This window comes from Achromobacter dolens (assembly GCF_902859745.1).
Taxonomy (GTDB): domain Bacteria; phylum Pseudomonadota; class Gammaproteobacteria; order Burkholderiales; family Burkholderiaceae_B; genus Achromobacter; species Achromobacter dolens.
Map to the genome: position 1 here is coordinate 1 of NZ_CADIJW010000032.1, position 55,957 is coordinate 55,957.

General features: G+C 68.2%; 52 protein-coding genes (1 of these 52 cut by a window edge). 23 read left to right on the forward strand and 29 right to left on the reverse strand.

Features of this window, described 5'->3' with window-relative positions; translation table 11 throughout:
* Positions 1-98 precede the first annotated feature (98 nt).
* From HV783_RS19755 to HV783_RS19790, 8 genes are all read right to left on the reverse strand, one after another.
* Positions 99-686: a type II secretion system protein M gene (locus HV783_RS19755; RefSeq protein WP_144655757.1), complete on the reverse strand. Its 588-nt coding sequence runs from the start codon at positions 684-686 to the stop codon at positions 99-101.
* Entirely contained in the window at positions 683-1,675 is a 993-nt protein-coding gene (gene gspL, locus HV783_RS19760; RefSeq protein ID WP_175189733.1) for a type II secretion system protein GspL, read from the reverse strand. Before gspL ends, HV783_RS19755 begins: the two co-directional genes overlap by 4 nt.
* On the reverse strand, positions 1,672-2,616 hold the full coding sequence (gene gspK / locus HV783_RS19765; protein ID WP_175189734.1) for a type II secretion system minor pseudopilin GspK: 945 nt from the start codon (positions 2,614-2,616) through the stop codon (positions 1,672-1,674). The genes gspL and gspK overlap by 4 nt, the downstream gene beginning before the upstream one ends.
* On the reverse strand, positions 2,613-3,227 hold the full coding sequence (locus HV783_RS19770) for a type II secretion system protein GspJ (protein ID WP_054504123.1): 615 nt from the start codon (positions 3,225-3,227) through the stop codon (positions 2,613-2,615). The genes gspK and HV783_RS19770 overlap by 4 nt, the downstream gene beginning before the upstream one ends.
* Entirely contained in the window at positions 3,224-3,628 is a 405-nt protein-coding gene (gene gspI, locus HV783_RS19775; RefSeq protein ID WP_064523810.1) for a type II secretion system minor pseudopilin GspI, read from the reverse strand. The genes HV783_RS19770 and gspI overlap by 4 nt, the downstream gene beginning before the upstream one ends.
* A complete protein-coding gene (gene gspH / locus HV783_RS19780; protein WP_054504125.1) occupies positions 3,615-4,103 on the reverse strand; it encodes a type II secretion system minor pseudopilin GspH in 489 nt (162 codons plus the stop codon). Before gspH ends, gspI begins: the two co-directional genes overlap by 14 nt.
* On the reverse strand, positions 4,075-4,503 hold the full coding sequence (gene gspG, locus HV783_RS19785; protein WP_054504126.1) for a type II secretion system major pseudopilin GspG: 429 nt from the start codon (positions 4,501-4,503) through the stop codon (positions 4,075-4,077). Before gspG ends, gspH begins: the two co-directional genes overlap by 29 nt.
* 75 nt (positions 4,504-4,578) lie before the next feature.
* Positions 4,579-5,025 (reverse strand): type II secretion system protein N, encoded by a 447-nt coding sequence (locus HV783_RS19790; protein ID WP_175189735.1) that lies wholly within the window; start codon positions 5,023-5,025, stop codon positions 4,579-4,581.
* Between the two features lie 263 nt (positions 5,026-5,288).
* Here HV783_RS19790 and HV783_RS19795 point away from each other — a divergent pair, with 263 nt between their 5' ends.
* From HV783_RS19795 to HV783_RS19805, 3 genes are read left to right on the forward strand one after another with little or no spacing between them, the layout of a single operon-like run.
* Positions 5,289-7,277, forward strand: coding sequence for an alkaline phosphatase family protein (locus tag HV783_RS19795; RefSeq protein WP_175189736.1), 1,989 nt, complete (start codon positions 5,289-5,291; stop codon positions 7,275-7,277).
* Positions 7,278-7,298: 21 nt separating this feature from the next.
* Entirely contained in the window at positions 7,299-7,466 is a 168-nt protein-coding gene (locus HV783_RS19800) for a hypothetical protein (protein ID WP_167517661.1), read from the forward strand.
* A 37-nt stretch (positions 7,467-7,503) separates the two neighbouring features.
* Entirely contained in the window at positions 7,504-9,678 is a 2,175-nt protein-coding gene (locus tag HV783_RS19805) for a phosphocholine-specific phospholipase C (protein WP_175189737.1), read from the forward strand.
* Positions 9,679-9,782: 104 nt separating this feature from the next.
* Here the strand turns inward: HV783_RS19805 and HV783_RS19810 are convergent, their stop codons facing one another.
* Positions 9,783-10,685, reverse strand: coding sequence for a LysR family transcriptional regulator (locus HV783_RS19810; RefSeq protein WP_054504129.1), 903 nt, complete (start codon positions 10,683-10,685; stop codon positions 9,783-9,785).
* Positions 10,686-10,790: 105 nt separating this feature from the next.
* On the opposite strand from HV783_RS19810, the gene ggt reads away from it, so the two are divergent.
* The 10 genes from ggt to HV783_RS19860 all read left to right on the forward strand — a co-directional run bounded on the left by ggt (position 10,791) and on the right by HV783_RS19860 (position 22,057).
* The gene (gene ggt, locus HV783_RS19815; RefSeq protein WP_175189738.1) at positions 10,791-12,419 is read left to right on the forward strand and encodes a gamma-glutamyltransferase; all 1,629 of its coding nucleotides are present in this window, start codon (positions 10,791-10,793) and stop codon (positions 12,417-12,419) included.
* Positions 12,420-12,479: 60 nt separating this feature from the next.
* Positions 12,480-13,994 (forward strand): ABC transporter substrate-binding protein, encoded by a 1,515-nt coding sequence (locus tag HV783_RS19820; RefSeq protein ID WP_054504131.1) that lies wholly within the window; start codon positions 12,480-12,482, stop codon positions 13,992-13,994.
* A 75-nt stretch (positions 13,995-14,069) separates the two neighbouring features.
* Entirely contained in the window at positions 14,070-15,014 is a 945-nt protein-coding gene (locus HV783_RS19825; RefSeq protein WP_116793295.1) for an ABC transporter permease, read from the forward strand.
* Positions 15,011-15,889 carry an ABC transporter permease gene (locus HV783_RS19830; RefSeq protein WP_054504133.1) on the forward strand — a complete coding sequence of 293 codons (879 nt, stop codon included), beginning with the start codon at positions 15,011-15,013 and terminating at the stop codon, positions 15,887-15,889. The genes HV783_RS19825 and HV783_RS19830 overlap by 4 nt, the downstream gene beginning before the upstream one ends.
* Before the next feature lie 14 nt (positions 15,890-15,903).
* A complete protein-coding gene (locus tag HV783_RS19835; protein WP_116793293.1) occupies positions 15,904-17,763 on the forward strand; it encodes a dipeptide ABC transporter ATP-binding protein in 1,860 nt (619 codons plus the stop codon).
* Between the two features lie 125 nt (positions 17,764-17,888).
* Positions 17,889-18,425, forward strand: coding sequence for a YaeQ family protein (locus HV783_RS19840; RefSeq protein WP_049074453.1), 537 nt, complete (start codon positions 17,889-17,891; stop codon positions 18,423-18,425).
* A 31-nt stretch (positions 18,426-18,456) separates the two neighbouring features.
* Positions 18,457-19,038 carry a hypothetical protein gene (locus HV783_RS19845; protein ID WP_162876731.1) on the forward strand — a complete coding sequence of 194 codons (582 nt, stop codon included), beginning with the start codon at positions 18,457-18,459 and terminating at the stop codon, positions 19,036-19,038.
* Positions 19,039-19,158: 120 nt separating this feature from the next.
* Complete coding sequence (locus HV783_RS19850; RefSeq protein ID WP_054504136.1) at positions 19,159-19,758, forward strand: TetR/AcrR family transcriptional regulator; 600 nt, start codon at positions 19,159-19,161, stop codon at positions 19,756-19,758.
* A 125-nt stretch (positions 19,759-19,883) separates the two neighbouring features.
* Positions 19,884-20,582, forward strand: a complete 699-nt coding sequence (locus HV783_RS19855; RefSeq protein WP_175189739.1) for an SDR family oxidoreductase — start codon at positions 19,884-19,886, stop codon at positions 20,580-20,582.
* 56 nt (positions 20,583-20,638) lie between these two features.
* Positions 20,639-22,057, forward strand: a complete 1,419-nt coding sequence (locus HV783_RS19860; protein WP_054504138.1) for a DHA2 family efflux MFS transporter permease subunit — start codon at positions 20,639-20,641, stop codon at positions 22,055-22,057.
* 76 nt (positions 22,058-22,133) lie between these two features.
* Here the strand turns inward: HV783_RS19860 and HV783_RS19865 are convergent, their stop codons facing one another.
* Positions 22,134-22,754 (reverse strand): chorismate--pyruvate lyase family protein, encoded by a 621-nt coding sequence (locus tag HV783_RS19865; RefSeq protein WP_064525540.1) that lies wholly within the window; start codon positions 22,752-22,754, stop codon positions 22,134-22,136.
* 126 nt (positions 22,755-22,880) lie between these two features.
* On the opposite strand from HV783_RS19865, the gene HV783_RS19870 reads away from it, so the two are divergent.
* On the forward strand, positions 22,881-23,612 hold the full coding sequence (locus tag HV783_RS19870; RefSeq protein WP_175189740.1) for a pseudouridine synthase: 732 nt from the start codon (positions 22,881-22,883) through the stop codon (positions 23,610-23,612).
* 89 nt (positions 23,613-23,701) lie between these two features.
* Here the strand turns inward: HV783_RS19870 and HV783_RS19875 are convergent, their stop codons facing one another.
* A complete protein-coding gene (locus HV783_RS19875; protein ID WP_006394388.1) occupies positions 23,702-24,607 on the reverse strand; it encodes a LysR family transcriptional regulator in 906 nt (301 codons plus the stop codon).
* A gap of 335 nt (positions 24,608-24,942) precedes the next feature.
* On the opposite strand from HV783_RS19875, the gene HV783_RS19880 reads away from it, so the two are divergent.
* Genes HV783_RS19880 through adeC form a run of 3 tightly spaced genes read left to right on the forward strand, consistent with a single transcriptional unit; the run spans position 24,943 to position 30,820 of the window.
* The gene (locus HV783_RS19880; protein WP_049074437.1) at positions 24,943-26,136 is read left to right on the forward strand and encodes an efflux RND transporter periplasmic adaptor subunit; all 1,194 of its coding nucleotides are present in this window, start codon (positions 24,943-24,945) and stop codon (positions 26,134-26,136) included.
* Between the two features lie 14 nt (positions 26,137-26,150).
* Complete coding sequence (locus HV783_RS19885) at positions 26,151-29,333, forward strand: efflux RND transporter permease subunit (RefSeq protein ID WP_054504140.1); 3,183 nt, start codon at positions 26,151-26,153, stop codon at positions 29,331-29,333.
* Positions 29,330-30,820 carry an AdeC/AdeK/OprM family multidrug efflux complex outer membrane factor gene (gene adeC, locus HV783_RS19890; RefSeq protein WP_064525522.1) on the forward strand — a complete coding sequence of 497 codons (1,491 nt, stop codon included), beginning with the start codon at positions 29,330-29,332 and terminating at the stop codon, positions 30,818-30,820. The genes HV783_RS19885 and adeC overlap by 4 nt, the downstream gene beginning before the upstream one ends.
* A 78-nt stretch (positions 30,821-30,898) precedes the next feature.
* On the opposite strand, the gene HV783_RS19895 is transcribed toward adeC, so the two are convergent.
* Positions 30,899-31,150 (reverse strand): GlsB/YeaQ/YmgE family stress response membrane protein, encoded by a 252-nt coding sequence (locus HV783_RS19895; protein ID WP_049074432.1) that lies wholly within the window; start codon positions 31,148-31,150, stop codon positions 30,899-30,901.
* A 142-nt stretch (positions 31,151-31,292) separates the two neighbouring features.
* Positions 31,293-31,907, reverse strand: a complete 615-nt coding sequence (locus HV783_RS19900) for an SCO family protein (RefSeq protein ID WP_054504173.1) — start codon at positions 31,905-31,907, stop codon at positions 31,293-31,295.
* Positions 31,908-32,129: 222 nt separating this feature from the next.
* Here HV783_RS19900 and HV783_RS19905 point away from each other — a divergent pair, with 222 nt between their 5' ends.
* Positions 32,130-32,861 (forward strand): class I SAM-dependent methyltransferase, encoded by a 732-nt coding sequence (locus tag HV783_RS19905; RefSeq protein WP_081273498.1) that lies wholly within the window; start codon positions 32,130-32,132, stop codon positions 32,859-32,861.
* Between the two features lie 59 nt (positions 32,862-32,920).
* Here the strand turns inward: HV783_RS19905 and HV783_RS19910 are convergent, their stop codons facing one another.
* The 4 genes from HV783_RS19910 to HV783_RS19925 all read right to left on the reverse strand — a co-directional run bounded on the left by HV783_RS19910 (position 32,921) and on the right by HV783_RS19925 (position 38,430).
* A complete protein-coding gene (locus tag HV783_RS19910) occupies positions 32,921-34,987 on the reverse strand; it encodes a M3 family metallopeptidase (protein ID WP_175189741.1) in 2,067 nt (688 codons plus the stop codon).
* 217 nt (positions 34,988-35,204) lie between these two features.
* The gene (gene folD / locus HV783_RS19915; RefSeq protein WP_024068618.1) at positions 35,205-36,056 is read right to left on the reverse strand and encodes a bifunctional methylenetetrahydrofolate dehydrogenase/methenyltetrahydrofolate cyclohydrolase FolD; all 852 of its coding nucleotides are present in this window, start codon (positions 36,054-36,056) and stop codon (positions 35,205-35,207) included.
* Positions 36,053-36,679 (reverse strand): response regulator transcription factor, encoded by a 627-nt coding sequence (locus HV783_RS19920; protein ID WP_020927318.1) that lies wholly within the window; start codon positions 36,677-36,679, stop codon positions 36,053-36,055. Before HV783_RS19920 ends, folD begins: the two co-directional genes overlap by 4 nt.
* The gene (locus HV783_RS19925; protein ID WP_020927319.1) at positions 36,676-38,430 is read right to left on the reverse strand and encodes a PAS domain-containing sensor histidine kinase; all 1,755 of its coding nucleotides are present in this window, start codon (positions 38,428-38,430) and stop codon (positions 36,676-36,678) included. The genes HV783_RS19920 and HV783_RS19925 overlap by 4 nt, the downstream gene beginning before the upstream one ends.
* 431 nt (positions 38,431-38,861) lie before the next feature.
* Between HV783_RS19925 and aceE the strand changes: the two genes are divergently transcribed.
* From aceE to HV783_RS19950, 5 genes are all read left to right on the forward strand, one after another.
* Positions 38,862-41,570, forward strand: a complete 2,709-nt coding sequence (gene aceE, locus HV783_RS19930) for a pyruvate dehydrogenase (acetyl-transferring), homodimeric type (protein ID WP_064525520.1) — start codon at positions 38,862-38,864, stop codon at positions 41,568-41,570.
* 12 nt (positions 41,571-41,582) lie between these two features.
* A complete protein-coding gene (gene aceF, locus HV783_RS19935; RefSeq protein ID WP_175189742.1) occupies positions 41,583-43,241 on the forward strand; it encodes a dihydrolipoyllysine-residue acetyltransferase in 1,659 nt (552 codons plus the stop codon).
* 12 nt (positions 43,242-43,253) lie between these two features.
* Positions 43,254-45,026 (forward strand): dihydrolipoyl dehydrogenase, encoded by a 1,773-nt coding sequence (gene lpdA / locus HV783_RS19940; RefSeq protein ID WP_175189743.1) that lies wholly within the window; start codon positions 43,254-43,256, stop codon positions 45,024-45,026.
* 182 nt (positions 45,027-45,208) lie between these two features.
* Positions 45,209-45,982, forward strand: a complete 774-nt coding sequence (locus tag HV783_RS19945; RefSeq protein ID WP_054504146.1) for an SDR family oxidoreductase — start codon at positions 45,209-45,211, stop codon at positions 45,980-45,982.
* A gap of 168 nt (positions 45,983-46,150) precedes the next feature.
* Entirely contained in the window at positions 46,151-47,059 is a 909-nt protein-coding gene (locus tag HV783_RS19950) for a LysR family transcriptional regulator (RefSeq protein WP_054418566.1), read from the forward strand.
* A gap of 114 nt (positions 47,060-47,173) precedes the next feature.
* On the opposite strand, the gene HV783_RS19955 is transcribed toward HV783_RS19950, so the two are convergent.
* The 12 genes from HV783_RS19955 to HV783_RS20010 form a co-directional block, all read right to left on the reverse strand.
* Positions 47,174-47,368: a putative motility protein gene (locus HV783_RS19955; protein WP_054431993.1), complete on the reverse strand. Its 195-nt coding sequence runs from the start codon at positions 47,366-47,368 to the stop codon at positions 47,174-47,176.
* Positions 47,369-47,483: 115 nt separating this feature from the next.
* Positions 47,484-48,353: a hypothetical protein gene (locus HV783_RS19960; RefSeq protein WP_064525507.1), complete on the reverse strand. Its 870-nt coding sequence runs from the start codon at positions 48,351-48,353 to the stop codon at positions 47,484-47,486.
* A 128-nt stretch (positions 48,354-48,481) separates the two neighbouring features.
* Positions 48,482-49,258, reverse strand: a complete 777-nt coding sequence (locus tag HV783_RS19965) for a TylF/MycF/NovP-related O-methyltransferase (protein ID WP_081273497.1) — start codon at positions 49,256-49,258, stop codon at positions 48,482-48,484.
* Positions 49,255-50,055 (reverse strand): phytanoyl-CoA dioxygenase family protein, encoded by an 801-nt coding sequence (locus tag HV783_RS19970; protein ID WP_175189744.1) that lies wholly within the window; start codon positions 50,053-50,055, stop codon positions 49,255-49,257. Before HV783_RS19970 ends, HV783_RS19965 begins: the two co-directional genes overlap by 4 nt.
* Positions 50,056-50,116: 61 nt before the next feature.
* Complete coding sequence (locus tag HV783_RS19975) at positions 50,117-50,617, reverse strand: acyltransferase (RefSeq protein ID WP_064525501.1); 501 nt, start codon at positions 50,615-50,617, stop codon at positions 50,117-50,119.
* Positions 50,618-50,636: 19 nt separating this feature from the next.
* On the reverse strand, positions 50,637-51,392 hold the full coding sequence (locus tag HV783_RS19980; protein WP_054431990.1) for a cephalosporin hydroxylase family protein: 756 nt from the start codon (positions 51,390-51,392) through the stop codon (positions 50,637-50,639).
* Positions 51,393-52,217, reverse strand: coding sequence for an NAD-dependent epimerase/dehydratase family protein (locus HV783_RS19985; protein ID WP_064525497.1), 825 nt, complete (start codon positions 52,215-52,217; stop codon positions 51,393-51,395).
* Positions 52,214-53,458, reverse strand: coding sequence for a class I SAM-dependent methyltransferase (locus HV783_RS19990; RefSeq protein ID WP_175189745.1), 1,245 nt, complete (start codon positions 53,456-53,458; stop codon positions 52,214-52,216). The genes HV783_RS19985 and HV783_RS19990 overlap by 4 nt, the downstream gene beginning before the upstream one ends.
* Complete coding sequence (locus HV783_RS19995; protein ID WP_175189746.1) at positions 53,455-54,012, reverse strand: dTDP-4-dehydrorhamnose 3,5-epimerase family protein; 558 nt, start codon at positions 54,010-54,012, stop codon at positions 53,455-53,457. Before HV783_RS19995 ends, HV783_RS19990 begins: the two co-directional genes overlap by 4 nt.
* Positions 54,009-55,079, reverse strand: a complete 1,071-nt coding sequence (gene rfbG / locus HV783_RS20000; protein ID WP_064525489.1) for a CDP-glucose 4,6-dehydratase — start codon at positions 55,077-55,079, stop codon at positions 54,009-54,011. The genes HV783_RS19995 and rfbG overlap by 4 nt, the downstream gene beginning before the upstream one ends.
* Complete coding sequence (gene rfbF / locus HV783_RS20005) at positions 55,064-55,834, reverse strand: glucose-1-phosphate cytidylyltransferase (protein ID WP_175189747.1); 771 nt, start codon at positions 55,832-55,834, stop codon at positions 55,064-55,066. The genes rfbG and rfbF overlap by 16 nt, the downstream gene beginning before the upstream one ends.
* Positions 55,831-55,957, reverse strand: the end of a protein-coding gene (locus HV783_RS20010; protein ID WP_175189748.1) for a bifunctional class I SAM-dependent methyltransferase/glycosyltransferase. 3,275 nt of this gene lie beyond the right edge of the window; the window shows 127 of its 3,402 coding nt (coding positions 3,276-3,402); the start codon falls outside the window, past its right edge; it ends in the stop codon at positions 55,831-55,833. Before HV783_RS20010 ends, rfbF begins: the two co-directional genes overlap by 4 nt.

Sequence of the window (55,957 nt, forward strand, 5' to 3'; positions counted from 1 at the left end):
CGGCAGCACGGCGGCCGCGGCCGCGAGGGCGCAGGCGGCGCAGGCCAGCGCCAGGCCGCTGCGCCTGGGCAGGAGGCGGGGGCGTCGCGGCAGACGCATCAGGAGCGGGCCTGCGGGGCCGGCAAGGCCAGCTTGATGCTGCCGTTGACCAGGCCGGGCAATGGCCGGCCATTGACGTTGGCGGCGCGGGTCAGCTCCACCTGCCTGACCGCCAGGCCCCAATCGCCGGCCGCATGCTCGAGCCATCGCAGCAGCGCCGAAGAGGGCACTTCGGTCACGACCAGCGTGACGCTGTCGCCCTGGCCGGGATGATCCAGCTTCCAGTGGTCGGCCGGCAGGCCCGCGCGTTCGAGGCTGGCGCCGATGTCGGCGACGGCCGGCAGGGCGGCGGCCGGCGCGGCGGCCCTGCCGCGCAGGGACATCGCCTGCGTGGTGATGGCCGCCACGGCGGCGGCCTGGCTGCGCAGGCGCGGCAGTTCCTCGCGCAGCTTGCGCACCGAGTCCAGCGCGGGTTCGACCAGCAGGGTGAAGACCAGCACCGCGCCCAGCAGGGCGCCGGCGCCGTTGACCAGCCGCCGTTCGCGCGGCGCCAGGGCCTGGTAGCGCTGGCGCGCGCGGTCGGCGGCCGGCGCCAGCGGGGTGAGGACGGCGCGGCAGGCGGCGTTCAGGCGTTCAGTGGGCGTCATGGTTGGCTGCGCGTGATGCGCCAGGTGTTGTCGGTGTCGCCGCGTTCCAGCTTCAGGCCCTGGGAGGCTGCCTGCTGGATCAGCGCGGGCGTTTCGGCCACGCGCTGGGCCTGGGCGCCGGCATCGGCCAGTTGCAGGGTCAGCGCCTGGTCGGCATAGGACAGGCGGGCGACGTTGTCGGCGGCGAACGGCAGCGCCTGCGCGGCGGCGCGCGCCAGCGGCAGGAAGTCGCCGGCGTGGGCGCCGCCGCGGCGGGTCTGCAGCGCGTCCAGGCCTTGCTGCGCCTGGCGCGCGGGGTCCAGCACCACCGGCAGTTCGGGAAACGCCGTCAGCACCTGGCGGCGCATGCCGTCGCGCAGCGACTGCGCCTCGCCGCGCAGTTGCGCCGCATGCAGGTTCAGGCCGCCGATCCAGACCGCGGCCGCGACGGCGCTCCAGCGCCAAGCCGGCCGCCAGCGCGACACGCGCGCCGGCGCCAGTTGGGGCATCGCCAGCGACCATGAAGGCGACGGCGCCTGCCAGCGCGGGTCGGCCGGATCGCGCAGAGGCGTCGTCTCGTCCGGCGCCAGCGTCTGCGGCGCGATCAGGGCGTGGGCGCGCAAGCCCTGCGCGTTCAGCAGGCCCCACGCGCGACGCACCGGTTCGCGCGGCGCCCAGGCCAGCGCCACGTTGCCGTGGGCGTCGCGCGGGCCATGGCCGATCGCCAGGTCGTCCAGGTCGCTCAGCACCAGCGGCTCCAGCGCGCCGCGCACCGCGGCGGCGAAGCGGGCCTTGGCCACCGCCGGCACCTGGACGGTGGCGGCGATGACGTCGGCCGGGTGCAGCACGGCCTCGCAGGCGGCCTGCGGGTAGGCCTGGCCCAGCGCGTGCAGCGTCAGCTCGCCCTGGCGCGCGCAGCGGCCGCGGCGATCGAACCAGGCGAAGGGCAGCAGCGAGCCCGGGCCGAGTTCGGCGAGCGGGGCAAGCGCGATACGCAAGGAATTCTTCAAGGGGCTTCTCTTGTCCAGATGGTGTCGGGCGCGGCGGGCGGCGCGCTGCGTATCAGCGCCTGCATCGAGACCCGCGCCCGTTCGTAGACGACGGCGCCGCTGGCCAGGAACCAGCCGCTGGTCGTGCTGACGGCGGGCGCGGGCGTCTTGACGCCGGTGGCGGCCAGCCGGTTGGCGAAGTCGCCGGCGTTGTTGAACCAGTTGCCGCGGTCGCGTTCGCCGGTGATGGCGCGGGCCTGGCTGAGCGACAGGCCCGTCACCAGCGCGGCGATGACTTCGGGCGGCGCGGTATTGACGTTGACGTTGGTGGCGCTGGGCAGCACCGTCATCGTGCGCCGCAGTTCGCCGCGAGCGGCGGGCTCCAGCCCCAGCAGCGCGGCCACGTCGTCGATGCCGCGCGGCAGCGGCGCGCGCGCATCCGGCGCCTGGCCGCCCTGGGCCGGCGTGGGCGCGCCCGCGGCCGGCGCCGGCGGCTGGCTGGCGGCGATGACCTCGATGATGCGTCCCGCCAGCGTGTCCGGCAGGCGCAGAGCGCCCAGCAAGCGCCGCAACACCCGCTCCTGTTCCGGTTGCGGCACGCCGTTGCTGGCCAGGTTGGTCAGGTTGTACTTGCCCTGTTCGTCCTGCACCTTGCCCGAGAACACCGCCACGCGGTCGTCGCCGGGGCGCTCGATGCGGGTGTCCAGCACCGGCGTGGCCCAGATCTGGTCGCCGCGGGTGGTCGACTCGCGCTTGCCGTGATCGCGCACCACCAGGCGGGCCCAGTCGATGCCCCCGGCCAGCAGCATGCGTGCCTGCACCCGCGCCATTTCGTTCTCGATGCGGCGCGTGCTGGCGGTCTGGCGCTGGAACAGACTGGTGGTCAGCGCCGCGACAATGGCGACGATGATCAGCGCGCTGACGACGGCGGCGCCGCGTTCGCGCGGCGGGGGCGTTTTCATGGCAGCTCCAGGATGCGGCTGTAGCGCCGCGCGTCGCCAGCCGGGCCCCGGTCGAGCGTGATCTCGATGCCGCTGGGCGTGGCGGAAAATGGCGCGCGGGTGTCCATCCAGCCCGCGCCCGGCACCCAGCCGCGCAGCGTCAGCGCGCGCACGCCGGGCAGCAGCAGCGCGCCATTGCCGACGGGCGGCAGCGGTCCCTGTTCGGCCGGCGGGCCGCTGGCGCGCCACAGACCGTCCTTGCGCACCGACCATTGCACCCGTTGCCAGCGGCCGTCGCCATCCGCGGCGGGACGCAGGATCTCCAGGCGCTGCGCGCCGGCGGCGTCGCGCAACAGGCGCACGCCCGTCGTGAAGACGTGCGCGTCGATGCCCGGCGCGGCGAACGACGGGCCGTTGTAGGCCAGTTCGACATCGCGTCCCATCTGGCCGAGCGTGCGCACGATGGCGTCGGTGTCGTCGGCCTGCTGCGCGATCCAGTCGCGCGCGCTGGAGACGCTGTCCAGGCCGCGCCAGGCCATCAGGCTGACGAGCGCCATCAGCGCCAGTGCCACCAGCACTTCGATCAGGGTGAAGCCCGCCTGGGCGCGGGCGCGGCAGCGGCGGGCGGTCATCGCAGGCTCGACAGCAGGCCGTCCAGTTGCAGCAGGGCCGCGCCATTGCCCGCGTCGCGGACCTTGACCGACACCTGGCGGAAGCTGCGGTTCAGGGAATTGGTGAACACCAGTTCGCATTGCAGCGCCAGGCCGCCTTGCGGACAGGGAACGGTCTGCGAACCGGCGCGCGGCAGGGTCTGCTCCAGCCGCAGTTGGGTCAGCGCGTTCTGCGCGGCCAGCAGCGCCAGCGTCTTGTCCTGCAGCGCGCGGTTGTTGGCGGCCATGACGCCGGTGGCGCGCAAGGCCGCGCCCATCGCCACGGCGATGATGGCCAGCGCCACCAGCACCTCGATCAGGGTGAAGCCACGCTGGCGTTGGCGCCGCGGGGGGCGGATGGGAATAAATTCAGCGGATCTCATAGCGTCCGGCGGCGTCGCGCGTCACCGTCACGAGCGAATCGCCCGCGCGCAGTTGCACGCTGAACGGGTCGGCCACCCATTCGGTGTTGAAGACCAGCGGACGGTCGGGCGACAGCCGCAACCGCACCTGGCGCGCCAGCCAGGCCTGCGGGCGCAGGGCCTCGTCGCGCTCAAGCGTGTCGACGGGCAAGGGCGTGTCGTCCTGGGCGGAGGGGGCATTGGAGCGGCCCTGGCGCTCGAACGACCAGCCGCCGCTGGCGGGCTGCCAGCGTATCGATCGGCCATCGCTGCGGGCTTCGCCTTCGGCCACCGTGAAGGCGTCGACCAGGCGCTGCGCGTCGTCGCGCAACGGGTCGGCGCGCTTGCCGATGGACAGGCTCACCATGCTGGCGGCGATGGCGACGATCACCAGCACCACCAGGACTTCGACTAGCGTGAAACCGCGCTCAGAGTTCCCACGAACCGATGTCGGCATCGCCGCCTTCCCCGCCGGGCTTGTTGTCGGCGCCGAACGAGAACACATCGATGTCGCCTTTGACGCCGGGATTCAGGTATTGGTACGGATGGCCCCAGGGGTCATTGGGCAGCTTGTCCAGGTAACCGCGCCAGTTGGAGGCGCCTTCCGGCTTTTCCGCCAGCGCGCGCAGGCCCTGGGCGGTGGTGGGATAGCGGCCGTTGTCCAGTCGGTACAGCTTGAGCGCCTGCATGATGCCGGCGATGTCCTGGCGCGCCGCGACCTGGCGGGCCTGGTCGGGACGGTCCAGCACGCGCGGCACGATCAGGGCGGCAAGAATCCCCATGATCACGATGACCACCATGATCTCGATCAGGGTGAAACCTTGCTGGCGGGCGAGCCCGCGCGATGACTGTCGCACTTCACGACTCCGGTATTTCAGTGAGAAGCGTGCGATTGTGGACATGAAATATGACAGCAATATGAGGCGCGGGGATCACTTGGCGGCGCGGGTGATGCCGCCTTCCGGCGCCGGCGAGGCGGGCGCGGCCAGCCGGCTGGGCCGGCCGCCTTGCTCGACCGTGACGGCGTCGGCGCCGACCTCCTTGAGCACGATGCCCGGCGCGACTTCGTCGCCGACGCGCCAGGCCGCGGGCGGGCCGCCGTCGACGCTGAACACCGCGGCGCCGTCGGCGCCGGCGGCGATCACGCCGAGCACGCTGATCTGCGTGCGCAGCACTTCATCGCGGCCGAACCATAGCGCCACCGGCATGTTGTCGGCGCCGCGCGGGGGCGGCGCGGATACGGCGGCGGGCAGGGCGGGGGGCTTGGGCGCGAGCAGCACCGCGCCCCAGGCACCCAGCCCGGCGGCCAACGCCAGCATGGCAACGACACGGCAGACGGCGGGGGCCGCGGGCGGGGACAGGCGCAGGGACAAAGGCATCAATGAAACGGCGGAAAGAGGATTGGCGCGCAAGCGCCACGATGCGCGCGACTCTAACAGCCGATCGTGACAAGTCCGCGAAAGCGCGTGGGCCGCCTGCAGGGGACCGGCTGGCTGGTCCCCTGGCTTTGTTGCCGTCTGTATCGCACTGGGAAAAAAAGCTGATCCGTCGATCAACGATTCCTTTCTTTGCTTCATCGGTCGTTCACCTTGCGACGCCACTATGTGGGCCACTCACAAAGCGGGTTTGGAAAGGGAAAGACATGCAGGTATCGAATTGGAAGCGCTGGGGCGTCGCGTTGGCGACCCTGGGCGCGTTGGCCGGTTGCGGCGGCGACAAGAGCGACGACGACACGCCGGCGCCGGCCGCGCAGGCGGGCGGCGGCTCGGCCGCCAAGGTGTTGTTCATCGGCGTGGACGGCCTGACCTATGACGCCTATCGCCAGGGCGCGGCGGACAAATCCCTGCCCAACCTGGCGCAATTGACGGCGACCCGGTCGTGGACCGGCGGCGTCACCGGCGCGGTCACGCAACAGCCGACGCTGTCGGCGCCCGGCTGGGCCACGCTGCTGACCGGCCAGTGGGCGGACCAGCATGGCGTGCGCAGCAACGCGCTGGGCCAGGCGCCCAAGACCCCGACGCTGTTCCAGCGCGTGCGGACGGCCAAGCCCGCCGCGCGCACCGCGGCGGCATTCAACTCGTCGCTGCTGGCCAGCCTGACGGGCAATGACCGCGACGCGGGTTTCCTGCAGAGCCTGACGGACTGCGGCGGCGTCGACGATTGCGTCGCCAGCCAGGCGCGCGACCGCATCACCGAAGGGTATGACGTGGTGCTGGCGCAGTTCGGCGCGGCCGAGCGCGCCGCCGCGAGCGGCGGTTTCGGCGTCGGCTACCAGGCGATCCTGCGCCAGACCGACGCCGCCATCGGCGCGCTGCTGGCGCAGGTGGCCGATCGCCGCAATACCCATCCGGACGAGAACTGGCTCGTGGTGGTGGCCTCCAGCCATGGCCTGGATCGCACCGGCGGCAGCGACGGCCTGCCGCTGTCGCTTAACAAGACCACGCTGCTGGCCATGAACCGCCCGCAGATGCTGGGCGGCAGCGCCGACGACGCCTCGTTCGACGGCGCCTGGAATATCGCCTGGTACGGTCTGCCCAGCGGCGCCGACGCCGCGCCGACCATCCTGGCGCACCTGGGCGCTTCGCCCGCGGCCGGCCAGTACGACCTGGCGGGCGCCTCGCTGTTCGAGCCGGTGGCGCTGCGCCGCGCGACCAGCCGCACGTCAATGGACAACAAGAGCGTGGCGCTGAGCTGGACGCGCGTCGGCACGCCCACCGGCGAGATCGTGATCACCCGCGACGGCACGGAAATCGCGCGCCTGCCGGGCACCGCCACCGACTACGCCGATACGGGCTTCACCTTCACCACCGAAGGGCTGCATGAACTGAACTACGCCATCTCGGTTGGCAACGCCGTGACGGCGGTGCGCGCCACCGTGGTCTACACGGCGCCGGTGCCGTTGCTGCCGTCGCTGCGCACCGGCCTGGCGATGCTGTTCCCGTTCGAGGGCAACCTGACCGACAAGGCCGCCGGCGGCGGCGCCATCACGCCGTACGACGGCGTCCAGGCGCCGGCGTTCAGCGACCGCGGGGTGTTCGGCAAGATGTTCCAGAACCAGCGCTCGGGCGATCCGACCGGCGCCTTCAAGCTGGACTATCCGGCGGGCCTGCTCGACAGCGTCCAGGCGTTCACCATCGGCTTCTGGTACCAGTCCGATGGCACCGCCAACGACCGCTCCATCCTGGGCAACAAAGACTACAACTCCGGCGGCAACCCCGGCATCACCATCGCCCAGTGGGCTGGCCCCGAGCTGCGCTTCAACCTGGCCGGCGGCAGCCGCGTCGACATCAACGGCGTGAAGTTCACGGCCAACAAACCGGTCTACGTGGCGATGGTCATCGACAAGACCGCCAAGACCATGGCCGCCTATGTCTACGACACGGAAATGGGCTGGTTCAGCCGCTCGATTTCCACCGGCGCCGTCAACTTCGCCCAGATCGCCGGGGTGTTCGGCCCGCACCTGGGCCTGAACGAGGACGGCAAGGGGACCTACGGCGTGTGCTGCGCCGGCACCAAGGGCCCCTACACCATGTACTTCGACGACCTGGCCTTCTGGTCGCGCGCCCTGACCGAAACCGAGGTCAAGTCGCTGGCCATGTCCGGCAAATCGGTTTCCGAATTGTTCCCCTGATGTCCCAAGGATAGACACGACATGAATACCGCTTCCCCGATCCTGCGCGCCTTCCTGCGCCTGGGCGCCATGCTGATGCTGGCCGCCACCTTGACCGCCTGCGGCGGCGACAAGGACGACGACGACACCGGCAGCCAGCCCGACACGCCGACCCAGCCCGCCAAGCCCCTCCTGCGTTGCGCGCCCTGACGCCGCGCCATTTTTCAGCATTCAAGGAAACGCATCCGTGACGTCCCATAAAGAACCGATCCACGCCGGCAAGCGCCGCTTCCTGCGCAACGCCGCCGCCTCCGGCGCCGGCCTGACCGCCTTGTCGATGTTCCCGCCGGCCATCCGCCGGGCGCTCGCCATTCCCGCCAACAACCGCACCGGCACGATCAATGACGTCGAGCACGTGGTCATCCTGATGCAGGAGAACCGCTCGTTCGACATGTACTTCGGCTCGTTCAAGGGCGTGCGCGGCTTCGGCGACCGCATCACGGTGCCGCTGCCCCAGAACCGCTCGGTCTGGGAACAGACCAACGGCACCCGCGTAGTGCTGCCGTATCACCTGGACAGCACCAAAGGCAACGCCCAACGCGTGTCAGGCACCCCGCACGACTATCTCGACGCCCAGAACGCCTGGGACGGCGGCCGCCTGTACCAATGGCCGCGCTACAAGCAGAACCAGTCGATGGGCTACTACACGCGGCAGGAACTGGCGTTCCAGTATGCGTTGGCCGAGGCCTTCACGCTGTGCGACGCGTACCACTGTTCCTCGCACGGCGGCACCAACACCAATCGCCTGTTCCATTGGACCGGAACCAACGATCCGCTGGCGCAGGGCAACGGCCCCTCGACCCGCAACCAATGGGACGACCTGGGCCCGTCGACGATCGGCTGGACCTGGAAGACGTATCCCGAGCGCCTGCAGGAAGCCGGCGTGAGCTGGAAGGTCTACCAGAACCTGCCGGACAATTTCACCGACAATCCGTTGGCCGGCTTCCGCCAGTTCCGCAAGGCCTATGAGCTGGCCGGCAATGATCCCAATGTCGACCCCAACCCGCCGGCCTGGACGCCGGCATCCGAGGCCGCCAACCCGTTGTACAAAGGCACGGCCAACACCATGCCCGATGGCGGCTTCCTGCAGGCGTTGCGCGACGACGTGGCCAACGGCGCGCTGCCGCAGGTGTCGTGGATCGTGGCGCCCGCGGCCTATTCTGAGCACCCCGGCCCGTCGAGCCCGGTGCAGGGCGCCTGGTACATCCAGGAGACGCTCAACGCCCTGACGGCCAATCCGGACGTCTGGAGCAAGACCGTGCTGCTGGTCAACTTCGACGAGAACGACGGCTTCTTCGACCATGTGCCGTCGCCGGCCGCGCCGTCGCTCAATCCGGACGGTTCGATGGCGGGCGCCTCGACCATCAACACCGACCTGGAGCGCCACGTCAAACCGTCGCTGCAGGACGCGGCCGACAACCGAGTGTACGGTCCCGGTCCGCGCGTGCCGATGTACGTCGTCTCGCCCTGGAGCCGCGGCGGCTGGGTCAACTCGCAGGCCTTCGACCATACCTCGGTGCTGCGTTTCCTGGAGGCGCGTTTCGGCGTGGCCGAAAAGAACATCAGCGCCTACCGCCGCGCGGTGCTGGGCGACCTGACCTCGGCCTTCAACTTCGCCACGCCCAACAATGAGCAACTGCCCGACCTGACGCTGCTGACCAAGGCCCAGGCCGACCAGACCCGCGCCGATCAGCAGGCCCTGGCGCAGGTGCCGCTGCCGGACGCCAGCACCCAGGTCAAGCCTAAGCAGGAAACCGGCGTGCGCTATTCGCGCGCGCTGCCCTACGAACTGCACACCAGCGGCCGCGCCCAGCCCGGCACCAGCGCCATGTGGCTGGTGTTCGCCAACACCGGCAGCGCGGCCGCGGTGTTCCACGTCTATGACCGCCTGCACCTGGATCGGCTGCCGCGCCGCTACGCGGTCGAGCCGGGCAAGCAATTGGAAGGTAGCTGGGACGCCGCCGCGGACGGCGGCAAGTACGACCTGTGGGTGATGGGCCCGAACGGCTACCTGCGCCATTTCGCCGGCGACCTGGCGCTGGCCCGCACCGAGCAGTTGGGCGCGGAAATCCGTGTCTGCTACGACATCGCCAACGGCGACGTCTATACCAACTTCATCAACAACGGCAAGAAGGCCTGCACCTTCGTCATCACGCCCAATGCCTACTACACCAACAATGAGAAGTGGACGTTGACGGTGCCGGCGGGCAGCCAGGTCGAGCAGTCGTGGTCGCTCAAGGCGAGCGGCGCCTGGTTCGACTTCACCGCGTGCCTGAACGAGGATCCGGCCTATCTCCGCCGCTTCGCCGGCCGGGTGGAGACGGGCAAGCCGTCGGTCACCGATCCGGCGATGGGCCTGTAAGCGCGCCCCCCGCGGCGGGCCGGCAGCGGCCGCGCCGGGCGCAATGCCGCGCCTCGCTCCCGCCCGGGGCGCGAGGCGGGGCGTGCTTGCGTGCGGCGCGCCGGTTACGGGATGGCCTGCGGCTCGCGCGCCCGGAATGCGGCGGCGCATGCCTCGCAGATGGCCGTGGTGATGCCCTGGCGGGCATGCTCGCGCCGCTCCAGCATGCCGATGGCGCGGGCCGACGGCCCCAGGTCGTCGGGCAACGGCAGGATGCGCAACTGCGGGCTGTCGCGCCAATTCGAGCCGTTGATGAGCGGCAGCAGCGTCACCCCGACCTCCTGGCGCACCAGTTCGATCAGAGTCTCGATCGCGTTCAGTTCCAGGAATTCGTCCAGCGGCACCGCCAGGCGCCGCAGCAGGCGGTCGATCTGCAGGCCGGTGCGCTGGGTGCGGTCAAAGCGCAGGAAGGGGTTGCCCGCCAGCACCTGGCGCGCGTCGTGGCCGGCGGCCGAGGGCGGGGCGATCACCACCAGCGGTTCTTCATACAGCGGGGTCCAGCGGGTGCTGGCCATCTTGCGGCCGGCCTCCACCAGGAAGGCCGCGTCCAGTTCGCCGTCCTCGACCTTGCCGGCCAGTTCGCTGGCCTTGCCCGACAGGATGCGCACGTCCAGCCTCGGGTGCGACTTCTTCATGCCCGACACCACCTTGGACAGCGTGCCCATGCAGGAGACGATACTGCCCACCGAGACCGACCCCGCCAGTTCGCCCGGCACGGTGCGCGGCAGCCGCATGCGGTCGTATAAATCCAGCAAGTGCTTGATTTCCGGCAGCAATTCCCGGCCCGCCGCATTCAGGATGGCCAGCCGGCCGCTGCGGTCGAACAGCTCGCGCCCCAGTTCGGCCTCCAGCGAGCGCATCTGGAAGCTGACGGCGGCCTGCGTCAGGGCCACCTGCTCGGCCGCTTCGGAGAAGGATCCATGGTGGGCGACGGCCAGAAAGGTGCGCAGGAAACGGATGGTGCTCATGGGGTCAATTCACAAAAATTTCTTTTATTACTGAACAAAAAATCAAATTGATTTAATTAGATCACGGGAGTACCTTCGCCTGCTTACCTCTATGAGACAGGCGCCATGAAATCCTTCGACTGGGTCAACCCGTATCCCTCCATCCGTATCCCGCTGTTCGCGCGTAACGTGGTGTCCACGTCGCACCCCCTGGCGGCCCAGGCTGGCCTGCGCATGCTGCTCAAGGGCGGTAACGCGGTCGACGCCGCCATCGCCGCCGCCGCCGCCATCGTGCTGGTCGAGCCGGTCTCCTGCGGCCTGGGGGGCGACTGCTTTGCCATCGTCTGGGACGGCAAGGAACTGCATGGCCTGAATTCCTCGGGCGTGGCCCCCGCCGCGTGGAATGTCGAATACTTCAAGCGCAAGTACGGCGTCGGCGCCGACGGCCTGGCGATCCAGCCCAAGCGCGGCTGGGACGCGGTCACGGTGCCGGGCGTGGTGGCCGGCTGGTCCGCGCTGCACGAAAAGCTCGGCAAGCTGCCGTTCGAGCAACTGTTCGAACCGGCCATCGAGATCGCCGAGCGCGGCTATGCCGTGCCGCCGGTGGTGGCGCACAAGTGGGCCGCCGCCGCCAATGAACTGAGCAACCAGCCGGGCTACGCCCAGGCCTTCATGCCCGAGGGCCGCGCGCCCAAGGTCGGCGAGCACTTCCGCTTTCCGGACGCGGCCAATACGCTGCGCCGCATCGCCGCCTCCAAGGGCCGCGATTTCTACGAAGGCGAGCTGGCCGAGCGCATCGCCGCCTTCAGCCAGGAATGCGGCGCCGCCATGACGCTGGAAGACCTGCGCGCCTACCGCCCGGAATGGGTCAAGCCGATCTCCCGTTCCTACCGCGGCTACGAGCTGCATGAGATCCCGCCGAACGGACAGGGCATCGCCGCCCTGATCGCCCTGGGCATCGTCGAACGCTTCAACATTGCCGACATGCCGGTCGACTCGGTGCAGTCGCAGCACCTGCAGATCGAGGCCATGAAGCTGGCCTTCGCCGACCTCTACAAGTACGTGGCCGACCCGCGCTCGATGGAAGTCACGCCCGAGCAGATGCTGTCGGACGACTACCTGGACAGCCGCGCCAAGCTGATCCGCCTGGACGGCGCCACCCATTTCGGCGTGGGCCGCCCGGCCGCCGGCGGCACCGTCTACCTGACCGCCGCCGACGAGAACGGCATGATGATCTCGTTCATCCAGTCCAACTACATGGGTTTCGGCTCGGGCGTGGTGGTGCCGGGCACGGGCATCAGCCTGCAGAACCGCGGCGTCGGCTTCTCGATGGATCCCAAGTCGGCCAACGTGGTCGAGGGCGGCAAGCGGCCGTTCCACACCATCATCCCGGGTTTCCTGACGCGCGGCGGCAAGCCGGTCATGAGCTTCGGCGTGATGGGCGGCGACATGCAGCCGCAGGGCCACCTGCAGACCGTGATTCGCATGGTCGACTACCACCAGAACCCGCAGGCCGCCTGCTGCGCGCCGCGCTGGAAGGTCAACCGCGATTTCACGCTGGATATCGAGACCAATATGAAGGCTTCCACTATTGCGGGCCTGAAAGACCTCGGGCATGCTTTGAAATCCGTGGACGATCCGTACATGGATTTCGGCGCCGGCCAATTCATCTGGCGCATGTCCGAAAGCGACAACGAGCTTGGCTACGTCGCCGCCAGCGACAGCCGCCGCGACGGCCAGGCCGTGGGCTTCTGATAAGCGCCTTGCCGCCTGGCATCGCAGCCAGGCATTGCAGCCACAAGGGGAATAAACACAATGAAACGCTTGACCATGACCTTCGGCGCCAGCGTGCTGGCGCTGGCCGCCGGCGCCGCCTGCGCGCAGAACATCCGCATCGGCCTGCAGGAAGATCCGGACGTGCTGGACCCGCACCGCGCCCGCACCTACGTCGGCCGCATCGTCTTCACCTCGCTGTGCGACAAGCTGGTGGACATCGATCCCAAGCTGCACTTCGTGCCGCAACTGGCCACCTCGTGGTCGTTCAGCCCGGACAACAAGGTGCTTACCTTCAAGCTGCGCGAAGACGCGCTGTTCCATGACGGCAGCAAGTTCGACGCCGCCGCCGCCAAGGCCAACCTGGAACGCGCCATGACGCTGCCCGACAGCCTGCGCAAGGGCGAGCTGGCCTCGGTCGAGAAAGTCGAGGCGCCCGACGCCAGCACCCTGGTGCTGACCCTCAAGCAGCCCGACGCCACGCTGCTGGCGCAACTGTCCGACCGCGCCGGCATGATGCTATCGCCCAAGTCGTTCGCCGACGCCGACGTGGCCGCGGTCGGCCGCAAGCCGATCTGCTCGGGTCCGTACAAGTTCGTCGAGCGCATCCAGAACGACCGCGTCGTGCTGGAGAAATTCGACCAGTACTACGACGCCAAGGACTACGCCTTCAAGCGCATCACCTTCCTGCCGATCCCCGATACCACCGTGCGCCTGTCGAACCTGCGCGCCGGCGACCTGGACCTGCTCGAGCGCCTGAATCCGTCCGACGCGCCGCAGGTCAAGAACGATGCCAGCCTGACCTTCGCGCCGGTGGCCGGCCTGGGCTTCCAGCAGTTCATGTTCAACGTCGCCAACGGCAAGCGCGCCGAGGACAATCCGTTCAAGAACAAGCTGGTGCGCCAGGCGTTCCAGCTCGCCATCGACCGCAACGCCATCAACGAAGTGGCCGGCGGCGGCATCTTCGAACCGGCGCAGCAGCCGTTCCCGCCCGCCAGCCCCTACCACAGCGACAAGTTCCCCGTGACCAAGCGCGACGTGGCCAAGGCCCGCGCGCTGCTCAAGCAGGCCGGCTTCGACCGCGTCAAGGCCGAGGTCATGTTCGGCAACAACACCACCACCTCGTCGGTGGCCGAGATGGTGCAGGCCATGGCCTCCGAGGCCGGCTTCGACCTGTCGCTGCGGCCCACCGAGTACGCCGCCCTGCAGAAGGAATCGGCCGGCGGCAACTTCCAGGTGGTGATGCTGGGCTGGTCGGGACGGGTCGATCCGGACGGCAACATCCACAGCTTCGTGACCTGCAAGGGCGCGCTCAACGACGGCCACTATTGCAACCCGGAAGTCGACAAGCTGCTCAACGAGGCCCGCACGGTGCCGGATGAAACCAAGCGCCGCGCCATCTACGACCAGGCGCAGACGATCATCCAGGACGAACTGCCCGGCGTGTACAACTACTACCAGCCGTGGCCGTTCGCGCTGGCCAAGAAGGTCAAGGGCTTCGTGCCGTATCCGGACGGCATGATCCGCCTGAAGGGCGTGACGTTCGCCCAGAAGTAAACCGGTGCGCGGCGGTTCGCCGCCGCGCCCGCCGGCCACGCGCGCGTGGCCTTTTGTTTTCTACGGTTTTTCCCCATGCTTAAACTCATCTTGCGCCGCATGATCGTCGCGATACCGACCCTGATACTGGTGTCGATGATCGTCTTCATGCTGCAGAAAATCCTGCCCGGCGATCCGGTGCTGACCCTGGCCGGCGAAGAGCGCGATCCCGCCGTGCTGGATTATCTGCGCGACAAATACCGTCTCAACGATCCGCTGCCGATGCAGTACGCCGCCTGGGCCGGGCAGGTGCTGCAAGGCGACCTGGGCAAGTCGCTGCGCACCGACGTGCCGGTGACCACGCTGATCGCCCAGAAGCTGCCGGTGACCCTGCAACTGGCGGCGATGGCCATGTTCTTCGCGCTGCTGGTGGGCATCCCCATGGGCATCGTGGCCGCCGTGCGCAAGGGCAGGCCGGTCGAGATGGGGGCCAACATCGCCGCGCTGTCAGGCATGTCGATTCCCAATTTCTGGCTCGGCATCATCCTCATCATGGTGGTGTCGGTGCAATGGAAGCTGCTGCCGGCCTCGGGCTACGTGTCGCCGGCCGAGGACTTCTGGCTGTCGATCAAGACCATGCTGATGCCGTCGCTGGTGCTGTCCACCGCGATTGCCGCCTATCTCATGCGCCACACCCGGTCGGCCATGCTCGAGGCGCTGTCGGCCGATTACGTGCGCACCGCCCGCGCCAAGGGCGTATCGCCGCGCCGCGTGGTGCTGCGGCACGCGCTGCGCAATGCGCTGATGCCGATCGTCACGCTGGTGACGCTGTTGTTCGGCGAATTGCTGGCGGGCGCGGTGCTGACCGAACAGGTCTTCACCATTCCGGGCTTCGGCAAGCTGGTGGTCGACGCGGTCTTCACGCGCGACTACGCGGTGGTGCAGGGCGTGGTGCTCTGCGTCGCGGTGGGTTTCATCCTGATGAACCTGCTGGCCGACATCCTCTACATCCTGGTCAATCCCCGCCTGAGGCACGCATGAGCGCCATTCCCGCAACGGCCGCTGCCGTCACGCCGCCCCGCAGCCGCAACCGCGCCTGGGGCAAGTTCAAACGCAATCACGTCGCCATGCTGGGCCTGGGGATCGTGCTGTTCTTCGTGCTGCTGGCGCTGCTGGCGCCGCTGATCGCCAACCACGACCCGTTCCAGACCAGCTTCACCACCATCCGCAAGGCGCCGTCGGCGTCCTACTGGCTGGGCACCGACGAGCTCGGCCGCGATATCTTCAGCCGCATGGTCTATGGCGCGCGCGCCTCGCTCATGGCCGGCCTGGTGTCGGTGCTGATCGCGCTGGTGGTGGGCGTGCCGTTCGGCCTGGCCGCCGGCTATTTCGGCGGCTGGACCGATAGCTGCATCTCGCGCGCCACCGAGGCGCTGCTGGCGATCCCGTTCCTGATCCTGGCCATCGCGCTGGCCGCCTTCCTCGGCCCGAGCCTGACCAACGCCATGATCGCCATCGGCGTGTCGGCCGCGCCCAAGTTCATCCGGCTCACGCGCGGGCAGGTGCTGGCCGTCAAGAGCGAGGACTACGTGCAGAGCGCCCGCGCGCTGGGCGCCTCGGACCTGCGCATCATCTGCCGCCACGTGTTCCCGAACGTCATGCCGCCGCTGATCGTGCAGGCCACCATCACCATCGCCACGGCCATCATCGCCGAGGCCAGCCTGTCGTTCCTGGGCCTGGGCCTGCAGCCGCCGAATCCGTCGTGGGGCTCGATGCTGAACACCGCCAAGAACTTCATGACCCAGGCGCCCTGGATGTCGATCTTCCCCGGATCGGCCATTTTCCTGGTGGTGCTGGGCTTCAATCTGCTGGGCGACGGGCTGCGCGACGCGCTGGATCCCCGTCAGGACAAGTAATCATCATGGCAACCATGGATCCCAAACGCGTCGTCCAGGTCAACGACCTGACCGTGCGCTTCAAAACCCCCGAGCGCGTCGTCGAAGCGGTGCGCAACGTGTCATTCCACGTCGACCGCGGCGAGACCCTGGCGATCGTGGGCGAGTCCGGCTCGGGCAAATCGGTCACCTCGCTGGCGCTGATGCGCCTGGTGGAGTACGGCGGCGGCCGCATCGTCAACGGCGGCATGCTGCTGCGCCGGCGCAACGGCGACGTGCTGGACCTGGTCAATGCGCCCGACAGCACGCTGCAGCGCGTGCGCGGCGCCGACGTGGCGATGATCTTCCAGGAGCCGATGACCTCGCTCAACCCCAGCTTCACGGCCGGCAACCAGATCGCCGAGGCCCTGCAACTGCACCAGGGGCTGGACGCGGCCGCGGCGCGCGCCGAAACGCTGCGCATGCTGGAGCGGGTGCGCATCCCGGAAGCCCGCGCCATTCTCGACCGCTATCCGCACCAGTTGTCCGGCGGCATGCGCCAGCGCGTCATGATCGCCATGGCGCTGTCCTGCAAGCCGCAACTGCTGATCGCCGACGAACCGACCACGGCGCTGGATGTCACCATCCAGGCCCAGATCCTGCAACTGATCCGCCAGTTGCAGGAAGAAATGGACATGGGCGTCATCTTCATCACCCATGACATGGGCGTGGTGGCCGAAGTGGCCGACCGGGTGCTGGTGATGTATCGCGGCGACAAGGTCGAGGAGGGCGGTTCCGACGACGTCTTCGCGCGGCCGCAACATGCCTACACCCGCGCCTTGCTGTCGGCCGTGCCGCGCCTGGGCGCCATGCATGGCACCGACGAACCGGCGCCGTTCCCGCTGCTCAAGGTCGAGGACGCCGCGCGCCAGGCCGCGCCCGCCGAGCCGGCCATGGCGGCGCCGTCCACCGTGCGCCGCGAGAACGGCCCGGTGCTGAAGGTGCGCGACCTGACCACCACCTTCGACATCACCGGCGGCATTCTCGGCCGCGTGCAAAAGCGCGTCCACGCCGTGGAGAAGGTCAGCTTCGACCTGTATCCCGGCGAGACGCTGTCCCTGGTGGGCGAGTCCGGCTGCGGCAAGACCACCACCGGCCGCTCGCTGCTGCAACTGGTCAAGAGCCGCGGCGGCTCGATCGAATTCGACGGCCAGAACATCGGCGCGCTGCGCGGCAGCGCCATGCAGACGCTGCGCCGGCACATCCAGTTCATCTTCCAGGATCCGTTCGCCTCGCTCGATCCGCGCATGACGGTCGGCTACTCCATCATGGAGCCGCTGCTGATCCACCGCGTCGCCAGCGGCGCGAAGGCCGAGGAACGGGTGCGCTGGCTGATGGACAAGTGCGGCCTCGTGCCCGAGATGATCGACCGTTATCCGCACGAGTTCTCGGGCGGGCAGCGCCAGCGCATCTGCATCGCGCGCGCCCTGGCGCTGAACCCCAAGGTGGTGATCGCCGACGAATCGGTGTCGGCCCTGGACGTGTCGATCCAGGCGCAGATCGTCAACCTGCTGCTCGACCTGCAGCGCGAGCTGGGCGTGTCGTTCCTGTTCATCTCGCACGACATGGCGGTGGTCGAGCGGGTCAGCCACCGCGTCGCGGTGATGTACCTGGGCCAGATCGTCGAGATCGGCCCGCGCCGCGCCATCTTCGAGAACCCGCAGCATCCCTACACGAAGAAGCTGATGGCGGCGGTGCCGATCGCCGATCCGCAGCGCCGCCACCGCGAGCGCTCGCTGCTGGTCGACGAAATCCCCAGCCCGATGCGCAAGCTGGGCGACGATCCCCTGGTGGAGCCGCTGGTGCGGGTCGGGGAAGGGCACTACGTCGCGCGTCATTCCGTCGGCGTGTACTGAGCCGTGGCGGGGGCGCCTGCCGGCAAAGCGGCGGGCCCTCGCCGCGGGCCGCGCGGGCCGGTCGCGCCGCAGGCGGTATCATGGCGGCCTTCAGTCATTCGCCCCATTCAACGGATTTTCTCGCCATGGCCCTGCGCGCCACTATCTACAAGGCCGACCTCAACGTGGCCGACACCGATCGGCACTACTACGGCAGCCACGCGCTGACGGTCGCCCGCCATCCCTCCGAAACCGACGAGCGCATGATGGTGCGCCTGGTGGCCTACGCGCTGCAGGCCCAGGAAGAGCTGTCCTTCACCAAGGGGCTGAGCGACACCGACGAGCCGGACCTGTGGGTCAAGGACCTGACCGGCGCCATCACCCTGTGGATCGAGGTCGGGCAGCCCGAAGAGCGCCGCATCCTGCGCGCCTGCGGCCGCGCCGAGCAGGTCATCGTCTACTGCTACGGCGGCTCGGCCAGCAGGATCTGGTGGGACGGCGTGCGCAACAAGCTGGAACGCACCCGCAACCTGAAGGTCATCAACCTGCCGTCCGAGCAGACGCGCGCGCTGGCCAATCTGGCCGAACGCACCATGCAGTTGAATGCCAATATCTCGGACGGCGTGGTGTATTTCTCGGCCGACAAGGGCGAAGTCAGCATCGAACCCGAAGTCTGGCGCTGATACCGCCAGGCCCTTTCCTGGAGGCGTAGGGATGAGGAAGACCCGAGCATTGGCATGGGCGGCATTGCCGCTGGTGGTATTTTCGCTGCGGGCGGTCGCGGCGCCGGCCGGGGAGCCGGCCACGGCCGCCACGGACCGCATGCACGTGTTCGCCGGCGGCCAGAAGGTGCTGGTCCCGGCGGGGTGGGAACTGGCGCAGGGGCCGGCGCAGGCTGGCCAGGAAATGATCATGATCGCCAGGCCTGGCGCCACCGCGGCCGACAACCAGACGTGTTCGGTCTCGCTGCGCACCATCGATCCCCCGGAGCCGCTGGGCAAGCAGGATGCCGTCCTGCCCGAAGTCGCCTGGAGCATGATGTATTCCGACCAGCAGGTGAATGTGCTCGAGAACGGGGTGTCGACCCTGGCCGGGCTGCCGGCGCACCAGGCCCTGCTGACCCTCACCCAGGGTGACGACCGCCAGGTGGCGCTGGTGCGGCTGCGGTTGGCGGACGGCTACACCTGGTCCCTCATGTGCTCGTCTGGAGCCTATCACCCGGGCGTCGCCCGGGAGGGGTTCGACCGCACGGCCGGGACGTTCCGCAAGGTGCTGGACAGCTTCAGCGCGCCCTGAGGGGCTTCTCCGCCGCGCCCAGGGAACGTTCCGCGCCCAATCTTGCATCGCAACAAAAAAAGCGTGCAAAGTGTGCGGGGCAGGTTTATATTATGGCCATCATATTTCGGAGTCCCGACCATGGCCGGCCCCGCTTCCCGCAAAGAGATATCCCATGACCGCATCGTGGAAGCGGCCGCGCGCGCCATTCGTCGGGAAGGCTACGCCGGCGTCGGCGTGGCCGACGTGATGAAAGAGGCCGGGCTCACGCACGGCGGCTTCTACGCGCATTTCCCGTCGCGCGATGCCATGCTGGTGGCGGCGATGGAACGCGCCGGCCGGGATGGCGCGGCGCGCATGGCGCAGGGCATGGCGCGGCGCCGCGCCGAAGGCGCCAGCCCGCTGCGGGCCCTGGTCGAAAGCTATCTGTCCGAGAAGCATCTGCTGGGGTGCGAGAGCGGTTGCCCGATTTCGGCGCTCGCCTCGGAGATGCCGCGCCAGTCGCCGGAGGTCCGCGACATCTCGGCCAGCCGGGTGTCCGGCCTGGTCGGCGTGGTGCGGCAGGCGCTGCCGGCCGACGCCGGCCCGCATGCGGCGATGGCGATCACCAGCAACCTGGTCGGCGCCATGCAACTGGCCCGCGCGCTCGGCGACAACGAGCAGGGCCGGGCCATGCTGGCGGCCGCGCGCCAGTCGATCCTGGACCAGTACGACAGCGAGGGCCGTCAAGCCGCCCACTGAACCCCTTTTTCCGGGCCGCCGCGCGCGGCCTTTCTTCACTCCATGAATATGATGATCGTCATATTCATATAACCGGCCGGTGTTTCCGGCCCCCCGCCAGAACGCAGCACCCAAGGAAAGACATCATGCAACTGAAGAACGCCACCGTCCTCATCACCGGCGCCAACCGCGGCATCGGCCTGGCCTTCGCCCGCGAGGCGCTGGCTCGCGGCGCCCGCAAGGTCTACGCCGGCGCGCGCGATCCGGCCTGCGTCACGCTGCCGGGCGTGCAGGCCATCCAGCTCGACGTCACCAGCGACCAGGACGTGGCCGCCGCGGCCGCGCTGGCCAAGGACGTCACGCTGGTCATCAACAATGCCGGCATCGCCGCCATGGGCGGCTTCCTGGCCGAAGGCAGCATCGAATCGGCGCGCCGCCACCTGGAAACCAATCTGCTGGGCTCGCTGCGCGTGGCGCAGGGCTTTGCGCCGGTGCTCGCGGCCAACGGCGGCGGCGCGCTGCTGAACGTGCTGTCGATCGCCAGTTGGATCAACCGGCCGATGCTGGGCGTGTACGGCATGAGCAAGTCGGCCGCCTGGGCCCTGACCAACGGCCTGCGCCACGAACTGCGCGAGCAGGGCACGCAGGTGCTTGGCCTGCACATGGGGTTTGTCGATACCGACCTGACGCGGGGACTGGACGCGCCCAAGAGCACTCCTGACTCGGTGGTGCGCCAGGCCTTCGACGCGCTCGAAGCCGGGGCCGAGGAAGTGCTGGCCGACGACGCCACGCGCCGGGTCAAGCAGGGCCTCGCGGCCGAGCCGCCCGTCTACCTGCAGGCATGAGCCGCGGACGCTACGCCCTCGCGACCTTTCCGACGCCATTTCCGAGTCCGATCGACATGCATTCCAATGCCACCTCCGCGGCTCCCCATGCCGCCGCCGCGCCGCTCGCGGCCCAATCTCCCTGGCCGATCTTCTGGATCGCCAGCGTGGCCGTGTTCCTGGTTTCCCTGGACGCGACCATGCTCTACGCCGCGTTCGGCGCCATGCGCGCCGGCTTTCCGCAGGCCTCGGCCGCCGACATGTCCTGGGTGCTGAACGCCTACACGGTGGTCTACGCCGCCATGCTGATCCCGTCCGGCGGGCTGGCCGACACGCATGGACGCAAGCGCATGTTCATGGTCGGGGTGCTGCTGTTCCTGGCGGCCTCGGCTGCCTGCGGCCTGGCGGGCAGCGTCGGTTGGCTGATCGCGGCGCGCGTGGCGCAGGCGGTCGGCGCGGCGCTGCTGACGCCGGCCTCGCTGTCCATCGTGCTTGCCGCCTTCCCGGCCTCGCAGCGCTCGGTGGCGGTGAGCCTGTGGGGCGCGGTGGCCGCGCTGGCGGCGGCGGTCGGTCCCAGCCTGGGCGCGTTCGTGGTCGATGCCGCCGGCTGGCCGTGGGCCTTCTACATCAACCTGCCGTTGGGCGCGTTGTCGCTCTGGTTCGGCGCCAGCCGCCTCAAGGAATCGGTGCGGCCCGAAGCGCGGCGGCGCGTCGACGGCGTCGGCATGGCGCTGCTGATGGTGGGCGTGGGCGCGGTGGCGCTGGCCATCGTGCAGTCGGAATCCCCGCACTGGAGCCGTGGCGAGCTGTGGATGGTGGCGGCGATGGGGCTGGTGTCGCTGGCGGCCTTCGTGGGCTGGGCCCGCAGCACGCCGCATCCGCTGGTCGATCTGGCGCTGTTCAAGCATCGCACCTATCGCTACGTGAACCTGGCCACGCTCAGCTTCGGCATCGCCTTCGCGATGATGTTCTTCGCCTTCTTCTTCTACATGACCGGCGTCTGGCACTACAGTCTGCCGCGCGCGGGCCTGGCCGTGACGCCGGGCCCGCTGCTGGTGATGCCCACCGCGATCATCACCGGGAAGCTGGCGGCGCGCCTGGGCCATCGCCCGTTCCTGGTGGGCGGCTCGCTGGTGTACGCCGCCAGCGGACTGTGGTTCCTGCTGGTGCCGGGCGCCGAGCCCGCCTACCTGGCGCATTGGCTGCCCGGCTTGATCCTGAGCGGGCTGGGCGTGGGCCTGGTGCTGCCGTCGCTGGCCGGCGCCGCCGTCAACCGCCTGCCGCCGCAGCACTACGCGGTCGGCAGCGCGGTCAACCAGGCCACGCGCCAGATCGGCGCGGTGCTGGGGGTGGCGTTGACGGTGCTGTTGCTGGGCAAGGGGGCGCTGAGCCACGCGGACTTCGATCCGCTGTATATCGGCCATGTGGGGCTGGCGCTGCTGACGGGCCTGCTCTGCCTGGCGGTGGACACCCGGCCGCGCCCCGCGCATGCGTAAGCGCCTGCGCGGCGGGAACGAGGCGGGGATGTGCTGGGCGGAGGCGTGCGGCGCGGCGCCCGGCGGCGCCTCGCGGCTAGCGCGGCGTGCGCTGGTGCGGCACCAGCGGCGGCGCCGCGCGGCCGGCCACCAGGCGCCAGAAATCCGGCAGGAAGCATTCCGCCACCAGCAGCGGCTGGCCTTGGCGCCAGAACACCGAGCGTCGCGCCCAGACCCGCTCGGCGTCGCGCGGGCGGCCATTGGCGGCCAGCGCGCCAGCGGCGGTGGCGTGAAACGGCACCGGCCAGGCCAGCCGGCGGCACGCGAACGGCGAACGGATCACGGTGCTGTCGTGATACAGCATGTCCGCCAACGGCCGCGTCAGCAGCCGCCGCATGCCCTGCCAGGCGCCGTGCGAGGCGCGCAGCGGCGTCAGGCTGCGCGCCGGCACGCTGTCGATGCCGTCCACCGACATCAGCACCTCGCGCACCCAGACGGGCGCGCCGGGCGCGATGCGCATGGCGTGCGCTTCGTCGGCGGGCGCGCCGTCCGCGTACTCGGCCAGCACCCGCAGGCGCACCTGGCCGACCTGGCGCAGGCCGGCGGTCAGGGCGCCGGGACGGAACAGCCAATGGCGCTGGGCAAGGGTCAGGACGGGCGGGGCGCTGGCCAGCCAGCCGGCGGCCAGGGGAGGGCGATGTGCTGCTGCTGAGGTCATCATGGCTGCGTATTATGCCAAGGCCGGCGCGCGGCCTGGCCGTCGCGGCCTGTGGCCGATTGCCGCAGGGGCGCCGGCGGCCGCAGGGCGGCGGCGCGGGCGGGGCCTGCGCATACAATACCGGCCATGGAAAAAGTACGAATCTCCAAGCTCATGTCCGAGCGTGGACTCTGTTCGCGCCGCGAGGCCGACAGCTATATCGAGCGCGGCTGGGTGCGGGTCGACGGCGAGGTGGTGTCCGAGCTGGGCGCGCGCGCCTTCCCGCACCAGGTCATTACGCTGGAACGCGCCGCGCAGGCGCGCCAGACATCGCGCGTCACCATCCTCATCAACAAGCCGGTGGGCTACGTCTCGGGGCAGGCCGAAAAGGGCTACACGCCCGCGGTGGCGCTGATCGGCGCGCGTTCGCGCTTTGCCGGCGACCGCAGCCCGCAGCGCTTCGAGCGCGGCCACCTGGACGGCCTGGCCGTGGCCGGGCGGCTGGACATCGATTCGCAGGGGCTCCTGGTGCTCACGCAGGACGGCCGCGTGGCCAAGCTGCTGATCGGCGAAGATTCCAGCATCGACAAGGAATACCTGGTGCGGGTGCAGGGCGAACTGTCCGAGAACGGTCTCGCGCTGCTGAACCACGGCCTGTCGCTGGACGGCAAGGCGCTCAAGCCGGCCCAGGTGCGCTGGCAGAACCACGACCAGTTGCGCTTCGTGCTGCGCGAGGGCAAGAAACGCCAGATCCGCCGCATGTGCGAACTGGTCGGGCTGAAGGTGGTGGGCCTGAAACGCGTGCGCATCGGCCGCGTGGCCCTGGGCGACCTGCCGCTGGGCCAGTGGCGCTACCTGCGCGACGACGAACGCTTCTGAACGCGGCGCCGGCCCGGCGCCGGCGCGCGCTTGCCGGGCCGCCGCCGCCCGGCCGCGAGCAAGTTTTTCAGTCTGTTTCCGAGCCGCCGTCATTTCATGAACGGCGCGGTATCCTTCGCCTGCCCGTCTCCGCCCAGGCGCTCCATCAGGAATTCGATGAAGATCCGGGTCTTGGCGGGCAGCAGCCGGGTTTCCGTGACGGCATACACCGGGAACGGGCCCAGTTGCCAGTCCGGCAGCACGCGCCGCAACTGGCCCGATTTCTGTTCGGCGGTCTGGCCGCCGACCAGCACGGTGATGCCGGCGCCCAGCATCGCCAGGCGCCGGGCCATGGCCACGCCGTTCACGGAAAAGCGGTTGCCGGGCGTGAACTGGATGTGCTGGTCGCCGCTGTTCAGCGGCCAGCGGGTGACGCGGCCGGCGCCTTCGGCGCGGAACTCGATGCACTCGTGGCGGGTCAGGTCGCTGGGGTGCTTCGGTTCCCCGTGCTTCTCCAGGTATTCGCGCGAGGCGTACAGATGGGCGGGCAGCATGCCCAGCAGTCTCGCGATCTGCGTCGAATCGGGCAGTTCGCCGATCTCGATGGAAATATCGCAGGTCTGGAACACGCGCTGCGCGTGATCGGGATTGGCAAGATCCAGGAAAAACGTGACGTCGGGATAACGGCGCGAGAATTCCATGAACGATTCAGCCAGGAAATCGGTGCCGAAATCGGCCGGCATGTTCACCCGCAGGGGGCCGGACGGCGTGTCGACCAGCTTCTGCAGTTCCTCGTGGGCGATCTGGGCCTCGGCGACGATGCGCTGGCAGCGCTCGAAATACAGCCGGCCGGCGTCGGTCAGCTCCACCTTGCGGGTGGTGCGGCTGAGCAGGCGCAGGCCCACCGACCGTTCCAGTTCGGCCACCTGGCGAGACAATGTCGATTTGGGCACCCCCAGGGCGGCCGCCGCACGGCTAAAACTGTGCGTCTTGGCGACTTCCACGAAGAGTTCCATGCCTTGTAGACGTTTCATGGAAGGGATTCTGTCACACGATGGGGCGATTTATTGTCCCATATCTGGAATGATGTTTTCTCAATATGCCTCTTTGTTTCTCGGGCGGGATAACGCAAAATGCCGATTCTGCAATGCAGCAAAGCGTCGAAGCCCTGCCTGAATGTCTGAGGCGAAACCACACCCCAGTCAATCCTCACGAGCCGCAACGATGCGCGGTCCGGGTGGCGCCGTTGCTGTCGCCGGTTGCCGGCGGACACCGCGGTCGCCCCGCGGGCGCAGGCCACGGCGGGCGGGTATGACGCTACCTTTTTAGTTGGAAATCGGGAATGCAATCTATGAACAAGAAAAGCGCGATGTGGCGCGGTGCGGCGGTGCTTACGCTGACGGCATCGGCCCTGACGTTGGCCGCTTGCGGCAAGAAACAGGAAGCACCCCAGGCGGGCAAGCCGCAGGTGACGGTCGTCACGCTCACCACCAAGCCGGTTTCCCTGACCACTGAATTGCCGGGCCGCACCTCGCCGTTCCGCGTCGCCGAAGTGCGGCCGCAGGTCAACGGCATCGTGCAGAAGCGCCTGTTCACCGAGGGCGGCGAGGTCAAGGCCGGCGACCAGCTCTACCAGATCGACCCCGCGCTCTACCAGGCCAGCTTCGACAGCCAGAAGGCCGCCCTGGCGCGTGCCCAGGCGCAGCAGAAGACCGCCGCGCTGCTGGCCGAACGCTACAAGCCGCTGGTGGCCACCCGCGCCGTCAGCCAGCAGACCTACGACAACGCCGTGGCGGCGCGCGACCAGGCCGTCGCCGACGTGCTGTCGGCCAAGGCCGCGCTCGACACCGCGCGCATCAACCTGGTCTACACCAAGGTGCTGTCGCCGATCAGCGGCATCATCGGCCGTTCCTCCGTCACCGAGGGCGCGCTGGTCACGGCCAACCAGGCCACGGCCCTGGCCGCCGTGCAGCAGATCGACCCCATCTACGTCGACGTGACCCAGTCCAGCGTGCAATTGCTGCGCCTGCAGAACGCGCTCTCCAGCGGTCAACTGAAGAAGGCCGAGGGCGAGCAGGCCGCGCTGGTCACGCTGACGCTGGAAGACGGCTCGCAATACACCCAGCAGGGCAAGCTGCAGTTCTCCGAAGTCACCGTCGACCCGGGCACCGGCTCGGTCACGCTGCGCGCGGTGTTCCCCAACCCGGACCGCCGCCTGTTGCCCGGCATGTTCGTGCGCGCGCGCCTGGTCGACGGCGTTGCCGCCGACGGCCTGCTGGTGCCGCAACGCGGCGTGACGCGCAACCAGCGCGGCCTGCCGACGGCGCTGGTGGTCAATGCCGAGAACAAAGTGGAACTGCGTGAAATCAAGACCGACCGCGCCATTGGCGACCAGTGGCTGGTCACCGACGGCCTGAAGGCCGGTGACAAGGTCATCGTGGAAGGCGTGCAGATGGTGCGCCCGGGCGTCGAGGTGGTTGCCTCTGAAGCCAGCGCCAAGCCGGCGCAGCAACCGCAGGCGGGCGCCGCGGCGGCCAAGCAGTAGTCAGGGAGCCTTGCATGGCAAAGTTTTTTATCGATAGACCGGTTTTCGCATGGGTGATCGCGATCGTGCTGATGATGGCCGGCGCGTTGTCCATCCTGAAGCTGCCGGTTTCGCAGTATCCGAACATCGCGCCGCCGGCCATCGGCATCGCGGTGACCTACCCGGGCGCCTCGGCGCAGACGGTGCAGGACACCGTGGTGCAGGTGATCGAGCAGCAGATGAACGGCCTCGACGGCCTGGAGTACATCTCCTCGGAAAGCAACGCCGACGGCAGCATGTCCATCACGCTGACGTTCCGCCAGGGCACCAACCCCGACACCGCGCAGGTGCAGGTGCAGAACAAGCTGTCGCTGGCGCAGCCGCTCTTGCCGCAGGAAGTGCAGCAGCAGGGCATCCGCGTCACCAAGGCCACCAAGAACTTCCTGATCGTGGCGGGCTTCGTGTCCACCGACGGCACGATGACCAAGGACGACCTGGCCGACTACGTCGCCTCGTACGTCCAGGATCCCATCAGCCGCACGCAGGGCGTGGGTGACTTCCAGTTGTTCGGCTCGCAGTACGCCATGCGCATCTGGCTGGATCCGGCCAAGCTGGTGAACTACGGCCTGACCACGGTCGACGTGGTCAACGCCATCAAGGAACAGAACGTCCAGGTGTCGTCCGGCCAGTTGGGCGGCCTGCCCGCGGTGCGCGGCCAGCAGCTCAACGCCACCATCATCGGCCCCTCGCGCCTGGAAAAGCCGGAAGACTTCGGCCGCATCCTGCTCAAGGTCAATGCCGACGGTTCCCAGGTGCGCCTGGCCAACGTCGCCCGCATCGAACTGGGCGGCCAGACCTACGCCATCGACAGCTACTACAACGGCAAGCCCGCCTCGGGCCTGGCGATCAAGCTGGCCCCCGGCGCCAACGCGCTCGATACGGCGCAGGCGGTGCGTGACACCATCAACAACCTGAAGCCGTACTTCCCGCCGGGCATGGACGTGGTCTATCCGTACGACACCACGCCTTTCGTCAGCCTGTCGATCGAGGAAGTGTTCAAGACGCTGGTGGAAGCCATCATCCTGGTGTTCCTGGTGATGTACCTGTTCCTGCAGAACTTCCGCGCCACACTGATCCCGACGCTGGCGGTGCCGGTGGTGCTGCTGGGCACCTTCGGCGTGCTGGCCGCGTTCGGCTATTCCATCAACACCCTGACCATGTTCGGCATGGTGCTGGCCATCGGCCTGCTGGTGGACGACGCCATCGTGGTGGTGGAAAACGTCGAGCGGGTGATGGCCGAGGAGGGCCTCACGCCCAAGCAGGCCACGCGCAAGTCCATGACCCAGATCACCGGCGCGCTGATCGGCATCGCCATGGTGCTGGCCGCGGTGTTCATCCCGATGGCGTTCTTCGGCGGCTCGACTGGCGTGATCTATCGCCAGTTCTCCATCACCATCGTGTCCTCGATGGTGCTGTCGGTGATCGTCGCCATCGTCTTCACGCCGGCGCTGTGCGCCACGCTGCTCAAGCCCATCCCGAAGGGCCACCATGGCACCAAGCGCGGCTTCTTCGGCTGGTTCAACCGCAGTTTCGACCGCAGCAGCCACGCCTACGCCAATACCGTGGCGCGCGGCCTGGGCCGCACCAAGCGCCTGATGGTGGTGTACCTGGCCATCGTCATCGCCATGGGCTGGCTGTTCACCCGCATCCCGACCGCGTTCCTGCCGGCCGAGGACCAGGGCATCCTGTTCGCCCAGATCCAGACGCCCGCCGGCGCCACCGCCGAGCGCACCAAGGCCGTCATCGACGAGGCCACCAACTACCTGCTGACCGAAGAGAAGGATGCCGTCACCTCGGTGTTCGCGGTCAACGGCTTCAACTTCGGCGGCCGCGGCCAGAATGCCTCGATCCTGTTCATCAAGCTGCGCGACTGGGAAGACCGCGGCGCCGCCAATCTCAAGGCGGCCGCCGTGGCGGCGCGCGCCAATGCGCACTTCCGCAAGACCGAGCGCGACGCCCAACTGTTCGTGGTGCCGCCGCCTTCGGTGATGGAACTGGGCAACGTCGACGGTTTCGACTTCCAGTTGATGGACCGCGCCGGCGTGGGCCATGAAAAACTGCTGGCCGCGCGCAACCAGTTGCTGGGCGAGGCGGCGCAGAGCAAGATCCTGCAGGGCGTGCGCCCCAACGGCATCGAGGACGCGCCGCAGTACCAGCTCGACATCGACCGCGAAAAGGCGCGCGCGCTGGGCGTGGCCGTGTCGGACATCAACAGCACGCTGTCCACCGCCTGGGGTTCGTCGTACGTCAACGACTTCATCGACCGCGGCCGCGTCAAGAAGGTGTTCGCGCAGGGCGAGGCCTCGGCCCGCATGCTGCCCGAAGACCTGGACAAATGGTACGTGCGCAACAAGGATGGCGACATGGTGCCGTTCTCGGCGTTCGCCAAGGCCACCTGGAGCTTCGGCCCGCAGAAGCTGAACCGCTACAACGGCGTGCCTTCGTACAACATCCAGGGCGGCGCGGCGCCGGGCTACAGCTCGGGCGCGGCCATGGACGAGATGGAACGCATCGCCAGCAAGCTGCCCACCGGCGTGGGCTTCGAGTGGACCGGCATGTCGTACGAAGAACGCCTGTCGGGCGCCCAGGCGCCGGCGCTGTACGCGATCTCGCTGATCGTGGTGTTCCTGTGCCTGGCGGCGCTGTATGAAAGCTGGACGATTCCGTCCGCGGTCATGCTTGTGGTGCCCCTGGGCATCATCGGGGCGCTGGGCGCGACGCTGCTGCGCGGCCTGTCCAACGACGTGTACTTCCAGGTGGGCCTGCTGACAACGATCGGGCTGGCGGCCAAGAACGCCATCCTGATCGTGGAGTTCGCCAAGGAGCACTACGAGGCCGGGGCGAGCCTGACGGAATCGGCGATCCACGCCGCCCGCCAGCGCCTGCGCCCGATCCTGATGACGTCGCTGGCGTTCATCCTGGGCGTGGTGCCGCTCGCGATCTCCTCGGGCGCCGGTTCGGGCAGCCAGAACGCCATCGGCACGGGCGTGATCGGCGGCATGCTGACCGCGACCTTCCTGGCCATCTTCTTCGTCCCCGCGTTCTTCGTGATCATGCTGCGCCTGTTCAAGGTGGAACGCATGAGCGCGCGACGCGATCCGCACGACCCCAGCGCCAACGACGCGCAGGACGTGTCCGTCGAAGGAAAACCGCAATGAAGCTGCAGATGAGAACCCTGGTTTCCCTTTCCCTGGCGGCGGCCCTGGCGGGCTGCTCGCTGGCCCCGACCTACGAACGGCCCGACGCGCCGGTCTCGGCGGCCTATCCGGCCGGCCCGGCCTACAAGGCCGATGCCGCCGGTCCGGTGGCCACCGCCGACATCGGCTGGCGCGACTTCTTCGCCGATCCCTTGCTCCAGCAACTGATCGAGCAGTCGCTGGCCAATAACCGCGACCTGCGCGTGGCGGCCTTGAACGTCGAGGCCGCGCGGGCCCAGTACCGCATCCAGCGCGCCGACCTGCTGCCCAGCGTCGGCATCGCCGGCAAGGAAACCGCCCAGCGCACGCCGGCCGACCTGTCGCCCAGCGGCCAGGCCACCACCAGCCACAACTACCAGGTCGGCGCCGCGCTGTCCTCGTGGGAGCTGGACCTGTTCGGCCGCATCCGCAGCCTGAGCGACAAGGCGCTGGAATCGTACCTGGCGCTGGACGAAACCCGCACCGCGACCCAACTGACGCTGATCGCCGAAGTGGCCAACGCCTACCTGACGCTGCGCGCCGACCAGGAGCTGCTGAGCCTGACGCGCGACACGCTCAAGAGCCAGGATGATTCCTACAAGCTCACCAAGCAGAGCTACGACCAGGGCCTGTCCACCGCGCTCGACCTGAGCCAGGCCGAAGTGTCGCTGCGCACCGCCCAGCGCAACCTGTCGCAGTACACGCGCCAGGCCGCGCAGGACCGCAACGCGCTGGTGCTGCTGGTGGGCCAGCCGCTGTCGCCGGAGATCTCGGCGGCGCTGGACAACGCCGTCAAGCTTGACGACGGCATGCTGCCGACCGCGCTGCCGGCCGGCCTGCCGTCCGAGCTGCTGGCGCGCCGTCCGGACATCCGCGCCGCCGAGCACCAGCTCAAGGGCGCCAATGCCAACATCGGCGCGGCCCGCGCCGCATTCTTTCCGACCATCAGCCTGACGGGCAACGCCGGCACCGCCAGCGCCAGCCTGGGCGGCTTGTTCAACGCGGGTTCGGGCGCCTGGAGCTTCGTGCCGCAGATCACGGTGCCGATCTTCGCCGGCGGCTCGCTGCTGGCGGGCTTGGACCTGGCCAAGGTGCAGAAGAACATCCAGATCGCGCAGTACGAGAAAACGATCCAGACGGGATTTCGCGAAGTGGCCGACGCGCTCGCCGGCCGCGGCACGCTGGACGAGCAGATCCAGGCGCAGCAACTGCTGGTGGCCGCCAACCAGCGCGCCTATGACCTGTCCGAGCAGCGCTTCCGCCAGGGCATCGACGACTACCTGACGGTGCTCGATTCGCAGCGTTCGCTCTATACCGCGCAGCAGGCGCTGGTCGATACGCGCCTGGCGCGGCTGTCGAACCTGGTCACCTTGTACAAGGTGCTGGGCGGCGGCTGGACCGAGCGCACGGTCACGGCGGCGCAGCCGGCGCCGGACGCCGCGCCCGCCGCCAACGGCCAGCGGGGCTGATCCCCGGGCAGTCCGACAGCGAAAAAAAGCGGGCCGATCGAAAGATCGGCCCGCTTTGCGTGGTGCGCGCGCGGCGCGTCAGGTGCGTTTCTTGGCGATCAGGCCGACCACGAACAGGACGATGATCGCGCCGACCACCGAGCCGATCCAGCCGGCCGGTTCGCCCGGGGCGTACCAGCCCAGCTTCTGGCCGAGGAAGCCGGCCACGACCGCGCCCACGATGCCCAGTATGGTGGTCATGATGATCCCCATGTTCTGGTCTCCGGGCATGATCGCGCGGGCGAGCAGCCCGACGATGAAGCCGACGATGATCATGATGATGATGCTCATGCGCGTACTCCTTGCGAGGGTAAAGGGCGATGTGCCCTGATATTACCCACGCGCGCGCCAGCGGGGCTGTAACAACTGGTGTTTGGGGCCTGGACGCAACATGCTGCGCCGCATGGCCCATGCAGCAATGTTGCACCTCGCCTTACGAAGTCAGGTCGATCAACTGGCGCAGGTCCTTGGTCATCGCCTCGATGCTGTCGGTGTCCGAGGCCAGCAGGCGGGCGCGGCCCTGATTGTCGAAAATGTACACGCCGCGGCTGTGGGTCACTTCGTACTGGTCGGCGTCATCGCCGGGACGGGGCTTTTCGATCTGGTAGGCCACGCGGTAGCGGCGCGCCAGGTCGGCCACCTGCTTTTCGTTGCCGGTGACGCCAATGGCGTTGCTGTTGAAGGCGTTGACGTAGGCCTGCAGGATATCCGGCGTGTCGCGGTGCGGGTCGACGCTGACGAACACGATGCGCACGTCGCGCGCCTTGTCGCCCAGGTTCTGCAGCACCGCCGTCAACTGCGCCATGGTGGTGGGGCAGATGTCCGGGCAACTGGCGTAGCCGAAGAACAGCAGCACGGTCTTGCCCTTGAGGTCGTCGCTGCTGACGGTCTTGCCGCCGGCGCCCGGCAGCGAGAACTTCAGATCGGGCAGGTGGCCCTTGACGTTGTAGAGCGTCCAATCGACATTGCGGTCGCCGCAAGCGGCAAGCAGCATGCACAGGGCCAGGAAAAGACCGCGCCAGGCGCGTCCGGTAAGCAGGTGTCGCATGGGTTCCATCGCCGGTTGGAGGGATAAACCCGTCGATTCTACCCGTTGGCGGCGCGTTGGCCGCGCGCCGCCAACGCTGGTGTTTGTCCCGCCGCAAGGCGCGTGCGGCGCACTTGTGAAGCTTTGTCGAAATATTGTTGGAGAAGTGGCAAATCGGGCCATGCGAACGGTTGTTGACAGCTACAGTCAGGATATTGTCAGTTACCGGCGAGGTGCCACTCTATGAACACCGCGGCCAGTCATGCGCTGGGCTATCCCTATTTTCCGTATTACCCCGTGGTGCTCGACATCCTGCGCAGCCGCCTGGCGGGGCGTGTGCTGGACGCGCCTTGCAACCGCGGCTGGCTGGGCGACATGGTGCGCCCGGCGACCGGACGCGATGTCGAACTCGATGGCATCGGTCCGGCCGGGTTGCCGGCCTCGGCCAATGGCTACCGGCGCCTGACCGTGCATGACCTGGAAACGCCGCTGCCCGCGGCCGTGCCCTACGACGCCGTGGTCTGCAGCGAAGCGATCCACCTGGCGTCCAACCCCGGACTGCTGGTGCGCGGCTTTCATGACGCGCTGCGCCCGGGCGGCACGCTGGTTCTGACCACGCCCAACGCGGGCCGCGTGCGGGTCCGCCTGCGGGCGCTGCTGCGCGGTGTGCACGTCGATCCCTGGAGCGCCGCGGCGCGCACGGAAGGCGCGCTGTTCCCCCTGGGCTTTGCCCAACTGCATCAATTGCTGGCGCACCATGGATTCCACGACATCACCCTGCATTCCGTGGCCGAAACCAGGCAAGGGCGCTGGCTCGATCATCTGCTGGCCTGGCCCGCGCGGCGCTATTGCCGGGCGCGCCTGAAACACGCGCAGGACGAGGACAGCCGCCACTTCTGGCGCCAGGCCGGCTCGGAACCGTCGGCGCATGGGAACTGGCTGGTGGTATCGGCGCGCCGGCCGGGGGAGCGCTAGCGCGGCCAGCCAAAAAAATGGCCCGCTCGCAAGCGGGCCATGGATCATGCGCGAATCGATCAACCCGCGCTCATGCCGCTGTGGCGCAGCAGCGCATCGATGCGCGGGGCGCGGCCGCGGAAGGCCGCGAACGACTCGGCCGCGGGACGCGAGCCGCCGACGGCCAGCACTTCGCGGCGGAAACGCGCGCCGGTGGCCGGATCGAGCGTGCCCAGGGCGTTGCCGGCCTGCCTGGCCGCGGCTTCCTCGAACGCCTCGTAGGCGTCGGCGGACAGCACCTCGGCCCACTTGTAGCTGTAGTAGCCGGCGCCGTAGCCGCCCGCGAACAGGTGCGAGAAGGCATGCGGCAGGCGGTGCCAGGCCGGCGGGAACAGCACCGCGACCTCGGCGCGCACTTCCTGCAGCAGGGCCAGCACTTCGCTGATGCTGGCGCCCTTGGCGCGGTCGTGCATCAACATGTCGAACAGCGCGAACTCGATCTGGCGCACGGTCTGCATGCCGCTCTGATAGTTGCGGGCCGCGACCAGGCGGTCGTAGAGCGCGCGCGGCAGCGGTTCGCCGCTGTCGACGTGGGCCGACAGCTTCTGCACCACCGCCCATTCCCAGCAGAAGTTCTCCATGAATTGCGAAGGCAGTTCGATGGCGTCCCATTCGACGCTGGCGAAGGCGGCGGCGCCGGGCTCGTCCACTTCCGATAGCAGGGCGTGCAGGGCATGGCCGGTTTCGTGGAACAGGGTGATGACGTCATCGTGCGTCAGCACGGCGGCGCGGTCGCCGTTGGGGCGCGAGAAATTGCAGGTCAGGTAGGCGATCGGCGTCTGCACACGGCCGGCGACCACGCGGCGCGTGCGCTCGCTGTCGACCCAGGCGCCGCTCTGCTTGCCGGCGCGGGCGTACAGGTCCAGGTAGAGGTAGCCGATCAGGTCGCCCTGGGGGCTTTCGACGCGCACGCCGCGCACATCGGCATGCCACGACGACACCGGCGTTTCGGCCAGGCGCACGTCGAACAGAGTCTCGATCACTTCGAACAGGCCGGCCAGCACGCGCGGCTCGGTGAAGTACTGCTTCACCTCGTCTTCGGAGTAGGCGTAGCGCGACTCGCGCAGGCGCTCGGAGGCATAGGCCACGTCCCACGGCTGCAATTCGGCCAGGCCGAGTTCGGCCGCGGCGTAGGCCTTCAGCTCGGCCAGGTCGCGCTGGGCGTAGGGCTTGGCGCGGGCGGCCAGGTCGCGCAGGAAGGTGGTGACCTCCTTGGCGTCGCGCGCCATGCGCGTCTGCAGGCGCAGCGCGGCGAAGGTGCCCAGGCCCAGCAGGGTGGATTCCTCGGCGCGCAGCGACAGCAGTTCCTCGATCAGGGGCGAGTTGTCGAACCGGGCATCGCCCTGTTCGGACGCCACCGTGCCGTAGCCGCGATACAGCGCCTCGCGCAGCGAGCGGTCCTGCGCGTACTGCATGACGGGCAGGTAGCAGGGCATCTTCAGCGTCAGCTTCCAGCCCGGCTTGCCGTCTTCCTCGGCGGCGGCGCGCGCGGCGGCCCGCACGTCGGCGGGAATGCCGGCCAGGCGGGCCTCGTCCTCGATCAGCAGCGACCAGGCGTCGATGGCGTCCAGTACGTTCTCGGAGAATTTCTGCGAGGCCTGCGCTTCGCGGTCGGAAATCGCGGCGTAGCGCTCGCGGTCGGCGCCGCGCAGTTCGACGCCGCTCAGGCGGAAGTCGCGCAGGGCCATCTCGACGATGCGGCGGCGCACCGGCGACCACGAGGCGAAATCGGGCGCGGCGGCCAGGCGCTGGTACTGCTGGTACAGGCCTTCGTGCAGGCCGACCCAGGTCGAGAACTCGGTCACCAGGGGCAGGGCGGCGTTGTAGGCCTCGCGCAGTTCGGGCGTGTTGACCACGGCGTTCAGGTGGCCGGCCACCGACCAGGCGCGCCACAGCCGTTCGGAGGCGGTATCCAGCGGCTCGACCACGGCTTCCCAGGTGGGCGCCAGCGCCGGATCGGCGGCGCGGTCCACGGCCTGACGGGCGATGCCCAGCAGTTCCTCGATGGCGGGCACCACGTGAGCGGGCTTGACCGCCTGGTAGTCGACCAGTTCTGAAACGGGGGCGAGCAAGGGATTCTGGGTCATGGTGTTACCAATAGCGTGAGAGGAGGGCGGGCAGCAAGCGAGCGCGCCGGCAGGCATAAGGATCAGGTTGGGGCGGCAGGCCGAAAAGCAAGGGCCGGCCCTGGGCGCGCCCGGTTTCGCGCGGCAGGCCCGGAGACGACTGTGGGTTTGCCCCCGGCCCCCGGAAGGGCGCGGGACAAACCCACAGGGGTGCCACGGCGGGGCGCGGGACCGGTCTTCAGGCCGCGGCCCGTTCCGCCGCTTCGACGGTGTTGACCAGCAGCATGGCGATGGTCATGGGGCCGACACCGCCCGGCACGGGGGTGATGGCGCCGGCCACCTGGCTGGCGGAGGCGAAGTCGACGTCGCCGCACAGCTTGCCGTCGGCGCCGCGGTTGATGCCCACGTCGATGACGACCGCGCCGGGCTTGATCATCGAGCCGTCGATCATGCCGGGCTTGCCGGTGGCCACCACCAGCACGTCGGCGCGGCGGGTCTGCGCCGCCAGGTCGCGGGTCTTGGAGTTGCAGATCGTGATGGTGGCGCCCGCGGCCAGCAGCAGCATGGCCATGGGCTTGCCGACGATGTTGCTGGCGCCGACGATCACGGCCTCGGCGCCGCGCAGGGCCACGCCTTCCGATTCCAGCATCTTCATCACGCCGTAGGGCGTGCAGGGGCGGAACAGCGGCTGGCCGGTCATCAGCAGGCCGGCGTTGCTGACGTGAAAGCCATCCACGTCCTTCTCGGCGGCGATGGCTTCGATGACCTTGTGCGCGTCCATGTGCTTGGGCAGCGGCAACTGCACCAGGATGCCGTGGATGGACGGATCGCGGTTCAGCTTGTCGATGCGGGCCAGCAGTTCGGCCTCGGTCATGTCGGCGGGGTACTGTTCCTTGACGGAATGCAGGCCGGCCTTCTCGCACGCCGCGACTTTATTGCGCACGTACACCTGGGAGGCGGGGTCTTCGCCCACCAGCACCACGGCCAGGCCGGGGCGGGTGCCCTTGGCGGCCAGGGCGGCGACGCGTTGGGCGACTTCTTCGCGAATGCGCTGCGACAGGGCGGCGCCGTCGATGATCCTAGCGGTCATGCGTGTGCCTCGGGTTTGGCCAGGGCCACTTTCATCAGGTCGGCAACGGTGGTCACTTCAAGTTTTTCCATGATGTTGGCGCGGTGCGCTTCGACGGTCTTGATGCTGATGCCGAGGTCGTCGGCGATCTGCTTGTTCAAGCGGCCGGCGACGATGCGCTCCAGCACCTGCTGCTCGCGCGCGGTCAGGCGCGCCAGCATGGCTTCGTGGTCTTTCTGGGCCTGGTGCTTGCTCACGCGTTGCGTGGCCTGCTCCAGCATGCGCGCCACGATTTCGCGCAGATCGGATTCGTTGAACGGCTTCTCGAGGAAGTCGACGGCCCCCTTCTTCATGGTCGACACGGCCATCGGCACGTCGCCGTGGCCGGTGATGAAGACGATGGGCAGGGGGGCGTTGCGGGCGATCAGTTGTTCCTGCAGCTCCAGGCCGCTCATGCCGGGCATGCGCACGTCGGCGATCAGCACGCCGATCTGGCTGGGGTCATAGTCTTCCAGGAACGACTCGCCGCTGGCATAGGCGCGAACCCGGTAGCCATTGGCCTCCAGCAGCCAGCGCAGCGAATCGCGGACCGCTTCGTCGTCGTCAACAATGAATACCGTGCTCGACAGGTGGGGCGTGTTCATGCGTGCAACTCCTCGGACTGATCATTCTGGGCCTGCGTCTGAGACGCAGCGCAGGGCAGGGTAAAGCGGAAAATAGTACCGCCGGCGGGATTCGGGTCCGCCCACAGGCGGCCGTGGTGCGATTCGATAATGGTACGGCAGATATTCAGTCCCATGCCCAGGCCCTGGGTCTTGGTGCTGAAGAAGGGCTCGAACAGGCGCTCCGGCTCGGCCAGGCCATGGCCGCGGTCGACCACCGCGACCTCGATGTGCTGCTCGTGCAGGATCACGGCCACCTTGAGCTCGTCGGACTCGCTCTTTTCCATGGCTTCCAGGCCGTTTTTGAGCAGGTTCAGCAGCACCTGTTCGATCAGGATCGGGTCGGCCAGCACGTCCGGCGCGTTCGACGGCACGAAGCTGTCGATGCGGATGCGGCGCTTGCGGGCGTCGATCTCGGCAAAACCGATGGCGTTGTCGACGATGCGGCCGATCGCCACGCGCTGGCGGCGCGGCTCGCTGCGCTTCACGAATTCGCGGATGCGGCTGATGATCTTGCCGGCGCGCTCGGCCTGCGAGGCGGCTTTTTCCAGCGCCGGCAGCAGCATGTTGGGGCTGGTGTGGCCGGCCTTGACCAGCGCCACCGCGCCCATGCTGTAGTTGGCGATGGCGGTCAGCGGCTGGTTCAGTTCGTGCGCCAGCGACGAGGCCATCTCGCCCATGGTGGTCAGGCGGCTGGTGAGCTGGATCTTTTCCTGCTGCACGCGCGAGGCCTCTTCGTGGGTGCGGCGTTCGGTGATGTCGCGCGCCACCTGCATGCGCACGCGGCGGCCGTCGGTCCAGGCCAGCATGCGGTGGTGCACTTCGAACCAGCGCTGCACCGAAGGCGCGAAGACTTCCACGGATTCATCCGTGAAGCGGCCGCGGCGGCCCGCCAGCAGCTCGTCGTGGCCGCCGGTCTGGGCGCCGAACACGCGGCGGTAGGTGCGGTTGGCGAACAGCAGCTCCAGGCCGTCGTGGGTGTCGGCGGTGACCGAGATGGCGTCGTCCAGGCCTTCCAGCACCGTCATGAAGCGCTCGTGCGCGGCGGTCAGGGCCTCGCGGATGCGCTTGGGCTCGGTGATGTCGGTCATCGACGTCATCCAGCCGATCTGGTTGCCGTTGGGGTCCAGCAGCGGCGACACGTACATGCGCGCCGTGAAGCGCGAGCCGTCGCGGCGCTGGGCCTCGACTTCCAGGCCGCTGCTGGGCGTCTTGCCGGACATCAGCACGTCCAGGGTGTGCTGGTGCTGTTCATGGCGGCCCGGCACCCAGTAGGGGAAGGGCGGGCTGCGGCCGATCAGGTCGGCCTCGTTCCAGCCGATCATGCGGCAGAAGGCCGGATTGACGTAGGCGATGCGGCCTTCCATGTCCAGCACGCGCATGCCGGTGGACATGGAGTTCTCCATGGCGCGGCGGAAACCGGTCTCGGCGATGAGGGCGGCCTCGGCGGCGGAACGGAAGCGCGTATAGCGCCACAGCATCAGCAGGCTGATGACGATCACGCACGACAGCGCCAGCACGACCCAGATCAGGCGCTGCTGCCGCATTTCCTGGTCGATGGTCACGAACATGACGCTGTCGTCATGGATGCGCTGCAACCAGAAGAACACCCCCATCACACAGATATAGAGGATCAGCACCATCGCGGGCGTGACCCAGTACACCCCGCGGCGGCGCGTGCGGGCGTGGTCGTGGAACGGCGTGGGTATATTGGACTTGGGCGCGCTGGACATGTAATTTGGGCCGGATAGGCCGGGCATTTTTCATCGCCAGGCCGCCTCAAGATGAAAACGCCCCCGCGGGGCAGCAAGCCGAAGGCGCGGCGTGGGGGGCATTTTAGTGCGTGTCGGCGGGAATTGCCGGGAATCAAGCCCTTCAGAAGGGAGATGGGCTAAAAAAGTGCCTTCCATCCTTTTCAGCTTCTGTTCATATTTTCGCATTATGAAATGCCGTACCGCAACATGAAATTTTCCTTGCGACCGGTTAATCTTCTTTCTTAGAATGCCGGCTGATAGGGAAACCGCTCCCGAGTAGCTGGTCTCTAGCACAACACCCCGACCCATGCATGGCATGGTAGCCCGGATGATCCCGACTACCATGGCGTGTCCGCGAGTAGATAAATAAGCGGGTGCGGTCACGAACGAACCCCAACAGGAGACACACGATGTCCTCTTTCGCCCAGGCTGGCGCCGTGCAGGCTGCCAACGACGAAGACACCCTAGAAACCCAGGAGTGGCTCGAAGCCCTGGCGGCAGTCCTTGATCGCGAAGGACCGCAGCGCGCGCACTACCTGCTGGAACGCCTGATCGACGAAGCCCGTCGTTCCGGCGCCCACATCCCGTTCTCGCCCAACACCGCTTACGTCAATACGATTCCGCCCGGCCTGGAGCCGGCGCATCCGGGCAACCTGGAACTGGAATCGCGCATCCGCTCGTACGTGCGCTGGAACGCCATGGCCATGGTGGTCAAGGCCAACAAGCACAACCCGCCGGACGGCGGCGACCTGGGCGGCCACATCGCCTCGTTCGCCTCGCTGGCCACCATGATCGGCTGCGGCCAGAACCACTTCTGGCATGCCGAAACCGAAGACCACGGCGGCGACCTGGTCTACTTCCAGGGCCACACCTCGCCCGGCATGTACGGCCGCGCCTACCTCGAAGGCCGCCTGACCGAAGAACAACTGAACCACTTCCGCCAGGAAGTGGACGGCAAGGGCCTGTCCTCGTACCCGCATCCGAAGCTGATGCCGGACTTCTGGCAGTTCCCCACCGTGTCGATGGGCCTGGGCCCGTTGATGGCCATCTACCAGGCCCGCTTCCTCAAGTACCTGCACGCCCGCGGCATCGCCGACACCAGCAAGCGCAAGGTCTGGGTGTTCTGCGGCGACGGCGAAATGGACGAACCCGAGTCGCTCGGCGCCATCGCCCTGGCGGCCCGTGAAAAGCTCGACAACCTGATCTTCGTCATCAACTGCAACCTGCAGCGCCTGGACGGTCCGGTGCGCGGCAACGGCAAGATCATCCAGGAACTGGAAGGCGACTTCCGCGGTTCGGGCTGGAACGTGATCAAGCTGATCTGGGGCGGCTACTGGGATCCGCTGCTGGCGCACGACAAGGAAGGCATCCTGCGCAAGATCATGGAAGAAACCGTCGACGGCGAGTACCAGGCGTACAAGGCCAACGACGGCAAGTTCGTGCGCGAGCATTTCTTCGGCAAGCACCCCAAGCTGCTGGAAGCCGTCTCGCGCATGAGCGACGAGGACATCTGGCGCCTGAATCGTGGCGGCCACGATCCGCACAAGGTCTACGCCGCGTTCGACGCCGCCTCCAAGCATGAAGGCCAGCCGACCGTGATCCTGGCCAAGACCATCAAGGGCTACGGCATGGGCCACGTGGGCCAGGCCAAGAACCCGACCCACCAGCAGAAGAAGCTGGAACTGGACTCGATCCGCGAATTCCGCGACCGCTTCGGCATCCCCATCCCGGACGACAAGCTGGCCGACCTGCCGTACTTCAAGCCGGCGGAAGACTCGCCCGAAATGAAGTACCTGCACGAGCGCCGCGCCGCGCTGGGCGGCTACCTGCCGCGCCGCCGCGCCAAGGCCGACGAGCAGCTCAAGGCCCCGGCGCTGGATGCCTTCAAGGCCGTGCTGGAACCCACCGCCGAAGGCCGTGAGATCTCCACCACGCAAGCCTTCGTGCGCATCCTGAACCAGGTGCTGCGCGACAAGGAACTGGGTCCGCGCGTCGTGCCGATCCTGGCCGACGAATCGCGCACCTTCGGCATGGAAGGCCTGTTCCGCCAGATCGGCATCTACGCGCCGGAAGGCCAGAAGTACGTGCCGGTCGACAAGGACCAGGTCATGTACTACAAGGAAGCGGCCGACGGCCAGCTCCTGCAGGAAGGCATCAACGAAGCGGGCGCGATGAGCTCGTGGATCGCGGCGGCCACGTCGTACTCCTCGAACAACCGCATCATGATCCCGTTCTTCATCTACTACTCGATGTTCGGGTTCCAGCGCATCGGCGACCTGGCCTGGGCCGCCGGCGACATGCAGGCGCGCGGCTTCCTCTTGGGCGGCACCGCCGGGCGCACCACGCTCAACGGCGAAGGCCTGCAGCACGAAGACGGTCACAGCCACATCCTGGCCTCGACCATCCCCAACTGCGTCTCGTACGACCCGACCTTCGGCCACGAACTGGCCGTGATCATCCAGCATGGCCTCAAGCGCATGGTGGAAGACCAGGAAAACGTCTACTACTACCTGACGGTGATGAACGAAAACTACCCGCAGCCTGGCCTGACCGCCGGCGACGAGGAAGGCATCATCAAGGGCATGTACAAGCTCAAGTCGCACGGCAAGGGCAAGAACCGCGTGCAACTGATGGGCTCGGGCACGATCCTGCGCGAAGTCATGGCCGCCCAGGAACTGCTGGAAGCCGACTGGGGCGTGGCCTCGGATCTGTGGAGCGTCACCAGCTTCACCGAACTGCGCCGCAACGGCCTGGACGCCGAGCGCCACAACATGCTGCACCCCGACGAGAAGAAGCCGCAGGTGGCCTACGTCACGGAACAGCTCGCCAAGACGGAAGGCCCGATCATCGCGTCGACAGACTACATGAAGCTGTTTGCGGACCAGATCCGTCCGTTCGTGCCCAAGGGCCGCGAATACAAGGTGCTGGGCACCGACGGTTTCGGCCGTTCGGATTTCCGCGCCAAGCTGCGTGAGCACTTCGAAGTGGATCGCCACTTCGTCGTGGTCGCCGCGCTGCGCGCGCTGGCCGACGAAGGCAAGGTGCCGGTTGCCAAGGTGGCCGAAGCCATCAAGAAGTACGGCATCAACCCGAACAAAGCCAACCCGCAATACGCCTGAGGGTAAAGAGACATGAGCAACGTCGTGCAAATCAAGGTTCCCGACATCGGCGACTTCAAGGAAGTGGAAGTCATTGAAGTGCTGGTGGCGGTGGGCGACACGATCAAGGCCGAGCAGAGCCTGATTACCGTCGAGTCCGACAAGGCCTCGATGGAAATTCCCGCCTCCACCGGGGGCGTGGTCAAGTCCATCAGCGTCAAGGTCGGCGACAAGGTCGCTGAAGGCTCGGTGGTGCTGGAGGTCGAAGCGGCCGATGCCGCCGCCCCGACCGCCAAGGAAGCCCCCAAGGCCGAAGCCCCCAAGCAGGCCGCCGCCGCCGCGCCCGCCGCCAAGGCCGAGGCCGCCGCACCGGCCGCCAGCGGCGGTCCGGTCGAGATCGAAGTGCCGGACATCGGCGACTTCAAGGAAGTGGAAGTCATCGAGGTCATGGTCGCCGTCGGCGACACCATCAAGGCCGAGCAGAGCCTGATCACCGTCGAGTCCGACAAGGCCTCGATGGAGATCCCGGCCTCGCAGGGCGGGGTGGTCAAGGAAGTGAAGGTCAAGGTCGGCGACAAGGTCGCCAAGGGCTCGGTCGTGGTCGTGGTGGAAGGCAGCGCGCCCGCCGCCGCGCCGGCCGCCAAGGCCGAGGCCGCGCCGGCCAAGTCGGAAGCCCCGGCCGCCAAGGCCGAAGCGCCCGCCGTTCCGGCCACGCCCGCCGCCGGCTCGCGTCCGGCTCCCGCCGCCGCGCTGGAAGACGCCAACCTCAAGCCCGGCCAACTGCCGCACGCCTCGCCGTCGGTGCGCAAGTTCGCCCGCGAACTGGGCGTGAACCTGAGCAAGGTCAAAGGCACCGGTCCCAAGGACCGCATCACCGCCGACGACGTGCGCGGTTTCGTCAAGCAGGCGCTGGCCGCCGGCCCGGTGGCCGCCGCCGGTGGCTCGGCCGATGGCGCCGCGCTGGGCCTGCTGCCGTGGCCCAAGGTCGACTTCACCAAGTTCGGCCCGGTCGAAGCCAAGCCGCTGTCGCGCATCAAGAAGATCTCCGGCGCGAACCTGCACCGCAACTGGGTCATGATCCCGCACGTCACCAACAACGACGAAGCGGACATCACCGACCTGGAAGCGCTGCGCGTCACGCTGAACAAGGAAAACGAGAAGTCGGGCATCAAGGTTACGATGCTGGCCTTCCTGATCAAGGCCGTGGTCGCGGCCCTGAAGAAGTTCCCCGAATTCAACGCCTCGCTGGATGGCGACAACCTGGTGCTCAAGCAGTACTACCACATCGGCTTCGCCGCCGACACGCCCAACGGGCTGGTGGTGCCGGTGATCCGCGATGCCGACAAGAAGGGCATTCTGCAGATCGCCCAGGAAATGACCGACCTGTCCAAGAAGGCGCGCGAAGGCAAGATCTCGCCCGCCGACATGCAGGGCGGCTGCTTCTCGATCTCCTCGCTGGGCGGCATCGGCGGCACCTCGTTCACGCCCATCATCAATGCGCCCGAAGTGGCCATCCTGGGCGTGTCGCGTTCGTCGCACAAGCCGGTCTGGGACGGCAAGCAGTTCGTGCCGCGCCTGATCGTGCCGCTGTCGCTGTCCTATGACCACCGCGTCATCGACGGCGCCGCCGCTGCCCGCTTCAACGCCTATCTGGGCGCCTTGCTGGCCGACTTCCGCCGCATCGCGCTGTAAACGGGGAGCCCTATGAGCAATACCGTTCAAATCAAAGTGCCGGACATCGGTGACTTCAAGGAAGTCGAAGTCATCGAAGTGCTGGTCGCCGTGGGCGATACCATCAAGGCCGAACAGAGCCTGATCACGGTCGAGTCCGACAAGGCCTCGATGGAAATCCCCGCCTCCACGGGCGGCGTGGTCAAGTCCATCAGCATCAAGGTCGGCGACAAGGTCGCCGAAGGCTCGGTGGTGCTGGAAGTCGAGGCGGCCGAGGCTGCCCCGGCCGCCAAGGAGGCGCCCAAGGCCGAAACCGCCAAGGCCGAGGCCCCCAAGGCCGAAGCCAAGCCGGCCGCCGCGGCCCCCGCCGCCGCGACCTTCAAGGGTTCGGCCGACGCCGAGTACGACATGCTGGTGCTGGGCGCGGGCCCCGGCGGCTATTCGGCCGCCTTCCGCGCCGCCGACCTCGGCCTGTCCGTGGTGCTGGTCGAACGCTACGCCACGCTGGGCGGCGTCTGCCTGAACGTGGGCTGCATCCCGTCCAAGGCGCTGCTGCACAACGCCGCCATCATCGACGAGGCGCGCGAACTGGCCGCCCACGGCATCAGCTTCGGCGAACCCAAGATCGACCTGGACAAGCTGCGCGGCTACAAGGACAGCGTGGTCGCCAAGCTGACCGGCGGCCTGGCCGGCATGGCCAAGGCGCGCAAGGTGACCGTGGTGACGGGCGTGGGCGAATTCGCGGATGCCAACCACCTGGCGGTCAAGGGCGCCGACGGCAAGTCGCAGACCATCCGCTTCAAGCAGGCCATCATCGCCGCCGGCAGCCAGTCGGTGAAGCTGCCGTTCCTGCCGCAGGACGAGCGCATCGTCGATTCCACCGGCGCCTTGCTGCTGCGTGAAATCCCCAAGAAGATGCTGATCATCGGCGGCGGCATCATCGGCCTGGAAATGGGCACGGTGTACTCCACGCTGGGCGCGCGCCTGGACGTGGTGGAAATGCTGGACGGCCTGATGCAGGGCGCCGACCGCGACCTGGTCAAGGTCTGGCAGAAGAAGAACGCCGGCCGCTTCGACAACATCATGCTCAAGACCAAGACGGTCGGCGCGGAAGCCCGGAAAGACGGCATCTACGTCACCTTCGAGGGCGAGGGCGCGCCGAAGGAACCGCAGCGCTACGACCTGGTGCTCCAGGCCGTGGGCCGCAGCCCCAACGGCAAGAAGATCGGCGCCGACAAGGCGGGCGTGGCCGTGACCGACCGCGGCTTCATCGAGGTCGATCGCCAGATGCGCACCAACGTGCCGCACATCTTCGCCATCGGCGATATCGTCGGCCAGCCGATGCTGGCGCACAAGGCGGTGCATGAAGGCCACGTGGCGGCCGAAGCCGCCGCCGGCCAGAAGTCGTTCTTCGACGCCCGCGTGATTCCGTCGGTGGCCTACACCGATCCGGAAGTGGCGTGGGTCGGCCTGACCGAAGACGAAGCCAAGAAGCAGGGCATCAAGGTCGAGAAGGGCGTGTTCCCGTGGGCCGCTTCCGGCCGCGCCATCGCCAACGGCCGCGACGAAGGCTTCACCAAGCTGCTGTTCGACGCCGAGACGCACCGCATCCTGGGCGGCGGCATCGTCGGCACCCATGCCGGCGACCTGATCAGCGAAGTGGCGCTGGCCGTGGAAATGGGCGCGGACGTCATCGACATCGCCAAGACCATCCACCCGCACCCGACGCTGGGCGAATCGGTGGGCATGGCGGCCGAAGTGGCCGAAGGCGTGTGCACCGACCTGCCGCCGATGAAGAAGAAGTAAACCCTGGCTGGCCGGATCTTGCATCCGGACGCAGGCACCGCAGCCCGAAGCGCTTCCCGGCCTTCGGGCTGTTTTTCATTGGGACGTTTTTCTGGATAATCCATCCGGCCATGCCCGGCTGATCCCGGCCCCGCCGCTGCCTAGAATCGAATCTCCATCGACACACATGCGGGAGATTTTCCATGGCAGACCATTCCATCAAGGGCAAAGTCGTCCTGATCGCCGGCGGGGCCAAGAACCTGGGCGGCCTGATCGCGCGTGACCTGGCGCAACAGGGCGCCAAGGCCGTCGCCATCCACTACAACAGCGCGGCCTCCAAGGCCGACGCCGACGCCACCGTGGCCGCGATCCAGGCCGCCGGCACCAGGGGCGTCGCGTTCCAGGCCGACCTGACCACGGCCGGCGCCGTCGAGAAACTGTTCGCCGACGCGGTCGCGGCGGTGGGCCGGCCCGACATCGCCATCAACACCGTCGGCAAGGTGCTCAAGAAGCCGCTGACCGAAATCAGCGAAGCCGAATACGACGAGATGAGCGCGGTCAACGCCAAGTCGGCGTTCTTCTTCCTGAAAGAGGCCGGCCGCCACGTCAACGACAACGGCAAGGTCTGCACCCTGGTGACCTCGCTGCTGGGCGCGTTCACGCCGTTCTACGCCGCCTATGCCGGCTCCAAGGCGCCGGTCGAGCACTACACGCGCGCGGCCGCCAAGGAATTCGGCGCGCGCGGCATCTCGGTGACGGCCGTCGGCCCCGGCCCGATGGACACGCCGTTCTTCTATCCGGCCGAAGGCGCCGATGCCGTGGCGTACCACAAAACCGCCGCCGCGCTGTCGCCGTTCTCCAAGACCGGCCTGACCGACATCGAGGACGTGGTGCCGTTCATCCGCCACCTGGTCAGCGACGGCTGGTGGATCACCGGCCAGACCATTCTGATCAACGGCGGCTACACCACCAAGTAACCGGCCTGGCGCACGGGGGGCGCCTGGCGCCCGCGATTCGAGGCCCCGTGGGTCTGGCCCGGCCTGCCTGGCGGGGGCGCCATTTCCCGTGTCTGCGATGTCCCGCGAACCGGCTATGCTGTCACGGGCGGCGTCGTGCCGCCGGCGCTGGGGGACTCCCGGGGGAGCATGGACAGATTCGAACAGTACCGCGTCTTCGCGCAGGTGGCGGAGATGGGCAGCTTCATCAAGGCGGCCAACGCGCTGGAGCTGCCGCGCGCCTCGGTCTCGGCCGCCGTGCAGCAGCTCGAGGCCCAGTTGGGCGCGCGGCTGCTGCACCGGACCACACGCCAGGTGCGCCTGACCGCCGACGGCGCCCAATTGCTGGAACGGGTCCGGCCGTTGCTGGCCGAGGTCGAGGACATTGACCACCTGTTCCAGCAGAGCCAGCGCCAGGTTTCCGGGCGGCTCAACGTCGACGTGCCCAGCCGCATTGCGCGCCGCCTGGTGGCGCCTGCGTTGCCCGGCCTGTTGCGGCGTCATCCCCGGCTGCAACTGGCATTGGGGTCCAGCGACCGCGCCATCGACCTGATCCAGGAAGGCGTCGATTGCGCGGTGCGCATCGGCGCGCTGCATGACAGCAGCCTGGTGTCGCGGCCATTGGGCAACATCGCCCTGGTCAACTGCGCCAGCCCCGCCTACCTGCGTGAGCAGGGCGAGCCGCGGGCGCCGGACACGCTGCCGACGGATCACTGGATGGTGGGATACGCTTCGCCGACCACCGGCCGCGAACTGCCCTGGGAGGTGGCGGCCGGCGACGGCGACCGCCAGGCCATCACGGTGCCCAGCCGGGTGGTGGTCAACAATGCCGAAAGCTATATCGCCTGCTGCCTGGCGGGCCTGGGATTGATCCAGATTCCGCGCTTCGACGTGCAGCACCTGCTGGACGCCGGCGAACTGGTGGAAGTCATGCCAGCGCATCGCGCCGCGTCCATGCCGGTGGCGCTGCTGTATCCGCACCGGCGGCAGCGCTCGAGACGGCTGGCGGTTTTTCTGGAGTGGTTCGAGGAACTGATGCGCAGGCACCTGGAGGCCTGACGGCCGGAGCCCGGGCGGGAACAGGGACTCGCGGAGGAAGAGCGAAGAAGGGGGCCGAAGAGAGGGGCCGGGAGGACCGGGCGCGGCAATCGTTGCCGCGTGCGCCGGCGTGGCTTACGCCTGGGTATTGATGCGGGTGCCGATCTTGCCGTCGATGGCGACCACCGGCAGCGACTGCATCAGCGTGGCGACGGTGTCGGCCTGGGCGTTGATGGCCTTCTTGGTGACGCGGGCCTGGACTTCCTGCATCAGTTGCGCGTCGCGCATGGCCAGGCCGGTGTTCACGGTGTTGCTGATGGAAAGATCCATGGCGGGTGTCCTGTGGAAGGCTGTCCGGGCCGAAGCCCGGGGTTCAGCGATTATCGCAAAGTTTGCGGCATCGCGGCAGAATTTTCCGGCGTCGGCGTCGGCGTCGGCGTCGGCGTCAGGGCTGCGGCGGGCATTCCTTGACCGCACCCCAACCCTGGTTGGGGCCGCAATATTGCTTGCGCGCCGCCCAGGCGCAATCGGGGCGGTCGAAAAAGCCCAGGGTGGCGCAGCGCGCCAGCTCGGTTTTCAGGCTGTCGAGCCAGGCCAGCGGATTCTCGGCGGGAATCTCGGTGATCCGCAGCGTCGGCTTGGGCGCGTCTGGCGCGGGGTCGCGGGCGGGAGGCGGCGCGGCATTGGCGCCGGCGGCGGTGGCGGGACGCGCGGCCGGCGTGCCGGCCGGGTCCGACGGCGTGGCGGTTGCCGGGTCGTCCTCCTGGGACGTATCTTGCCGCGCCTGCTCTGGAACGGGCGGCCGTTCGGCTTCCCTGGGCGGCGTAGCGGCGGCGCCGTCGCTGCTGTTCCAGTCGGTCGGGGCCGCGGCGCCCGCCGCTTTCTGGCCCGCGCTTGGCGGGCCGTCCAGCGGCACCCGCACCGGCCCGGCGGCGTTCACGCCGGTGCGCGCGGCATTCGGCGTGCTCCACGACACCACCAGCAACACCAGCGCGCCATAGATCGCCAGCGTGTAGAGGACGGTCAGGGTGGCGTAGCCCACGCGCTTGCCGGTGATCGGGGTGGCGTCCTCGCGGCCGATCAGGCTGCGCCAGCGCACCAGGGCGGCGCCGGGCGCGCTGATCAGCGCCCAGCCCAGCCGCTTGCACAGGCTTGGCCGCGGGAGCGAGGCCTGCACCTGCGCCGCCAGCAACTCGCGCAGGGCGCGGTTCTCGTCGCGCAGGCGCTGAGTGTGCGCGTCCACCGGCGCCTGGTCGTCTGGATCCGTGGTGCCGTCATGCCGCGTAGCGAGTGGATCGGGAGGCGTGGTGGTCATGTTACGAAAAATATAGATACAAAATTGTACGAGTGCAATTATGACCGCCAGCCAGACCGTGCAAAAAAGGAATAAGCCGGCAAAAATGCCGGCTTCCGACCAATCATGTCGTGGCGCGTGTGGGCCGGCTACTCGAGGATGGCGTAGCTGATGTGCGGTTCGTAGGTGAAACGCTGGATCCGCAGCCGGTTCAGGCCCAGCTTCTCCATCACGGCCAGCGTCTCGCCGGGCCAGGTCCGATTGTTCAGCTCATCGAAGACGATGACGCCGCCCTTGGGCATGCGCGGCAGGAAATGCTCCAGGCAGATCTTGGTGGGTTCGTACAGGTCCAGGTCCAGATGCAGGAGCGACACCACGGTCTGCGGTTCGCGCGCCAGGTATTCGGGCACGCTCTGGGCGACATCCCCCTTGACCAGTTCGACCTTCTGGATGTGGCCGATGAAGCGGTTGGCGTCGAACAGCGCAATGGCGCGCTGCAAATCCGTGTAGCTGTCGGCCTGGTAGCCGTGTTCGCGGCGCTCGGTGGTCTGCACCACGGCATGGCGATCCTGGTCGGCGATGCCGGTGAAGCCGGAAAAAGTGTCAAAGCCGACGATGCGGCGTTGCAGGTTGACCGGCTCCAGCGTGGCGCTCAGTTGGGCGAAGGTCATCAGGCCGCCGCCCCAATTGACGCCGCATTCCATGATGTCGCCCTGTACGTGCAAGGCCATCTTGAACAGTTCAGTCAAGCACAGGAAGCGCGCCAGGCTCTGGCGCGGCACGAAATTGGCGAAGTTCTCGAGTTTTTCGACGGTGCTGCCGCCCGCCGCGTCGAAGAACGCGCCCAATTCCGCGCGATAGCCCACTTCGCGGGTGGTGCTGCGGCCATCCTGGCGGAAGCGGGAGGGATCGGTGGTGTCGTTCATGCTGCGGTTCTCTGGGATTCCTGCTCGCGACGACGCTGGGCGTCATGCCCCGGGTAGTCGACATAGAAGATGTTGCTGCGATCGCCGGTAGGGTAGCGCTGGCGACGGTATTCGGCGTCGGCCAGGTCCGTGATGCGCAACTGCGTGGTCCAGCGGATCTGTTGGCCCAGGTTGGGCGTGCTGCGATGGAGCAGCAATTGCTTGAAGATGACCACGTCGCCGCGCTCGGCGGTGATGGTTTCGGGCGTTTCCGTTACGTCGTAGTCCAGGCTCAGGTCGCGCTGCAGGAACGGCACGTAGGGCGCGATCACCTTGTCGCTGATGCGCTTGAAGGGATAAAGACCGCGCTTGTGGCTGCCGGGGATGACCTGGATGGTGCCGGACGCCAGGTTGACGTCCTGGAGCGGGACCCAGAGCGTCACCGCGTTTTCGGAGCCCAGCAGGTAGAGCGTGTCCTGATGCCAGGCGAACAGGTGGCGGGCGTCGGCCGGCTTGTCCAGGCGCATGTTGCAGCAGCCCATCAGGCCGGGGTGGGCCAGGCCCAGTTCGCGGCACAGCCGGTCCACGGCGGCACTTCCCGACAGGCGCGACAGCGCGGGCAGGTACTTGAGGCGGTCGTACAGCAGCGACTGCGTGGCCGGGTCCAGTTCGTAGCGGCCGAAATCGTGCATGTCGAATTGCGGGCCGACGATGCGACGGCCCAATTCGCCGAGTTGTTCTTCCAGCTCGTCGAGTTCGCCGTGCTTCCAGAAGTCCTTCAGGACCAGATAGCCGTCGGCTTCAAATCTTTCGCGCATATGCGTACGCTCGTTGTTCTGTTGCAGTCTGTACGGAGGGGTTGCTGGTCGCCGGCCTGTCTCAGTCGCCGGTTTCTTCGCGCCAGCCCAGGACTTTCATGGGGTTGCCGCCCTGGATCGAGAAGGCGGCGATTTCTCCGCGCACGATGCTGCCGGCGGCGATGACGCAGCCTTCGCGCAGGATGGCGCCGTCCAGCAGCACGCAGTTGGCGCCGATCCAGACGTCGTCCTCGATGACGATGCCGCCCTTGCTGGGGCGGAAACCCTGTTGCCGGATCGGCAGGTCGCGCCGGCGGAATTCGTGGTTGGCGGGGGCGAAGGTGCAGTTGGCCGCGACGGCCACGCGCGCGCCCATCCGTATGCCGTGGCCGGTGTAGAGCACGCAGCCGGAATTGATGACGCAGTCGGGGCCGATCAGGACGTCCCCGGCGCCGCCGGCGGGCTTGATCTTGACGAACGAATCCACCACGGCGCCGGGGCCGATCACGATCCGCGTGCCGCGGGTGGAATCCTCGATGTCGGCCAGCGGCGATACGCGGGCGCTCGGGTCGATCTCGATCATGATGCCGCCTGGGGTGCGGTCAGGCCTTGCGGCGCAGGAAGCCGTCGGGCGCGGAGGTCACCAGCAGCCGGTCTTCGACCGATCGGTCGATCTCGAATTCCGGGTGGCTCTTGATCCATTCCCAGACGGCGGTCTTGGGGTTGTTGCCCTTGCCCCAATGGCGGCCCGGCCATTCGTAGTCGGCCGGCATGTCCTCGACGAAGGTGTCGAACACCACGCAGTAGCTGCCCACGCTGACCAGGTCGGCATAGGCGTTCAGCTCGGCCAGCACGTGGTCGTGCGTGTGGTTCGAATCCAGGCACACCATGATGTTCTTCTTGCCCTCGGCATGCGCACGGACCTGGGCGATGGTGGCCGGGTCGATGCTGGAGCCTTCGATCAGGTGGATGCGGCCGGCCAGCGGGTGGGCCTCGATGGCGCGGCGGTTGTGCTCGCGGATCTCGATGTCCACGCCGACCACCTCGCCGGCGCCCAGCAACTGCAGCATCGAGGCCGACAGCATCAGCGAGCCGCCGTGGGCGATGCCGGTCTCGATGATGAGGTCCGGCTTGACCGCCCAGATCAGTTCCTGCATGGCCATGGCGTCCATGGGCAGTTGGATCAGCGGCCGGCCAGCCCACGAGAAGTTGTTCATGTACTTGCGCTCCAGCGCCATCTGGCGCCAGGCGATCGACAGTTCGCGGAATTCCTGGTCGGTCGCGAACGAGCCGATGCGGGCGGCCTTTTCCTGGCGGTATTCGGGATGCGCGTCGGGCGTGGTTTCAAGGTAGGACATTCAGATTCCTTTGCGTTGGCGGTACTGCGCCAGAAAAAGCGGGAAATAATCGGCGAACGCGCGCGGCGCGAGGCCGAAGCGGGTGCGCATGCGTTGGGTGTCGATATCGGCGAAGGCCCAGGGCTGCGCGTCGGGCGCTTCGGTGACGCGGTAGCCCAGGGCGGCTTCCAGGCAGTCGGCGATGGCGCGGTTGTCGACGCCCTGGCCGTGGGCGACGTTGAAAATGCCGGTGGCGTCCGATTGCGCCAGGGCCAGGATCTGGGCCACGGCATCGTCGATGTACAGGTAGTCCTTGCGCGAGGACAGCGTGGTGTGCAGCGTGATCCGGCCGTCGCGCGCGCCTTCCTCGAGCAGTTGGTCGATGAAACTGTCGGGCGCGTCGCGCAGGCCCACGATATTGGACAGGCGCGCCACCCGGGCCCGCGGATGGCCGCCGTGCAGGCACAGGGACTCGCCCATCAGCTTTGAGAGGTTGTAGAGATCGCTGGCGTGGTTCGGGTTGACCGTCAGCGCGGCCTGCTCGCGGGTGTCGCTGGCGCCGGCATATACGCGGGTGCTGGACAGGTAGGTCAGGCTGTCGAAGTTGTCCGCCTCGATCAGGCGACGCAGCAGGCAGACGTGGGCTTGCACCGTGTCCAGCGGCCGGCTGCGGAAATCCGAGGTCAGGCCGATGGCGTAGATCACGTGACCCAGGGGGCGGTCGAACAGGCCGGCATCATCGCGCGCCGGCGCCTCGCAGGCGATGCCGTCGGCGCGCAGGCGCGCCAGCAGGTGGCGGCCGATGAAGCCCGTTGCCCCCAGGACGGTGACCGGCGCGGTGTTCATGCGTCGTGGCCGCCGTCGATCGCCAGGCCGGGCACGGCCGTGACCAGCTTGGCGTGCCAGCCCTCGCGGGCGTAGGCCAGTTGCTGCGAGACTTCCGTCTTCAGGTTCCACGGCAGCACCACGATGTATTCGGGCTGGTCCTGGCGCAGCACGTCCTCGGCGACGATGGGAATGTGGCTGCCCGGCAGGTACTTGCCCTGCTTGGCCGGGTTCAGGTCCACCACGTAGGGCAGCAGGTCGGGCCGCACGCCGGCGAAGTTCAGCAGCGTGTTGCCCTTGGCGGCGGCGCCATAGGCGGCCACCCGCTTGCCATTGCGGCGTAGCTCCACCAGCAGCGCCAGCAGGTCGTTCTTGATGCGCTCGGCCTGCTGCTGGAAGCGCTGGTAGAAGGCCGCGCCGGTCATGCCGGCCTGTTGCTCCTCGTCCAGCGTGCGCGCCACCTCCGCCGTCACCTCGTGCTTGCCGGTGTCGAGCCGCTGGGCATACACGCGCAGGCTGCCGCCGTGGGTGGGCAGGTGCTCGACGTCGAACACCGCCAGGCCGTTGGCGCGGAAGATGCGCGCGACCGCGGTCAGCGACAGGTAGGAATAGTGTTCGTGATAGGCCGTGTCGAACTGGTTCTCGCGCACCATGCGCAGCAGGTGCGGGAATTCGAAGGTGGCCACGCCCTGGGGCTTGAGCAGCGCGGCGAAGCCCGAGACGAAATCGTTGATGTCAGGCACGTGCGCCAGCACGTTGTTGGCGGCGATCAGGTCGGCCGCGCGGCCAGTGCTGGCCAGCTCGTCGCCCAGTTCGACGCCAAAGAAGCGCTGCACGATCTCGATACCGCGTTCGCGCGCCGCCTGCGCCGTGCTGGCGGTGGGTTCGACGCCGTAGCAGGGGATGCCGGCGGCCTGGACGTACTGCAGCAGGTAGCCGTCATTGGCGGCAATCTCGCACACCATGCTCTGCGGGCCCAGGCCAAAGCGGCTGGCCATGGCGTCGACGTAGCGGCGCGAATGCGCCAGCCAGGACGACGAGAACGAGCTGAAGTAGGCGTAGTCGTCGGTGAACAGGGCCTCGCGGCCGGCGTGGTCCTCGGTCTGGACCAGCCAGCACGATTCGCACACCAGCAGGCGCAGCGGAAACCAGGTTTCCGGGCCGCGCAGCGCATCGGCGCTCAGGTAGGCATTGGACGGCGGCGCGTGACCCAGGTCGAGAAAGGGCAGGCTCAGTTCGGCCTGGCAGTGGCGGCACTTCACAGTGCGACTCCCGGGAAAGCGGCATCCAGGCGCGGATGATTCAGGTCGCGCTCGGACACCAGGGTAGGGGGCAGGGGCCAGGCAATGCCCAGGCGGGCATCCTGGAAATGCAGGCCGGCCTCGGCCTGCGGAGCATAGGCCGCGCTATGGCAATACAGCATGTCGACGTTGTCGCCGAGCGTCTGGAAGCCATGGGCGAAACCCTGCGGGATCAGCAGCCCGCAGCCGTTGTCGGCGGACAGGCGCTCGGCGTGCCATTGCAGGAAGGTGGGCGAGCCGGGGCGCAGGTCCACCGCCACGTCCCACACTTCGCCGCGGATGCAACTGACCAGCTTCATCTCGGCGTGCGGCGGCAACTGGTAATGCATGCCGCGCACCGTGCCGGCCCGGGCGGTATGGGTATGGTTGACCTGCGCGATGGCGCCGTCCCAGCCGGCGGCCCGCAGGGCCTCGGCATCGAACAGGCGCGCCAGGAAGCCGCGCGTATCGCCCCGCGGGTGGCGCCGCACGCGCTTCAGGCCGGCCAGCGGCGTGTCATGGATTTCCAGGCTCATTGCGGCCCCGTGTAGCGGTCGATGTCGGCGTGGCAAAGCGCCAGCGCGTCCTCGCCAGCGTCGAAGCGGCGATACCAGTCCATGCTGCGCGCCACCGCCGTGGCCAGCGGCCAGCGCGGCGCCACGCCAAGCACGGCGCGGGCCTTGGAGGTATCCAGCGTCAGCAGGCCGGCTTCGTGCGGTCCTTGCGGATGCTCGGCATAGACCGTGCGGCCGCGGCCATAGGCGGCCTGCGCCAGGTCGATGACCGTGCGCACCGGCGCGGCTTCGGCGGCATCCGGTCCGAAGTTGTAGGCGTCGGCCAGCGCCGGATCCCGCCATAGCGTCTCCGCCAGGGTCAGGTAGCCGGCCAAGGGTTCCAGCACGTGTTGCCACGGCCGCACCGATTGGGGCCGGCGCACGTGCAGCTCGCCGCCATCGCGCCAGGCGCGCACGGCGTCGGGCAGCAGGCGGTCGACCGACCAGTCGCCGCCGCCGATCACGTTGCCGGCGCGCGCGCTGGCGACCGCCAGGCCCTGTTGTTTCAGGAAGGCGTCGCGGTACGAGGCGATGACCAGTTCGCTGGCCGCCTTGCTGGCGCTATAGGGATCGTGGCCGCCCAGCGTGTCGTGCTCGCGGTACGGGTAGGGCCATTCGTTGTTGCGGTAGACCTTGTCGGTGGTGACCATGACGGCCACCCTGGCGTCCGGCGCCGAGCGCAGCGCGTCCAGCAGGTGCGCGGTGCCCATCACATTGGTGGCGAACGTGTCCACCGGTTCGGCGTAGCTGGGCCGCACCAGTGCCTGGGCGGCCAGGTGCAGCACGATCTGGGGCCGCGCGTCGCGCACCCGCGCCCGCAACGCGGCGGCGTCGCGGATATCGGCTTCATGATGGTCGACGGCCTGCCTGACGCGAGCGGCCTCGAACAGGCTGGGCGTGGTGGCCGGCGGCAACGACACGCCAGTGACCTGGGCGCCCAGTCGGTGCAGCCACAGCGCCAGCCAGCCACCCTTGAAGCCGGTGTGGCCGCTCAGCAGCACACGCTTGCCGCGCCAGAACGCGGCGGTCGGGCTTACCAGACTTTCCATGGCGCCTTGCCCGTGCTCCACAACGATTCCAGCAGGTTCTTCTCGCGCAGCGTGTCCATCGGTTGCCAGAAGCCCAGGTGTTCGTATGCGTGCAACTGGCCGTCGCGGCTCAGGGCCTCGAGCGGCGCCGCTTCCCAACTGGTGTCGTCGCCTTCGATCAGCGACAGCACGCTGGGCGACAGCACGAAGAAGCCGCCATTGATCAGGCCGCCGTCGCCGCGCGGCTTCTCGGTGAAACCGGTCACCCGGTCGCCTTCGCGCCGCAGCGCGCCGTATCGGCCGGGCGGTTGCACCGCGGTGACGGTGGCCTGGCCGCCATGGCGGCGGTGGAACGCGATGAGGGCGCTGATGTCGACATCCGCCACGCCGTCGCCGTAGGTGAAGCAGAACGCCTCTTCTTCCTTGACGTAGTCGGCCACGCGCTTGAGGCGGCCGCCGGTCATGGTGTTCTCGCCGGTGTCGACCAGCGTCACGCGCCAGGGTTCGGCCTTGCGCTGATGCACTTCCATGCGGTTGTCGGCCATGTCGAAGGTGACGTCGGACATGTGCAGGAAGTAGTTGGCAAAATACTCCTTGATCATGTAGCCCTTGTAGCCGCAGCAGATCACGAACTCGTTCACGCCGTGGGCGGAGTAGGTTTTCATGATGTGCCACAGGATCGGGCGGCCGCCGATCTCGATCATCGGCTTGGGACGCGTATGCGTTTCCTCGGAAATACGGGTGCCCAGGCCGCCGGCCAGAATGATTGCTTTCATGCTTGGTTCTCGCACCAATTCGTGAACATGCCGCGCAGGGCGGCTTCGAACTTGCGGGCGAAGGCCGGCTCGTCCATGAGGGGGCTGGCGTGCATCTGCTCGCGCAGCGTGCCGCGCAGGGTT

What these genes read in the sequence shown, in the direction of transcription:
- HV783_RS19755 (WP_144655757.1), bottom strand. Translation starts at nt 686, where the DNA reads ATGACGCCCACTGAACGCCTGAACGCCGCCTGCCGCGCCGTCCTCACC.
- gspK (WP_175189734.1), bottom strand. Translation starts at nt 2,616, where the DNA reads ATGAAAACGCCCCCGCCGCGCGAACGCGGCGCCGCCGTCGTCAGCGCG.
- HV783_RS19770 (WP_054504123.1), bottom strand. Translation starts at nt 3,227, where the DNA reads ATGACCGCCCGCCGCTGCCGCGCCCGCGCCCAGGCGGGCTTCACCCTG.
- gspI (WP_064523810.1), bottom strand. Translation starts at nt 3,628, where the DNA reads ATGAGATCCGCTGAATTTATTCCCATCCGCCCCCCGCGGCGCCAACGC.
- gspH (WP_054504125.1), bottom strand. Translation starts at nt 4,103, where the DNA reads ATGCCGACATCGGTTCGTGGGAACTCTGAGCGCGGTTTCACGCTAGTC.
- HV783_RS19790 (WP_175189735.1), bottom strand. Translation starts at nt 5,025, where the DNA reads ATGCCTTTGTCCCTGCGCCTGTCCCCGCCCGCGGCCCCCGCCGTCTGC.
- HV783_RS19795 (WP_175189736.1), top strand. Translation starts at nt 5,289, where the DNA reads ATGCAGGTATCGAATTGGAAGCGCTGGGGCGTCGCGTTGGCGACCCTG.
- HV783_RS19800 (WP_167517661.1), top strand. Translation starts at nt 7,299, where the DNA reads ATGAATACCGCTTCCCCGATCCTGCGCGCCTTCCTGCGCCTGGGCGCC.
- HV783_RS19810 (WP_054504129.1), bottom strand. Translation starts at nt 10,685, where the DNA reads ATGAGCACCATCCGTTTCCTGCGCACCTTTCTGGCCGTCGCCCACCAT.
- ggt (WP_175189738.1), top strand. Translation starts at nt 10,791, where the DNA reads ATGAAATCCTTCGACTGGGTCAACCCGTATCCCTCCATCCGTATCCCG.
- HV783_RS19820 (WP_054504131.1), top strand. Translation starts at nt 12,480, where the DNA reads ATGAAACGCTTGACCATGACCTTCGGCGCCAGCGTGCTGGCGCTGGCC.
- HV783_RS19825 (WP_116793295.1), top strand. Translation starts at nt 14,070, where the DNA reads ATGCTTAAACTCATCTTGCGCCGCATGATCGTCGCGATACCGACCCTG.
- HV783_RS19830 (WP_054504133.1), top strand. Translation starts at nt 15,011, where the DNA reads ATGAGCGCCATTCCCGCAACGGCCGCTGCCGTCACGCCGCCCCGCAGC.
- HV783_RS19835 (WP_116793293.1), top strand. Translation starts at nt 15,904, where the DNA reads ATGGATCCCAAACGCGTCGTCCAGGTCAACGACCTGACCGTGCGCTTC.
- HV783_RS19840 (WP_049074453.1), top strand. Translation starts at nt 17,889, where the DNA reads ATGGCCCTGCGCGCCACTATCTACAAGGCCGACCTCAACGTGGCCGAC.
- HV783_RS19845 (WP_162876731.1), top strand. Translation starts at nt 18,457, where the DNA reads ATGAGGAAGACCCGAGCATTGGCATGGGCGGCATTGCCGCTGGTGGTA.
- HV783_RS19850 (WP_054504136.1), top strand. Translation starts at nt 19,159, where the DNA reads ATGGCCGGCCCCGCTTCCCGCAAAGAGATATCCCATGACCGCATCGTG.
- HV783_RS19855 (WP_175189739.1), top strand. Translation starts at nt 19,884, where the DNA reads ATGCAACTGAAGAACGCCACCGTCCTCATCACCGGCGCCAACCGCGGC.
- HV783_RS19860 (WP_054504138.1), top strand. Translation starts at nt 20,639, where the DNA reads ATGCATTCCAATGCCACCTCCGCGGCTCCCCATGCCGCCGCCGCGCCG.
- HV783_RS19865 (WP_064525540.1), bottom strand. Translation starts at nt 22,754, where the DNA reads ATGACCTCAGCAGCAGCACATCGCCCTCCCCTGGCCGCCGGCTGGCTG.
- HV783_RS19870 (WP_175189740.1), top strand. Translation starts at nt 22,881, where the DNA reads ATGGAAAAAGTACGAATCTCCAAGCTCATGTCCGAGCGTGGACTCTGT.
- HV783_RS19875 (WP_006394388.1), bottom strand. Translation starts at nt 24,607, where the DNA reads ATGGAACTCTTCGTGGAAGTCGCCAAGACGCACAGTTTTAGCCGTGCG.
- HV783_RS19880 (WP_049074437.1), top strand. Translation starts at nt 24,943, where the DNA reads ATGAACAAGAAAAGCGCGATGTGGCGCGGTGCGGCGGTGCTTACGCTG.
- HV783_RS19885 (WP_054504140.1), top strand. Translation starts at nt 26,151, where the DNA reads ATGGCAAAGTTTTTTATCGATAGACCGGTTTTCGCATGGGTGATCGCG.
- adeC (WP_064525522.1), top strand. Translation starts at nt 29,330, where the DNA reads ATGAAGCTGCAGATGAGAACCCTGGTTTCCCTTTCCCTGGCGGCGGCC.
- HV783_RS19895 (WP_049074432.1), bottom strand. Translation starts at nt 31,150, where the DNA reads ATGAGCATCATCATCATGATCATCGTCGGCTTCATCGTCGGGCTGCTC.
- HV783_RS19900 (WP_054504173.1), bottom strand. Translation starts at nt 31,907, where the DNA reads ATGCGACACCTGCTTACCGGACGCGCCTGGCGCGGTCTTTTCCTGGCC.
- HV783_RS19905 (WP_081273498.1), top strand. Translation starts at nt 32,130, where the DNA reads ATGAACACCGCGGCCAGTCATGCGCTGGGCTATCCCTATTTTCCGTAT.
- HV783_RS19910 (WP_175189741.1), bottom strand. Translation starts at nt 34,987, where the DNA reads ATGACCCAGAATCCCTTGCTCGCCCCCGTTTCAGAACTGGTCGACTAC.
- folD (WP_024068618.1), bottom strand. Translation starts at nt 36,056, where the DNA reads ATGACCGCTAGGATCATCGACGGCGCCGCCCTGTCGCAGCGCATTCGC.
- HV783_RS19920 (WP_020927318.1), bottom strand. Translation starts at nt 36,679, where the DNA reads ATGAACACGCCCCACCTGTCGAGCACGGTATTCATTGTTGACGACGAC.
- HV783_RS19925 (WP_020927319.1), bottom strand. Translation starts at nt 38,430, where the DNA reads ATGTCCAGCGCGCCCAAGTCCAATATACCCACGCCGTTCCACGACCAC.
- aceE (WP_064525520.1), top strand. Translation starts at nt 38,862, where the DNA reads ATGTCCTCTTTCGCCCAGGCTGGCGCCGTGCAGGCTGCCAACGACGAA.
- aceF (WP_175189742.1), top strand. Translation starts at nt 41,583, where the DNA reads ATGAGCAACGTCGTGCAAATCAAGGTTCCCGACATCGGCGACTTCAAG.
- lpdA (WP_175189743.1), top strand. Translation starts at nt 43,254, where the DNA reads ATGAGCAATACCGTTCAAATCAAAGTGCCGGACATCGGTGACTTCAAG.
- HV783_RS19945 (WP_054504146.1), top strand. Translation starts at nt 45,209, where the DNA reads ATGGCAGACCATTCCATCAAGGGCAAAGTCGTCCTGATCGCCGGCGGG.
- HV783_RS19950 (WP_054418566.1), top strand. Translation starts at nt 46,151, where the DNA reads ATGGACAGATTCGAACAGTACCGCGTCTTCGCGCAGGTGGCGGAGATG.
- HV783_RS19955 (WP_054431993.1), bottom strand. Translation starts at nt 47,368, where the DNA reads ATGGATCTTTCCATCAGCAACACCGTGAACACCGGCCTGGCCATGCGC.
- HV783_RS19960 (WP_064525507.1), bottom strand. Translation starts at nt 48,353, where the DNA reads ATGACCACCACGCCTCCCGATCCACTCGCTACGCGGCATGACGGCACC.
- HV783_RS19965 (WP_081273497.1), bottom strand. Translation starts at nt 49,258, where the DNA reads ATGAACGACACCACCGATCCCTCCCGCTTCCGCCAGGATGGCCGCAGC.
- HV783_RS19970 (WP_175189744.1), bottom strand. Translation starts at nt 50,055, where the DNA reads ATGCGCGAAAGATTTGAAGCCGACGGCTATCTGGTCCTGAAGGACTTC.
- HV783_RS19975 (WP_064525501.1), bottom strand. Translation starts at nt 50,617, where the DNA reads ATGATCGAGATCGACCCGAGCGCCCGCGTATCGCCGCTGGCCGACATC.
- HV783_RS19980 (WP_054431990.1), bottom strand. Translation starts at nt 51,392, where the DNA reads ATGTCCTACCTTGAAACCACGCCCGACGCGCATCCCGAATACCGCCAG.
- HV783_RS19985 (WP_064525497.1), bottom strand. Translation starts at nt 52,217, where the DNA reads ATGAACACCGCGCCGGTCACCGTCCTGGGGGCAACGGGCTTCATCGGC.
- HV783_RS19995 (WP_175189746.1), bottom strand. Translation starts at nt 54,012, where the DNA reads ATGAGCCTGGAAATCCATGACACGCCGCTGGCCGGCCTGAAGCGCGTG.
- rfbG (WP_064525489.1), bottom strand. Translation starts at nt 55,079, where the DNA reads ATGGAAAGTCTGGTAAGCCCGACCGCCGCGTTCTGGCGCGGCAAGCGT.
- rfbF (WP_175189747.1), bottom strand. Translation starts at nt 55,834, where the DNA reads ATGAAAGCAATCATTCTGGCCGGCGGCCTGGGCACCCGTATTTCCGAG.